This window comes from Bacillus sp. L_1B0_5 (assembly GCF_000836715.1).
GTDB lineage: Bacteria > Bacillota > Bacilli > Bacillales > Bacillaceae_G > Bacillus_A > Bacillus_A thuringiensis_S.
The window spans coordinates 1-53,206 of record NZ_JXIS01000042.1; the positions used below are offsets into that span (position 1 = coordinate 1).

The window sequence follows — 53,206 nt, forward strand, 5'->3', positions numbered from 1 at the left end:
TATTGAACTGTAACAATAAAATTAAAGTTTTCTTCTGGGAAACGTTCAATTTTTATAATTTTTGTATCCGTTAAACTATACTGATGATCTGGTCCAAGCTTCCTTCTGATAACTTGACTTGCATATGGTGCTAATAAAGTATTATAAGAATCATAAAACTCTTGATCATTACTATTAACCGCTTTGATATCTAACGGATTTAAAAATAAAACTACCATTACAATTCCAAAAAACAAACTAATCACTTTACCTTTTAACACATAATCACCCTTATTTAATTTGGATATCCGTTAACCTCCCCAGCATAAGAGATGACTATTCTTCATCCTTATTTAACTTCTTTTATTCAAATAGCGTTTTTGTTTAGTTTCACTCTAAAAGTAAAATTTTCATTTTTTCATTCAACCAAGTTCATAACATATTCTTTTCCTCTGATAAAATAATGATTATGTGTCCCACGCGCATTTTATTTATTGGAAATAATACCTTTCACGTACTTACGTATTAGAAACTTCATTTCTGCTTCTTCCGCAATAGCAGTTTTGTTCACTTTTTTGATACATTTATGAAACATTCACATGTTATCTTCAATATGTTCTATTCTTTTTGAAAAACCATGTGAGAATACCAAAACAAGAAGCCCTAGAGCCCTAACTCTAGGGCTTCTTGTTTTCAAATAAGGATTTTGTATTAAATCTGCACCAATTTTAAGACGCATACATACCATATCTTGTGCACCTTTTTTATATAAATCTTGTTCATTGGGCGCCTTTAAAAGCGCTCTTTTTATTGAAAAACTACACAAAGAGAAAAAACTCATACAATGTAAAATGTACCCTATAGAATAGACTTTTTTCGAGTGTCAATTCTATAGGGTACATTTTATTATTTTCTGTCTTTTTTATTTACCTTAAAGTAATCCATTCATAGCTTGCCCACTCTTTTGGTTTCTTATCGTACTTAATACGACCAGTCGTACAAAATGAAGCAATCATCCATTGTATAAGGTTCATCTTGGCGTATGGGTCAACACACTCCTCAATTTTTTTCAATTGATAACCGGTACTATTTTTCTGCCAAATTGTATATAAACGAAAATGTGTTGTCGTAACAAGTCTAGCTTTTGTTGTAACTTGCCATTTTGCAATTTTCGTTAGATCCTCTTTGACTTTTCTATCATACTCTTGTTTTATGACTTTATAACTCTTATCTTTATTAATTAATCCATTAGAGAATCCAAAAGGCATTTGATGCACCTCATAGACGGTTCCTTCTTCATCCCCTAAAATGTTTGATTCTACTAGAAATATATTCTTTAGTTTTAACTGTTCCGTTAATTCTTTTCCGCTCCAATAAAAAGGTTTTTTCATCTTCTGAAGCAGAACAACCTGTACAATTAATCCGATAAGTAACGGATACGCTAGTATAAAAACCATATTAATGAACATATTTACAATAAGTACCCCTATTAGTGCGAATATCGTGAAATAAATATATGTTTCTCTTTGATGAATGATTCTACTATTCAAGCTAACATACCTCCGTTTTGATAGATAGTGAAAGTAACATACACAATTGCTCCTAATAAAATAGAACAAGCCCCTGGAAAGCTCTGTATCAGCTGTATTTCTTTCTTTGGTAGTTTTGCCCCAAATATAGACGCAGCATGCTCCAATTGGTCTTTAACCGCTCCCACAAACCCTAAAATTTTAATTAATCGATACACACTAGCAATCCAAAAGAATAGTAAATGGAAAGCTGTTAATGTAATGGCGGTAAGCATAGCCGATTCTTCTACTACATTGCTAACATATAAACCTACTACCACAAGCATTTTGGTATCACCAGGTGAAGAAAATTTAAATGTTTCTAGCAATAAACCACACGCTAAGGCCATGACTAGTACAATTGCAATCTCTTTCCCTGTTCTTATTCCGGCAAAATACGTGATTCCTATCCCCAATATTAAGAATAGTAGATGCCACATATTCTTTGTTTTTCTATATTTCAAATCAGTAAATACATTTAGGAACATATAACTTAGTAATAATCCCACAATATACAGACCCATTTTCTTTACTCCCCTCTTAATTTCATAAAAATGCTGTGTAAAAAAGGGAACCACTTTTAGAGTAGCCCCCTCTTTTATTTTTATATTTATTTTTTGTTCCAAGAATCTACATCTGCATTGCTTGATGCTTTTGTGAATCGAGCTAGAATTGTATCATATCCACCTTGAATTGCTTTCCATACGAACGGACCAATTACTAATACGATAATCACTGCTAATGCAATTAACATACCGTTTTCTGATGATAATTGTGAGTCTTCATTTTTTAACCAACTTTTCATTTTTGCTAACATTTCATTTCGTCTCCTTTATATATAGATTTTAAGAATCTAATAAAATTAGAACTTATCTATTTAAATCTTTAATTACTTATTCCAAGAATTTACGTCTGCATTGCTTGATGCTTTTGTGAATCGTGCCAGGATCGTATCATAACCACCTTGGATTGCTTTCCATACAAACGGACCAATTACTAATACGATAATGACCGCCAAGGCAATTAACATACCGTTTTCTGATGATAGTTGCGAATCCTCATTTTTTAACCAACTTTTCATTTTTGCTAACATGATTGAATCTCCCTTATCCATTTATTTGAGCTATACGTAATAAACATCATTCATCTAAATCTTCTATTACTTGTTCCAAGAATTCACATCTGCATTGCTTGATGCTTTTGTGAATCGTGCCAGGATCGTATCATAACCACCTTGGATTGCTTTCCATACAAACGGGCCAATCACTAATACGATGATGACCGCCAAGGCGATTAACATACCATTTTCTGATGATAATTGTGAGTCTTCATTTTTTAACCAATTCTTCATTTTCGTTAACATATATCTTGCTCCTTTACCTATTCCATTTTTGATAATGTCTTTTATAAGCTTGCAAATCCTTGTATTAAAGATTGAATAACAATTACCATTGGATAAATCACAATACATCCAATAACTGCAACGTTAAATTTATTCATTTCCATTGGCTTATTTTGAATGAGACGGTTATAGTTCTCATGTTTTAACTCGCGCATCATTTTAATTTGTGCGTCCATAATGCGAAGACTCTGTACTTTGTCCGTTTTTTGCACTTGTTGCAGTGCAATCGTAAAGGTATTTACTTCTGGACTATTTAAGGCAGCTGCAAAGTTTCGAAATGGTTGATCCGAACCAGCATACATTTCTAATTCCGCTGTAAGTGTAGAGACATACGGACGAAGATGCCTCCCAGCATATATTTGCGCCTTTTTTACTGCTTCTAATGTTGTATGTGTTTTTAACAACTGCAGCATAGGAATTAGATACTCTGGTAATTCGAACTTCCTAGCTTCTATCGCCTGCTTGATTCTTCTCTTTAATAGATAATCAGGATAGAAATAAAGCAGCGGTGAAATTAAAACACCCACTTTAAATAAGTAGTAATCATGGAACACCGTACATATCAAGAAAACAGAGGTGAAAATGATGGGATATGCAACCTTCATTTTTAAATATTCTTCAGGTTTCGTATCCAGGCCAGCTTCTTCTAATTTTTTCTGAATCTGCTCTTTCTTTTCTTCTGTCAGGTACTTATGTGATAACGACTGGAAGGGAGCGATCATCATTTGATTTAAATTCTTCTTTTCAATTCGTTTTGCATTTTCTACATAGTTTGCAAGTAAGCTACCGCTGTCTTTTTTACTTTGTAGAAAGGTAGAGAATACCCAATACATGACAACGAATACCACTACAGCTAAAATCGTAGCCACCTTATTCCCCTCTTTCTGTTGGGTTATAATTTGCAATCTTTTCTACACGGGTTGCTAAGAAAAAGACAATTAACATATTTACCGATAACGCGATTTTCCCCATCATAGAACCTGCTAAAAATCCATATGCTTCTTTTGACATCAACATAATAACAATCGGCATAGCGATGACGATTAAGCAGTTTTGTACAAAAGCACGTTGTGCTTGCGACAAACTAGAACGCAATCTTGCCAGGTATAGTTTTTGTTTTTCAAAATCTTCTGCAATATCTAGTAAGACTTGTACTGAATTTGTTCCACCTTCTCGACTGCACACTTCCAACATTTCATGGAAGAAAACCAATTCTCTAAAGTTAAACGTTCCATTGAATCCTCTAAATGCACGATGCATTGTGGTTCCACCTTCTAATAAAAGAGAAACTTTTTCTATTTCTTCTTGAATGCTTTCATGCATCATTGGTTTCACCTGAACTAACACCCGTTTTGCATTGTTACTAATTTGAAGTGCATTTGCTACAGCTTTCATATAGATAGAAAGACGGTCAATGACAACCAAGTAGTAACGTTTTTTTCTTCGATAAAGAAGAAACCTTGGAACTAAAAATCCAGATAAAACGGTAATCAGTGTAAAAGGATCTCTACCAAAAGAAAAATAGAATACTACTGCAATACTCATCCCAGAAAGAATCGTATATATCCAGTACATACTCTTTGTCAATTTCCATTCGTACTTTTGAGCTTCTTGGATAACGGATTGTGGTAGATACATTCGTATCCCTTTAATATTCCTTAATTCCAAGCGCCTTTCTTCTTTCTCGTTTTCTTGTACAAATTGAGAGAGAGCAGAACCCTTAGATTTTGCAAAAAGTAAAACGAGCAATACTACACTAATAAATATCAAGAATATGCATCCATAGGCTAATAAACTATGCATATTGCACCTCCTGTTTTGAAAGGAACGGTGCATAAAGAACTGGATTTACAGTAGAAGAACGGAATTTCTTCTCCATATCAGCTGATATTCTTCCTGTAATAATATGTTGGCCATGAATTTTCCCTATTCTTTCATTCATTTCATCTTGTTTCTCATATGTTGGCATAAACTGAGACAATGGATTAAACTGTATATCTTCCTGATAATCCAATAGTTCAATCATCTCTGTAATATAACGATTTCCATCATCTTTCTTTTCCAAAAAGACAATTACATCAAATGTCTGTGAAATCAATTCATATAAATACTGGGCATCAATATTCGCACCACTTTGCAGACACATAAGCATTAAACGCCTAACTGCTTCTTTTGCACTTCTTGCATGGACAGAGGTGAAACCAGGATGTCCTGTTTGGAAAAAGTTAATCATTTTTAACGCTTCTTTCCCCCTCGATTCCCCTACAATTAATCGCTTTGGCCCTTGACGTAAAGCATTTGTTAACAATCTATCAAAGTCGATTGCATTTTCTTCTACTTCCGATGCCCTACACTGCATCGGAACAAAATGATGTTCTGGAAAAATGCGATGCAAATATAATTCAGGGTTATCTTCTACTACAAGAGTACGTTCTTTTTTCTTTCCTTTCGGAATGTGAGAAGCAAGATATTTCATAAACTCTGATTTCCCTGTACCTGTGGCTCCAGCAACTAGAATATTCATTTTGGCTTTCACGGCGGCAGCCAAAAAGTCCAACACCTCTTTTGACGCTTGATTGGTAGATAACATACGCTCTTCAGAAGCACGAAGGTGATCCGCATTCTTACGAATCGTTATTGTTGTTCCGAGTCCCCCAAGTTCATCTAAAACAATATTGATACGGATATATGGAAACACGCAGTCCACATACGGCTTTGCTGTATTTAATGACTCTGATGTACTGTTTACCATCTTATAAGCTAGAGCTTTCACTTCTTCTTCCGTCTCAAATCGGTAAGGAAATGTACATTCTCCCTCTCCAATTTTTTCGTAAATGATTTCTTTTGTTCCATTGATATAAATATCCGTTACATCCTTATCTTCTTTTAAAGGTTCTATAATCCCAAACCCCACAATTTCGTCACACACCATATTTAGTAATTGTTCAGAAGGTACTTCTGAAATGACAACCTGATTACTCAATAAAAAGCTTTTAATGATTTGTTCTACAGCTGTTCTCTTCTCTTTATTCATAAAGGATTCGCTTAAGATATCACGATGGTCTTTTACTAAAAATGCACGAATTTCATCTGTTATATCTTTAATTTGTTGAGCTGTAGTTGTTCCTAACTTTCGAACCGATTTAGAACGAATCCTATAACCAAAGTGATATAAATCCACTCGATTTCGCTTTAAGGATACTTGTTTTTCCTGTAAATAGCCCCACATACTACTTGCCACCTTTTTAATTTCGTAAACCAAAGAGACCCTTTTTCATAGAGAAGTGCTGGGATGGAATATCAAGACCAGCTGCTTCCATAATATGATGGACCTTTGCATTAATTTGCGGGGAACCAAATTGCATCCCCCATTCATAACTCGTACGATCTCTGTCATACGGAATTGTCACCTCAATTTTTTGGGAAGAAAGCTTTTCAATATCTTCTACATAGTCCTCGTCTCCCATATTCAAAACATGAATCATACGAGGCAATGTTAGCTTTGCTTCTTCTATTAGTTGTAATTCTCTTTTAATTGCTAACGCACCACGAGGGTTGCCATTTAGCACATGAACAACAAGGTCTGATTGGTATAGGATTGGGTAACTAAGCACCTCGGATAATTCAGTTGGTACCGATAGAATGATGTAGTCATATTCTGTATCTACAAGTGATTCGATAAATGTCGTTACAAACAATTCTTTGTTTTGAATCTCTGGGAATTGAGTTAAGCTATAACCTGATGGAAACACCAGAAAATCCATCTTATCGTGTAATTTTTGCGTCAGCCTTGGATTCACTTTTTTTTCTAATAAATCTTGCTTGGTACAAATATACTGCAAGAGATTGTATTCATTTTCTTTTCTTACAAGCCCTAGCATGTTTTTACTCTCATGGCTAAGACCTGTTCCAACCGCGAAGTTTGGTCTTACTTGGTCCGCTTCTACATAAAGCACCTTTTTCCCTAAATGAGCTAACTCATTTGCCATCGCAATACTTAACGTACTTTTTCCTACGTTTTCGTTTGTCGCATAAAAGGAAACCATTCTTACTTGCCGGTCCATCTTAAAAGCCCCTTCCTTATTTGGATTCGTTCAGATACTGTACAACATATTCTTTTACACTTTTAGATATGGGATTGGTTGAATGCTTCTCTACATAGTCTAAAATATTTTTCTGGTCAGATATTTGCGAGAATCCTTCTGCTGGTTCTAATTCTTTACCTGTTTGTTCTACCTTTTGTCCAACTGCAACAGGAATTACATCTCCAAGTGTTTTCGCACGATTTAGATATTGAAGTTGTTCTGATGAAACAGCCAATGTATATAATCGGGTTACCTTTGGCTTTTGTTTTCCTTCTTGTTCTTCTTTTGATTCTTTCTTTTCTAGTACAAATGCATCTTCTGTATTGCTATCCTTTGCAGCCGTAACACGTACACGTTGGAAAAGACCACCGAATACTACCTTCTCATTGTCCCCGTCCTTCACAATCTGCTTAAAATATAAGTCCACATACGTGTTAGGAATGATACTATTACCTGAACTTGTTTCCAAATCAACGAGTAACGGGAATGCAACTTCTCCATCTTTCAAATTTAAAATTGCAGAGTCAGGTAACTCCTCTTTCTTTACTACTTTATTTTTAAAAAGATAGCTATTTTCGGTGATGGGCTGCCCATCATTTGTCCACTTACCTATAACCTCTTTTTTACTTACACGTAATGCATTTGGAGGAATCCCATCACCAGGTAATGTTCGTTCCACTAGCATGTCTTCTTTAATCTCTGTATGCGCAGGTATATCCTTTGCGGCTACAACAATCTTTGTTGGTTTTACTGCATTTTCGACTGCGAAATGATTGTACCCATAGATACCCGCTACTGTTGCAGCAGCTAAACCTACCGCAGCAATCTGCTTCTTTTGAAACTTAGATGGCTTCAATGTTTGTATTCCTCCTTATGTAGCCTTTAAACGCAAAAAAAGGACACACCTATGGCATAATGCGCCTTAGGTGTGTCCTTTTAGCTAATCTAAAGTCTATATGAAAATGTTGGATTTATTTTCTTTAATATTACAATCTTAATATTATGATATATATAGTTTCGTGTCAATCATTTCTAAAAAATATCTGTTTTTTCTATTTAAAAACACGTAATCATAAATTAAAAAACCTCCAAAAACTCTGTTATAACAAGGTTTACAACCTATTAAGCATACCAAAAACATGTTGTAATTAATCTAACGCAACCGAATATTCCTAGGTGGTCGGTTGCTATTCTTTCTTTTTCATTTTATGGAGAAAAGAGGTGCTCGCATGGAAATACTTTTCACGACAGTTGATGAAAGAGACAAAATTATTATTAAAAGGAAATCAATTTTGTTCCTGTTTCAAAATACTTTGCAGGAGCATAACCTTTCCCATTCCGATCTTGAAATTCGCTTCCAATATATAACGATACAATCATTGCGATAATTCCAATAAAAATTACACATTTCATACGTTGTTTTTTCTTTTTATCCATTCAAACTTCCCCTTTCTACGAAAAAAGGCACATCCCATTAAGGGATGTGCCTTTGGTTTATCCATTCAGCTACTAGTTTAAGAAGGATTATATACTTTTGTTGATTCAACTTATTATACAATACTATTTAACTAATTTCTATTCTTCATATAATACCAGTTTGACAAATCAGTAATAATATGTTCCTTTCCAACCCAGTTCCAACCTGGTGTTTGTACAGGGAATGGAAGATCAGCAAGCACCCTTCTCTTTTTAAAATCATCGTACGAGACACCATTGATTTCTACCTCATTTGTCAAGCACAAGCTCATTTCATTTACACCTGCTAGGTTTGTTTCAACATTAAACGAATATTTTCCATCTTTTGTTTTTAATGGCGCATACCATTTGCGTTGACCATCAATAATTTTTTCTTGCCCATCCCAATATAGAGACTTAGTCGGTCTTTTACTATCGAAGACATGTCCTGTTACTTCAGACAAATACATATTTTTAGGTTGGAATTTTGATGCCAACCCAGTATTAGAAATAGATTCTAAATCTTGTGTTGTTTTTAGTCCTTCATCTGCAAATGGATATTGTGCCGTTGTTTTTGTAAATACACCAGGATAATTGATATTCCAATCATTTTTGTATGTTCCATTTACTTCATACGAAAAACCGTACCCAGAATGTAACTTAGACGGTGCTAAATTATCAATACTTCCACTTAATGTTTCATAGAACATTTCTCCCACTGTGTCCTCTTTTGAAACACGTTCACTTACTGTTTCTACCACACCTTTTACACTCGTTACTCCGCACATCCCTTTTTCATGAGATGGTGCATAGATAGCTGTTTTAATAGGGTTATTTTTGTATGTGGTTTCTTCTATATCTAGACGATCACCAGAAGGGTTAATTTCTGCCTGAATTGTTCCTTTCCCCTTATGTTGCCAGCCAAGGTTCAAGGTTTTCTTTTCTCCCTCTGTTAATCTTACCTTTTGTGATGCCACTTGTTGTCCGTTATGTTTTAACACAACTACTGTTTCAGGATTCGTGTATTTTTCTTCTAATACATCTAACTTTTTAATTTTATTCTTCTCCTTTTCTAGTTTCTTTCTTGCATTATCTAGTCTACTTGCTGCACTATCTAGTTTATTTTCTTCCCAAGAGCAGTCTCTATCGTAATAGTGATGGTTCCCTTCTGCATCTACCTCATGAATTGGATTACGACGGCAATAACTAAGACTAGACTGCGCACTATCTCTATCAGATTCAGAACTATTTACTTCTTGCTGGGACTTATTAATATTGTTATTTACCTTTTCTCTATATTGGTCACGTTCTGGTTTAAAATTATCACGTGATACATCTACTCTTGTTTTGATATTCTTTCCTTCTCTTGCGGTTTCGCCTTCGATTCTGTCACTAGAGAAATCAATTTTATATTTAAAGTCATCTTCATCGCCTAGATCTGGGTTAGGTGTTACTTCAGTACCACAGTTACCATCTATAGTGAAATCAACAGTTTTCTCGTTTGATTCCCTCTGAACAGCATCAAGGACTTTAATTTTCGCAGTATATCGGCCACACATTTGTGGCTGCCAATTTAATTCTTCTGACTTAAATTGCCCTGCATCACCTTCATTTGGTTTTTGATTATCTTTTTGCAGAGTTGAACGCAGGTAATTTTCTTGATGATATACAGTTTCACCATCTTTTATAATATCTAACATCCATTTAACTCGGTTCCTTTCCCCAGCAGCTTTTTGATAAGGGTTTATTGTTGTTCCATTCGGATCTCGATCGTTATATCCTTTATTTTTACTTACATATTCAAAACCGTTAAATGTAAATTTAACAGGTACATCTTTTTCGCTACTAGACGCTTTAACATCTTTTATTTCAGGCTTACTTGTACGTACATACCACAAATTATATTTATTAGCGTTTCCTCCAGATCCAGCATATCCTCCTGATAAATAAGCAATATCACGAATCCAGTAAAAATCGCCATATACCTTACTTCCTTGATACTGCGAAAGTCTATACTTCAGTATTTCTGCTAAAACAAATTCAGGATTCCCCCAATACTTACTAGCTATTACGTCATCATTAATTCTTTGTACTTCAGTTACCATACGATCTCCTGCAGGAACTAAATTGTTTAGGTATCCTTCATTAGCAATACGAACAAAAGGTTCTGAGAGTTCTTCATTCTTTACTTTGTTTTCATTGGAGTTATCCCAACTAAAAGAACCATTATATACAGCTGGATAATGTAAGTCACTTAAATATTGTGATTCCTTTGCGGCATACCCGCTTCCTGGACGATAAAACCTTCCTGGCATTTGCAATTCTTTTGCTTTCATGAATTTTTCTTCATTCCCATCAAAGAAGGGTACATCACTATTCTTTGCATGTGCCAATGTAGGTAATAACAACAATGCAGATGTACAACTAATTAATAATTTACTTTTTAATTTCATATCTTATCCCCCTAGAAAACAAAAAAGGACACACCTGTACCTTTGGTAGGTACGTAAGGTGTGTCCTTCACGTAATTATCGTAAAATTATTCTATTGTTATATTACGCGTATAATGATACCAAATTTCTCTCATAATAACAATTTTATTTCTTTTCCACTTCAACATACATCATATGTTCCGCAGTTGAGTGTGCAATACGGATTTTAAAATTATCTTTCTCAAATACCTTTGTTTTTTGTGTATCTATTGCTTCCTGTAACTCATTATCTAAGTTCAAACCACTTAATAATTTCGTCCACTCTTTAGTTAAAGATACTGTAGCTTTGTTGTTATCTAAAAATATAATTTTATAATTCCCTTCATTATCTGATTGCACAACAAATTGCGCTCCAATAGTACCTGCAGGAAGATACATATTTTTATCGAGTAAAGATACATCGTTACTAATTTCACTATACTTTAAATTTGTACCGAATCTTCCATTAACCTCTTTTATTATTCTTTGTGCTTCATTCGAGACTTGTTGCTTTACAACTGGCATTTTTTCTACGGCTTCAGGGTAATATTCAATATTCTCTGTGACTAGATTAGAATCCATACCTGTAGGCAATTGAACATCAGGTTTCGTTTCAGGTTTTGGATCGGGCTTCACTTCTGGTTTTTCCTCTGGTTTTGTTTCAGGTTTTGGATCGGGCTTCACTTCTGGTTTCTTTACTTTTTCAATTACATTGATAGAGTTATATAAAAATTGACTATACGCTTCACGTGTTACAAACATTTTTGGAGAATACATATTACCTCCTGTACCAATTGTAACTCCATTTTCTTCTAATGCACTAATTGCACCGTAAGACCAAGAATTTTTATCAATATCTGCAAATTTTGTTGTTTTCGTTTCCTTAAATTTAAAAGCATTTGTAAGTACTTGTGCCATTTGTTCACGAGTTAAAATATCATCTGGACCATACTTCCCATCACCAAAGCCATTCACAAGTCCTGCTTTAGCAAGTGCTAAGATTTCTTTTTCAAACAAATGTCCTTTAATATCAATAAAAGGATTTTTGAAGCTAGCATCTGCATCTGCTGGTTTTACGTACATATAAATCATACGAGCAACTTGCCCACGAGTTACATTGTCACCAAAACCAAAGATATTATTTCCGTACCCTTGCACTACTCTACGATTTGTTAAATCATAAATTGCTTTGGTAGACCAGTGATTTGCTGGAACATCATTGAATTTTAATGAGTCTGTGTTATCAGCTTTAGCAGTAAATGCTCCTGCTCCTAGCAATGATGTACCCATAATTGTTAATGCTGTTGCTGTTTTTAAAAATTTGTTAGCCATAGTTTGTTCCTCCAAGTATATTAGTTTTTTCATAGATTCTTTTATTGTACCGAATTTAAACATAAAATCCACATAATTTAACATATAAATTATTTAATTTATGTTTTTTTATAACGAGTGTTTCGTGTGGGGAAAATAACCATAAAGGAATTTATTTGTAAAAAAATTCTATATATTTTATTTATAAATATTTTTTCAGTAAAAAAACTACACTTTTCAGTATAGTTATTTACCTCTTTTTATACATATTGATATTTTTAACGGAAATAGATTTGTCCCATTCCTTCTTTGTTAGCCCATATCGGTGCTTTCATACTATCTATCCCTATCATTTTAAAAATAAAGAAGTGATGTTCAGCTTTTATCTTAAAATTCAATGACTGATTATGATCAACGCGACCTTTTGTATATTCATATTTCCAGCCATCCATATTCTGCTCTTTCATTTTCTTTTCTATATCAGGAATTAGATTTACGTTTTTCCCTTCATACGTGTACTGAAAACCACCTGTTTGTTCTGCTAACTCTACTGTACTAGAAGCAAAATCATGTGCCTTTACTAACTGCATTCCATACAGTACACCTTCTGGGATAAGAGTTATCAATAACAAAGAAAGCGTTAGAAAAAACGCTGTTGTTACTGTATTTTGCATTTCTTACACACCTACTTTTTCTTATTTATTTCACGTTTCCTCCAGTTTTCTTGTTGTCAGAATCTGCTTCATAAATAAATATGTGTTTTGCGTTACTCTTAATGCTGCCTTTCTTTTCATCAAATTGTTTAGTATAACTAGCAGCTTCGGCATCTCCTTCAACGGCAATCATTGCAGGTTGCTCTTGTACGGCATGTGCAGAAAACTCTCGTTTTGATGCAGGATCCTTAAATGTTGCATTTTGTTTATAAGACTTTTCAAATTCTTTCTTTGCAATTTCTGTGTCAATAGCAATTTCTTCTTTTGCTCGCAAAACACCTACTTTTACGGCTTTATCCATTGCTGTACTTCCAGCACGTTCTAATGCAGACTTATTATCTGTGTGTGTTGTATCTCCAATAATCATATCTGTCATTAAGAATAAACAACCAACAAATAATAATAATGAGGCGACACCTATAATAAATTTTTGCATCTTTCTTCACCCCTCCTTAATTTTCAGACTTTCGAAATCGAAATCCGCTTAAAATAGAACTTTTTTTGGGGTTCAACAATTGATTTGGCAGCAATAACTCTGCTATTTCCTTCATTATTCCTTCTAACTCTTTATAATAGTTGCGACTTGATAGTAACGTACTACTATTCAATTGTGACTCGAACACATCTTCTATTTCATATGGTGGTAAAGCAGTTAATACCTTATCTCCAAAGCATTCTTCTACTATTTCATGCTTTAAAAGTACAGGAGAAAACTTGTTCCCAATGATCCTCACTTTCTCTAAACCTAAGTAAGAAACGAGCTTTCTCTCTTTTTGTGTAAGAGGATGCGCTATCTTTAGCAATTGATGCAGATCTGGTTCCGCTACAAAGAATATGTAATCCGCCATTTCACATATCTCATGGTATAAATCTTTATCCCAATCGCTCCCTGCATCAATAATAGATATAGGTGCTTCTTGGTTGGCCAATAAAACCTTAATAAAATGGTCGAAGTCCTGCTCTGTTTCGTTTTTCAGCTCTTGGTCAACTATAGGATTCTTTACAATATAATTTATTCTTCCTTGCTTCCATTTTGGAATTAATAATATATCAGATTCCTTCTGTAGCATCTCTTTATATCGCTGCAACATAAATTCACTACGATAGTTTTCTGGCGCTTCTGTATATCCCTTTAATAACGGATACGTATAACCATCATCATATAAATTCTCTATATAATTCACATCAATCTGTAGTTCATTTAAGTAAGCGGCTAAAAGATGTGAAACAAAAGTGGCACCACTTCTCCTGTTCATGCTGGCCACAACAATTGTTCGTCTTGGAATAGCAATACCAATTTGTTTTTCATATACTGGCTCAAAAGCCAATTTATACTGTTTTTTAATAATTGGCGCTTTTGACGTTTCCTTCTGAATAGACTTACGGTTTTGTTTGTTTTTAAATAGTTTATTGGATTTAGAAGAAGGTTCATTTTTGCCACCTTCCTCTAATTCACTTGATACTTTCTCTTCTTCCTCATCAACAAGAACCTTGGGCACCTTTGTTTGTTGCGGTGCTTGACTTGTTCCTACAATTTCCACTACATTTTTAATATCCGATTCCTGTAGCAGCTGCGGGATGACTTTATTATCAATGTCAATTTTACGAGAGTTAAAAATGTCATAGATACCTAGATAAATCAGTTTCGCTAAAAATTCATCATTATTTTCACGCTCTGTAAATACTACAATGCGAATATCTCGCTGAAAGCGAATGTCTCTTAACTTCTGTAAAATAATTAATTCTCGCTTATCTTCGTGTCCTGCATCAATATTTAATCGTTTGTCATTAATACATAGAATATCAGGTTGCTCCGTATCTAGAATTTCATCTAAATACTTTATGTGCATGACATCACTATCAGCCACTTCAAATCCTGCACCAACAAAATCCTCACGTAAATATGCCGTATACACAGTATCACTAATAGCTAATACAATCTTTTTCATTATGAAAAACTCCTCTTTGATAGAAAATCACTTTAAAGTAATAGCATGTTTTCAAAAGGCACTTTTGTTGCGTTTTGTATTTTTGTTAATAGTTCGGTGAGAAGTGATTCTATTTCAAATCCCTCCAAATTACATGGCATATTATCAATAAGGTTATATTTGACTCTAACCTCTAAACGATCCTCAATTTCTTCTAACGGTACCGCACTAAATAAACTTTGTTCATATATAAATCCATCCCGAAGATTTTTTTGTATTTCTGTCTTGTCTTTGTAAACAATGGTTACTTGTGCTAATTCAATAAAAGGGTTATCTAAAGTTAATTTCGTATTCCAGTTTAGACTCCAGATTTCACAGCGGCCGTCTGCATGCACAACATTAGCAGCTACAGATGGAGTAATTGTAAATAAACGATCTACTGGAACATTTGTAAAAGTAGTTGTTTTTCCTTCTACTACTTTCAGTCCTCTTTCCTCACGTTCATGCTCAAGTGCAATTTCCGCACCAAACAATGCAATTTCACAAAACACTTGCTCCATTATGGGTTTAATGCCTTCATACGTTCGAACAGCAAATACACTAAATTCTTGTGTTTCATCCGTTCGAACTAATTCATAAATGCTAAATTCCGCTGCATTTACAATTGCAAAAGGAATATCTTGTACAAAATTAGGATTTGTAAATAGCGAATCCGGAATCACTGTCTCTGGATGTTTGAAAAACTCTAAACCAAGCTGATATCCTTTTAGAAATGCATTCTTAGCAGCAGCTGGGAATAATGTTTCGAATCTTTTGAGACTGCTTTTAAATTGCTTCTCTTCGACCTCGTTATTAAATTCTCTATCTTGTAAAATGTTTACACGATCAGCAAGCATTAAAAAATAGTAGTTAATAAGAGAATTAATTCTCTCCTCAAAAACTTGATTATCTTTACAATATTTATCAAATCTTCTTTTACTTTCACTAATAATTTCATTCATTCTTTAATACTCTCCTTATCATTTTCTAGTTATTAAATAAAAAAAGACACACCAATGGCAGGTATATGCCCTCGGTGTGTCCGTTTAGCAAGAATTAAATATCTCTCGATTCGTATATTAATTTTAAACAATAAAACTTATGTATAAGATTATCTCTATAATATCTAAATGTCAATACTACTTCGCAACTATTAATTAAACTCACAAAAATAATGCTTCTAATTGATTAACCTTTTTCTTTTTTTGCATATGTCATTTAATCACCTAATTCAGGTAATACTATTAGTATATCTAAGTACAGGGTTTTCATACCAAAATTTCGATTTATATTTACAACTAAATTTCAAAAGTAAAAAACCATTCATTTAATATATTCCATACTTAGAGAACTTTAGATACAAAACAATCTTTATAGTACTCATAGCATAACTAACAGCAAACAACTAAAACATATTAATGTTATGTAAACAGTAAGGTAGTACAAACACGTTCAGTTGATATTAACATATCAACTGACATTGACATGAAATTACATATTGAGAGATGAATATAAGTTAAACTAACCCATCCAGGTCATACCTAAGCCAACTTATTAATTACATATTTCGCAAACAAAGATTATAAAATAACTTTTGAGTTCCTAATTTAATTATTAGACAAAAAAGCATGCAAATGATGAATATACATCCATACCATGTTTTCCTCGTAAGAATTAAAATGACTTTTAGTTTGCGCATACTTAAATTTGAATGATGTACAAAATCATTTCTATTATAGCTAAGTTTCAAAACCATTTCTTCCACTCAAATACTATAAAAAAGAACTCATACTTATAGTATGCCCAACTAAATTAGTCTTATACCTGAACATTACAACTGCTATTTATAACTAAATTTCAAATATACTACACCATTCTTTTTATAAACCTCCTTGGTCAAGAAGGTTTATAAAAAAATCTATCTCCATTTAATTTTCAACACAATTTGAAGTACACAACCCAGACATGTTAATGTCATATAAAGAATTAACTAACACTAATACCTATGATTGAGATTGACATATTAATTGAGATTGATATGAAATGAAACAAAAATGTGTAGATGTTAATTTCATATCAATATTTAAGATGTTATATCACTCTGTTGATACTCAGATATAAATCAACGCAAAACTATTTGGTGGATCTACATTTAAGTTAATGGAATGTAACAACTAGCAAACCAGCGCATGCTATATTTTATTACCAATTACTTTTATTAACTTTTTAAGAGGTTTAAGTCATAAACACCCATTAGAATAACTAGTATCTCTAAGTCTAAATGGTATTTTCTATCTCTGATCAACATGACATTAACAATTAGGATGATCCGTCCTTAGTTTGAATAGATTTTGTTAATGTTATATTAACCTCATAGCGATTTCTTATTTCATGTCAATGTTATCTTTATGGATATTCGAAGTATACTTATCTAATTTGGGTTAACATGTTAATCTCATCATCTTATTTATGATTTTATTAATATATGCAAGCATGTACTAGAGATCGGATATCTACAAAAACACATCATCAGGATTATTCTAAATCAAACTTTAGTATCTTAAAAACTTCCTCAAAATTCTCCATAAAATTCTTCGTTTACGATTCACATTTCATGTTAAAAGGTAATCTTTTTAGATCAACATGTAAACATAGGGTTGATATGTCTATTATAGTTAACAAAACATTAACAATATGTGCTTGTGTGTTGTTAGAAGGTTGTTTTAATGTCGATTTCATGTCAATGTCGCATTTTATATCAATGTTAATTCACGGGCTCAGTTTGTTCTTAAATACTGATAAAGATCGTTTTGTTGATACTGACTACATAAATTTCTATCATGACATGCAATATACAGCTTAAATTGTACATTCTATACTAAATTAATATACATAAGTAGATCCGTAGCAAGTAAATAGGGGGTAGGAACGAACCTCTTTGAAGTATTATGATTGTACTCCTATATCCTTAAATACCGTTTTGTTTATTGAACAATACTAAATCTACATTAATATCATTTACTTTTTACTAGTTTTTATACGTGATAATTACATTTTGGACGTTACTATGTGTATTTTCCGTTATATACCTGGATTATATCCTTATAACTTATTTACAAAATAGCTTTATTTCCTTATCATTAATATTAAGTAGCCTAATTTGTTAATCTCATAGCAACTATCAGTAGTGCTACTAACATAATATATATTCCTATTAACAAAACATTACCACTGATATATTTCAAATTGGTAATAAAGTTACTAATTCAACCGAATTTTATACTAAACGTTAATGTTTTGTTAACAAGTATATGTTTACATGTTAATTTCATATTTCATGTAATTTACTGGTTTGGTAGGGATTTTTACAAATATTATCGAAATACTAGCTAACATGTTAATTTCAGCTCACATGTTAATTATAATTAGTTGTTTATGAGTTGATTTTTGAGGAGGTAGTTACAATGATTGAGCAAAAAAATGAAAAACAAGACCATCAAATTAACGATGATGATATATTAGATGATAATGTTTTCGAAAAAGCATGGCGGATAACAGAATTCTCAAAACTAGTAGGACGTCATCATAATACAGTTTATAATTGGTTCAATATCCTAGAAGAAAAGGGACTTCATGAAACTTTAAGAACTCAAAATACAAATGAAAAACTCTATAATGCTTTAGACCTTGAAATTGCTCTATTTATAAAGCAGAAAAGGGATGAGAAATGGTCTTTAGATGCAATTATTGACCTTTTACCACACCAGTTTGATTTAAGACCAGTGTCACCAGAACATCAAACAAATGAGGTATCCACTGAATTAAACCTTCAAGCTACTGCAGAAATTATTGAAAAAATGGTAACTAAACAGTTAGAAGAAAAAATAAAACATATTGAATCTCATTATGAAGAGAAGGTACAGAGTATATTAAAGCAGTTACCACAACCAGAAGATGTAGAAACGTTAAAATTACGCCAACGCCAAGATAGGCTTGATAATTTTATTATTGAACATAGAGCACGCCAAGAATTAAGAAAACAAGCAGAGAGCTTATGGAATAATAAACCTGAGGAAGAGCGTACTAGAAAAGCAGGCTGGTTTAAAAAAGAGGAAGATTTGAGTAAAAAACAACTCTTCATAGAGCAGTACATACAAGATAATATTATTGAGCATATAAAATCTCTTATGAATTCAGTAGAATAATAAAAAAGTCTGGAACTTAGTCCAGACTTTTTTATTATTTTGTAGTACCAAACATTTTATCTGGATCTAAAAAATCTGCTAGATCTTCATCTTCATTTGCTCCAGCATTATTATTTTCTTCATCACTACCCATATCGATAAAATCTCCAAATGCAAAACCTAAATCCTCATCCTCATCTATACTTTCAATCGTACTAATTTGAGACTTTTTATACTGAATTTGGCTTTGTCTTTCTTTAAACTCATTAAATTCTTCAACTAAACCTTTAGATAATCTCGATGGTAATGCATCAGTTTTATAGAATGTATATACACTTCCTAAGAAATCATTCTTACTCACCAAATATCCATTAAAGACTGTGCCATTTATAGGTAAATTATTTGAAACTTCTACCTTAGCGTCATCCATAAAGGAATCATTAATATTCTTTTGCTCATCTAGGATAGCAAGCATACCAAAATGATGTACTTTTGATGCTTCAACTGAACCATCATCGTTCTTCTTCATCAAATCAATTGGGGGATGGAAAGAGCTTCCTCTTAATGATTCTTGAAACATTTCTATAATTGCATGGCTATTTTCTATTTGATTCATATTACGTGAAACCTTATTAATTACTAAACAGCCCGTTTTCTCAAGTAAAATACGTTTAAAGTCTTGAGAATCCAGTATTACAGATGTACCAGATCCATTAGCAGCGGTATTTAACTCATGAATAATTTCACTAATACGTTGATTTGCATAATCTCGTGAATTAGCGACACCTTTTTTCTCATTTTCATTTAATTCCTTAAATTCATCGTAAAAATGCTGGTTATCAGCAAATACTACAAATGCTACACCTTTTGATTTATCATTTGCTAATTTCCAAATTTCCTGTGAAAATTTATTTACTTGTCGTAATACATCGGGCCCATCCGCTCGGACGGGAAGAGTTACAACAATCCCCATTTTAATAAAGTCTTTGCGCTCAATAGCATTTTCAAAGGCTATTCTTGCAAACTTTGCCTGATTCGCCTTAATTTCAGCCATTGGATATAGCTGCGCAACCTTTTGTAATTCTTGTCTGATTACTGGCTTGTTATGAAAAGCCGAAAATTCTTCAATGGCCTTAATGATTGTAGAAGTTCCAGTTCCTCCACCTAAACCTGCAAAAAATAAAACAAGTTCATCCGTAGGTCTTACACGTTCAGTAATAAATTCTTTTAGCTTTTCTTTTGCTTCCTCATTTGAATCAAGGACTTTTACTGCACGCTCAGGGTTCTTACCTAAACCACCTAATTTCAGTGAAACTTGATTACTTTTTGGTACATTTTTTAATTCAGCTAGATCTCCATCATTACTATTTAGTGCTAAGCAATTATATACTGCTGTGCCATCTGTATGTGTATATTCCGCAAATTTATCTACCATTCTAGTACCAGCTTGACCAAAACCGACCATCGTCATTTTAACTGCCACTTCATTCTTTAAGAAGTTTTTTGCCATTATTTTATCTCTCCTTATTTATCTTTTTTCTTTTCCCTAACTCAATCAGTACTTGTTGCCCTCTATAAGTTGAGATCAAAAATTTATATGGGTGCATGGTTTTTTCATAGATTAAAGACATTGATGATAACGTACTCACACTTATTTCCGCTGAACGTCTAGATATATTTGTACGTTCAACCTCTAATGAATAGGATTTTCCCTTTTTTTTCTTTACTCTCCTATCAATAACTACATTTTCCACTATTTCATTAATAGATATGCCCCTCATGTACTTCGTCTCTTGAAATTGTTTATTTACTATGTTTCCTATGTATAGAAATACACTATAGAGTATCTCATCTTGTTCAAGTATATCAGCAAACATGTTTACTACTTCATCTGCAAACTTGATTGTTTGATATTTTTCACTTAAAACTTCGTTCAAGTTGTCCCCCCCTTAAAACACTGGTTAATTATTCCTAGGAACATAGTACATCATTACACGTCGTATATCAAGTCATTATAAATAAAACTTATATAAAGGTCTTATATATAAGACTTATAAAAATAAAATTGGAATTAATTTATATATTATAAGGGTTTAGATGTACGACGTATATATAATGCGTATACATGTTATATCAATCTTAAATTTCATGTGATTTACATTTCAACAAAGATTATTAAAAAATCCAGATTAAAATTTTAAAAAACTGATTAAAAATCACCTATTTTTTTAACATGAAAATCCAAGAAAAACTTATACACCTTATATATAAGTTTTATATATAAGGTGTATAAGTTAATACTTTTATATCAATATTAAAACGAAAAATTACCTATCAAATTAACAAAAATATTTATATAAGACTCTTATATAAAACTTATATATAAACCGTAATTGTACAGCTTATATAATCCGGCTTTGATTTCTCAATTTTCTAACATCTTATATTAGTCGTGTGTATTTATATTACTAAAGAGATTTCAAAACATTCTTATAGCAATTCACACTAAGGTTTTCTTTATTACCTAGCTGTTTTAACAGGTTTTATCACTTATAAGACCGCTCATTGTTAATGTTATGTTAATGCACTGTTCTTCACTTAGTACTTGTTAGTTCACATTATTATATAAGTTATAAGAAAAATTATCCTCTGTTCCTCATTTGAATTCAATTCCTTGTCAATTTCATTCATTCCTTGAAAGCAAGTAGAAGAGATTGTTAATTTCATATGAACAGCATCAATCCCCTCAATATTCAACATATTAAAAAGAGAATACTAAGATAAATCAAATTTGACATTCTAAAAGTAGTAGGCTAACAACCACATCACTACTATGAAAAAGAAACATTTGTTCAAACTAGATTATTAAAAGTGAGATCTCATCTTATTAACATCAAAGTGATACTTACATTACAATATAAACTTTTGTAATGTAGTAGGAATGATGATAGCGATTATAACCTTACATAAAATTAACAATTGGTTAATTTTATCATTTCAGTTAGGATTACTCCTTCTCAACGAAGCAAAAGGGGAAGTAGTTCAAGTGACTAAAACCTATATGTTAAGTACCTGTAGACATATTTCTAACTTATTTTTGATTTGGTAGAAACAATTAATAATATTTGTCTAAGTGAATTTATGATTCTATACAATAAAAAACAACTAAAAGAAAAAGTTGGAATTTTAAATTGAGTCAATATCAGAATTTGGAAAGAGCGCTTCATCACATATAAAAAGTTGAATTTCGAGTTAAAGATAGAGAAAATTACTCTTTATTATCAATAAGTCTTTTTATAATTCTTGAATAATTTTAATCAATTAAAATGGTATTTTTACTATCTAATAAATGTTAGGACGTCATAACATTATTTTACAAATGGAATTTCATTATAACTATTGTTAGGTGTCTAGTAGTAGCTCGTCCTAACAAAACAAAGGATTTAATAGGGCCTTATAAATCAATAATTTATAAGAGATTTATAAGAGTAGTTATCATCTCAACTTCGATGTACAAAACGAGGTATCTCTAAAGATTAAAATCTCTTATTCATTTTTTCTTATTTTACAACTACCACATCAATGTAATAGTATATGAAAAATAATAAGTATTTAAGTTAAGTTCAATTCAATATAAGAGGTGTATGCATTGTCCGAAAAAGTGTATAAATATAGAAGATCAGGTACCAAAAAACATTTTCACTTAAAAGAAGCTGACATATTTGTCTTTACAGTTTTATATTACAAAAGAGCACTTACAACAAGACAAATCACTCAGTTATATAGTGCATTTGAGGGAAGAGAATGTTCAGAAGCTAGCATATTTACAAAGCTTGACCGTTACTCACAATATGGAGCTATGCTAACTAAAAAAATAGATAAAAAGGCTGACAGTATTACGAAACGTGCTTTATTTTCCTTAAAAGAAAAGACAATTGAATTCTTAATGCAAATAGGAAGAATTTCTAAAAAAAGTTCAAAAAGACGTTACTCAAGAGCAACTTCTTTTCACACAATGTGTTCACGTGAGGTCATGATCCGTACTCTTTTAGCGACTACAAATAAGACACAAACGAATGAAATATTATATAAATTAGATATTCGTTCTTTTTACCAGAAAAAAAATGTGAAAATTGAGGACAACCAATTGGCCTTGATTCCTGATGAACATATTTCATATCAAGATAAAAATATCCATATTGAGATGGATATGTGTAAAGAAACCAATTCTACCTTAGTTGAAAAAGTTGAGAAGTACATAGAATATACAAAAAAAACAAATGAAGATGTAACGGTTGTCTTTGTTATGTACGACAAATCAATGTTCCTTGCAGAAAATGCAGAACCGCCATACGTACGTATGAAAAATCTATTATTTTCTATGCGGAAGTATCATGAACTATTAATGAATATACCAAATCTAAATGTACACATTTGCTCATTGAAAGATGCTGGAGATGTTATTTCAGATATCATTCTAGGAACAGATGATAATCAAAACTTGGAACAAGATGTTCTTTTTCCTTTATCCCAACGTACAGTAGGAGATGTCAATTGGCGTTACACATTTGTCGAAAAAATTCAAACGTTTAAAGAATCAATAGATGGTGGCCTTCGACGAACATACAGGAGAGATAAAGATTCTATTCAAGATTTCTTTTTTATTTTTGGAAATGAAAATGATTACCGAATGATTGCAAGATTAGATGATGTCGTGTTTTCAAGAAGGGATGGAGATGAAGGCGTTCCACTTGTAGTTATCTATCCTAAACGTGAAAATCCTAGGGATATTCTACTGATGGATACTTACGATAATGTACTACTTCTATCCATTCAAAATACAAATATAGCAACCGATGAACAGATCATGGTACATACTGCAAATAACGTTAATCCGAAAAGACGTAAATTTGTAGAATTATATTAATCGTTTATTTTTTATATACTTTTATATAATTTTATTGATTTTTATTATTTAAGATGATAGAATAACGTTTGAACTAAACACTCAAAACTACAATCAAATCAGAACATATGAAATTAAGGCAAGCGACACACGCTGTTTTTACAGTGGGTGTCGCTTGCCTTTTTTTGTATGGAGAAAGGTGGAAGTGGAAAATGACAATGAACTTACAATTTGCAACAACTACTGGGGGAGTACTCTCAGCAAGAGAAGCATTTAAAACTCCAGAACTAGTCCTTAAACATATTACAGAAGGGGGAGCTAAATTTTGCGTTTCCCTACAAGATATCAAAATCCCAGGAAAGCCTAATTATTATTGGTACGATGTAATAATTGAAACTGCAACGAATAACAAACTAGAGATAAATATTGCAGTACTTTCTCAAGAAGAATATAACCAATTGTGTGAAGGAGATAGTATTGACTTATATTTAAAACAAACTGAAGATGCAGCGAAGTTCTTTCTAAAAAAATCAAAGGAACAATACAAACCAGAACTTCATAATCGTTTTACATTACACCATAAAGCTCAACTATGTCTTTAAAAAGTAGGTGAACCTTTATGGAGACATCTAAGCAAAGATTACCATTATACACTACAATCACCTTAATTAGCGGATTTATCCTTTCATTTGGATTTGGTGTAGCAAACTACATACAGTTACTCTACTATGCATTTGAACCACCGTCTTATCCTATAGAAATTACATATGTACCACTATTTTTAATGTTTTTCTCTTTGCTACTAGGAGAATTTAGTTTTAGGTTCTACAGCCGTATCCCAGCTTTACAATTTCAAAATGGCAAGTTATTAATTTTAATTGCTTCTCATATTGCAGTAGATATTCAGTTTTTATGGTTTGCAACTGCTCCTATCCATGCGAAAGTTATTCCTTATCTTATGAATAAAGCAAAACATGTTAATTTTGGTGAATATCAAGCAATAGGGGATGTATTAACAGGAAATTTCCATACACTCACCATGATATTTGTATTCTTACCGACCGTATTTATGATTTTGTTTACTCTTTGGTATAGTGGCCATATTATCCGTTACAGAGAAGAAATCTTAAAGTGGGTACAAAAATACGAATATAAAAATCATAAGTTGCAAAAGTGGTTTAATAGCCAAGAGGAACAAATATATCCTGATGTTGAGATAGGTCCTCATATTAAGCACAAAGAAATGATTCGAATCAAGGGGAAAGATAGAACCCTAAATGGAATTATTATTGGTCCTATTGGTTCTGGTAAGACATCTAGTTTAATTATTCCAATGATTAATCAAGATTTACACTGGATGGTACGTTTTATAAATAAGTTTGAAAATACGTATAAAAAGAATAATTACGATACAGAAGAAGTAAAAGGAACATTTTTAAATGGGATAACTGTTATTGAACCGAGTAATGATTTATGTCAAAAGGTATTTAAGTTAGTACAAGCACACAAGATTCCTGAAAGTTCGATTTATTATATTGATCCCACAAACCCTGATACCAAAAACATTAATATTTTACGTGGACCAGTTGATAAAGTAGCCGAGGTTTTTGCAATGGTTATCCAGGGTTTGTCGGAATCTAATAATGCATTCTTTGAACAAGCACAACGGAACCACCTTAAGCAACATATTTATTTATTAAAACTACATAACCCACAAAAAGATGTGACCTTTGATGACTTAATAGATATGTACGACGATGTAGAACGTGTACACCGTATGCACAAACTATTAAAAGTACAGGTAGAAAAATTATATGATTTTGTTCAAAGTGGTGTTGCTTCACGTGACCAAAAAAACGAATATAAGATTATAAAAGGTATCGATGAATGGTTCGATAATACCATTCGTGAAAAAACGGGTTTCCAAGGGGAACCGGCCATTTATAAATCAGGAAAATATCGTGGAAAACCAATGCATTATGACCGGGAAGAAGAATATGTAAAAGGTTTGCGTAACATCTTAAAAGATTTAGCCTCAAATGTTTTAATACGACGTGTTTTATTTGGAAAATCAGATTTTGATTTTGATGTTCACCTAGAGCAAGGTGGTATTTTACTAGTAAATACAGCCAAAGGAGAACTTGCAGATCTTTCTAATGTACTAGGAAAATTCGTATTACTAAGTATGCAAAATGCTGTATTCCGAAGAGAACCAAATATTTCACCATACCATCATATTATTGTGGATGAATTCCCTGATTATGTTGTGCGCCCGTTCAAAGAGTTCCCTGCACAATCTCGTAAATATAAAGTCATTCTGACAATTGCAAGTCAAACACTATCTCAATTAGCTTTGGATTTCACAGAGCAGTATATGTTTACTTTACTAGGTTCGTTCCGTAACAAGATGATATTTGGTGATGTAACACCTTATGATGCGAAAATTTTCTCTGACATGTTTGGTGAAACAGAGGAATTTAAAGAATCTGAATCTGAACAAGGGATTTCTCCTATGCAAGAGAATCCCGTTAGTCGCTTAGGTTCGACATATCAAAAATTAAAAGAAGTCGTTATGTCACCAGGAGATATCATGGCACAAGGTGCCTTCATTTGTGCTGCGCGTATTGTACAAGACAATCATGTACAACCTGTACAACAAATTACTAGTAACTTTGTACCCAAAGAGGAATTTGCTCAAGCAATCATTCAAGTAGAGATTAAGTCTGGACAATATTGGGAAAACGAACGTCTTCGACTCATTGAAGAATCTATCACAAAATCAAATCCTATGAAACATGTAGATGCAAATAATATAAAACAGATAGAATCATTTCCACCTAGGCATGGTGATAAAATAGGACAAAATAATTCCATAGAAACAAACAATAAGAACCAACATATTGTAGAGTTGGAGAATTATAAAGAACACAAGTCCGAATATGAAACAAACACCGTAGAAAATGTAACTTTTTCTGATTATTCTACGGCTGTCAGTCAACAGGTACATGTTATTGAAGAAACTGAAAATAAGTTGTATGAAGAAATTAAGGCATTTGTGATCGAATCACAACAAATCTCACCATCTCTTTTGCAAAGAAAATTCAGAATCAGCCATATAAAGGCTGTACAATTTATTGAGAAGTTAGAACACAATCAGGTTGTGAGCACTTACACTGGGAATGGCCCTCGTAAAGTTTTAATTTCAAACAATAATAGTACGTCGATATTATCAAAGGATTCTCAAATCAATACTACTCCTTCATCTAATACAGATTTAGATAATACGACTTCACGAGAAAATAGCATTCCAAACGAAGAAACAGAAGCACAGCAAGAGGAAACAGGCTTCTTTAAAGACATCCTATATGATGATGTAGTGGCCTTTGTTAAGGAATCAGGGAATGCTTCTATACATGCACTACAGAACGCATTTAAAATCGATTATACACGTGCTTCAAGATTACAAGATGCCTTACAACGGAATGGCGAGCTGCCGGGTATAACAAAGGAGACACATATGGAAATTGTAAGTCCTAAAAAAAATATGGAGCTAGCAGAACGGAAGAAAGAGGTATCTAATACTATGTTGGAACCAAAAAGGGATATAGATTACCCAATTCATTTAGGATTTCCTGTTGAGACTGATCCATTGCAAAAAAAGCTTCTAACAGAGGGACTTATAACTACAGTATTAGAGGAAGCAAAAACAGATATGAAAACTAATTTGAAACCAGCTACAAAAACAGTTAATCCCACTAAAGAAAATAAACTTGATGAAGAGGTTGCAAAAGTTTACGAATCTATTAGCATTACTGTTCATCAAAACTTAGAAAAGAATTTGGTAGAGAACACTAGAAATAATGAAGAGCAGCATGAAGATAAACATATGAACTATAAAGAACGCCAAAAAGGCTTAAAGGCCAAACAAAAGAATACGTATAACAATACGAATTCACTACTTAATAAAAACCAGCAACAAAAGAAAAATACATCTAATGTAATGAGTAAGGAATTAGATGATTTTTTTGATTAATACCTATAGAAACCTAAAATAACTTTTTATTCAAGATTATATTTTTAGGGAAAAGCTAGCTTAAATTAGGAGGAAAGGTTAGATATAGTATTTTAACTTTTCCCTTTTCAAAAAATAATACTTGCACACATTACATAAAAACGTTATATTTTAATTAATAATTATACAAATAAAAAATGACTTACGTGAAGGACACACCTTACGTACCATTCCAACGGTACAGGTGTGTCCTTTTTTACGTTCTAGGAGGAAAATATAATGGTTGAAGATAAAGTAAATACTCATATTACAAAAGAACTAGGGATGGCATTTGAACCGGATAGCACGCTAGAGGAAATCTTTATAGAATCAACTTTCAATCAATTTGAAAGAATACGTGAACATGAATTAGAAGAATTAGCTCGTATGAAACGTGAACGTACTGTAGGGAAAGGCTTAATTACCGTAGTATCTGAAAAATTATTCCCAACTAAAAACGGGACATCTGAGCGAATACAAGTGCTCACAATGCAAATTGGTACTCATACGACAGCATATTGTCCAATTACAGAGGCAGGTATAACTATTCCTAAAAATCCTCAATGGCTGATAGGTAGAACAAAACCTGTTATTATTGAGCATTTCCAAAAAACTGAGGAAGGGAACTTTGCTGTTGTATCTATCACTGCAGGAGAACTTGCACTGCAAAGAAAATTATATGAAGAAATAGTAGAGCAAGAGGGGAATAAAGTATACACAGGAACAGTTTCTGGACATATTCCATCTGCACAAACTATTCTGGTTGAAGTTCATGGTGTAACAGTAGGAGTAAGATACTCGCAATGGTCTCATTCATTCGTCCGCTCGACGGATATTATTATTGGTGATGTTGTAGAGCTTATCATTGATAAAGTAGTGGAAAAGAATGGGCGATATGAGTTTAGAGGAAATAAAAAGAAACTAGAAACAGATCCAATGGAAAAACTATTAGAATTAAACAAACGACGTGACCGATTTGTAGGTAAAATTGTAGGGATAGATGCTATTGCTGGAATTTTCGTAGAGGTTGCACCAGGTATTCAGTTTAAAGGACTAAAAGGTCGTAATCTGGCAAATCCAACCATGGATGACGCAATAAACCAAACAATTGTTACATGTGAGCTGCTTAATATTGATGCTAAAAATAGAAGAGGAACAGTACGTATCCTAAATTATCCGCAAGGCCAAAGTAAAAAATCTAATTCGTCAATTTACCAATTTTAATGGATGATTATGCATACAATAGAGAAACAAATGTCTACTTATATCCCTTCTATTCCTCATTTATCAAGTGAGGATGCACAAGGACTTCAAATATATCGAATACATGATTTGGATAAAACCTATGTATTCCACTCTTATGACGAATTAGTTAAGTTTAAGCAACTTTTAACAGAGGAACAATATGCTATACTCAATTTTATTGGTGTTCATACATCCGTTCGGTTTAATCATTTATTATATCTATTTAAGAATAAATTTTCGCGGAAGAAAATTAATAATGCACTTCAAGGATTACTTTACTATCAATTTATCGAAAAATGGCAAGTAGAAATTTTTGATATGGAAATCTTTGAAGAAACATATACCTTATCCAACAATGGATTTAAACTACTAAAATACTGGCAAGGAAATATGTTCTTCTTTGCCCCAGAGCGTCTTGACAATCATGGTAAATATATTCACCTGCGTTATTGGCATGATATAGACCTACTTTGCCATTTACGCTATGCTCCTTCATTTCTAGGGCATATTATGCATCCATCTATTAGTAAAGGGGTTTTTACCCCTTCTTTAAGTTTTATAGTAAATGGAGGAAAAGAACGTAAATTTAATTTTGTTGTATACTCCACCTTATTATCTGATCAAAAAGATCGATTAAAACGAATAATTGCTAGATGGAAGACTTTTGTAGAGTCAGGAAAAGATGTTATTATGCAGGACTTAGGGAATAACCCTACAATCTTAGTTATTTATGTTTCTACTAAAAAACAAGCAAAGCAAATTAATAATGAACTATTACTTGATTTAATTCCTGGTAAAGTATTGTTATGCATAGGGGAATCTTTACATTTTCAAGGATTACAACACGCTTTTTATCAACCCCTTGCAGAAGGGGAGATCAAACAATTAGATACAAAGCTATTTATAGAAAACTAAGCCACCATACAAGCTTTCGCTTTAAAGGTGGCTTGTTTATTTTATAATTAGCTTGGAGGATTCAAAAAAACTTAACAAAATTAATAATCCTATATCTACCTCTATACAAAGCACGGATTTTGCGAAATAATATTCTTTGACACCTGTTAATAAAATAACATTATATACAAATATAGTTATTTCATTGGAGGAATATAAAAGAAAGGAGTACTATATTGCTACGTATACAAAGAGGGTACATGTACGATCCTGATGATAATGAGGTAATAGTAAATGAAATTTTCTATGATGGTACATCAGAAAAAAAGTTAGGCAGTAAAATGGGTGTATTTGATGCAGTTAAAGTACCTGTTGCTATTTTTCAAAAGGTCCAGGAAAACGAAAGTATGACCTATATGGAAAGTGTTGAAGTAGAAGAAAAAAATATTAAGGAAATACTTTGTTATTTAGTTCAAAATCAAAAGCCAGAAAAGCTATATTTTGAAATACAGTACATGAAGTAACTCCAGGGACTGAATATAAGAGGGGATTTATAGCAGGGGATTCAGTGGCATTATTATACAATACATGTGGGATCTGCATATAAACTTCCTTCTTATCCCTGTTCTATTGAAAACAATTGAATATAATATAAAAATGGTTTAATATAAATCTATATTTATTGTTTAATTGATTCCGTCTATTCCCACACCCTATGTGTTGTGGTTGAGTTTTAGAAACAAGTTGTATTCTTGTTTCAATTATGAAAGGGCTTCTTTGAGCCGATTAGTGTATATATAGCTTATTTTGCTATGCACATTTTAATCGACTTGAAGAAGTCCTTTTTGTGTTGTCTTCGAGTTAGGAATCACTTATACATAAACCTTCAGGACTAAAAGTATGCTAAATGAGAAAACACATATTTTGTGCTTTTTGTTTAATTTAGAGGAGAGATTATATGAATTTTTACAGAGTATAGCATAAAAAAATATGGATTAAACGCACATATTTCGTGCCTTTTATTTAAAAAAGAGGATATTTATGATGAAATATGAACATGCAATTACTTTAGATAAGTCAACATTATCAATAGGGGAAATGATTTAAAACTTTCAAAAGAAAAAAATTAATTACCACGTTAAAAGTTATGAACTTACTATCTTTGAACTACTCACCACTTAACGTCCTAACGGACTATTTGAAGTGGGAGATTCCTGCGAACACCGATGCATCCACGAGTTATCTTAGCAGGCTCTACCCGCAGTCCCTACGGTGAGAACATAAGTATCTTGTACGCTGACCCACCACACTACCTACTTTAGCTTGGTTTTCGCAATTTTGAGAAGCGTGGGGCGATAGAACGTTGAAGATTTTACGGTTGCAACGTTTTTCTGCAACCAACCTCATATCTTCAGTTTTCGAAGAGCAATCTGTACAAGTAAATGATAGCAAATATGTTGGCTTATGCCAACCGACATTCATCTCCCACCTAAAATTGATGTTTCACACCTTCACATTTTTGAGGAAGGAGTCTTCTGTCGGAAAACGATAAAATCAAACCTTTATCGCTCCTTTATACTGTTGGAAATTCCAACAGTTTACGATGAAGTAAGATAATAAGTATTAATTCATAATGGCATTCGAAAGAGAAGAATAAGGGAATTTAAATATGTAAAGTACTTGTTGCAATGCTAAAAGCACAAGAAATTAGAATATGAAACTTGAGAGGAGTTATATAATATGATTACAGTTAATCGAGGATACATATATGATCCAGATGATAATGAAGTCTTAATTACCGAAATTTATTATGAAGCTGCTACAGATACTAAACTAGGAAGTAAAATGAATAACTTATCTTACTCAGACATTCCTAATGAGATTAAAGAAAAAATAGAAGCAACTGCTTCATTATCCTATGTGGAAAGCATTGAGATGTCTCAGCCATTAGCTGTCGTATATCAAAATGAAATTAACATGTATGGAAAACCAGAAAAATTATACTTTGAGTATACAAACATTTAAAAAGAAAAAAGACATTGAACAGTTTGTTTCAATGTCTTTTTTCTTTTTAAACTATAGAGGAACAAATGTTTAAGGTTTTGTTTGGCATTCTATAGTATTTTAGGTGTGTTATACTTATATTTATAAATTATAATATTTCGTATAATTCTAGGTTTGTTTGCTACTATTCGATATATATAACTGGAGGAAGAATTATGGTTTTTTTTTAAAAGATAGTATGTGGTGTTTGTGATAAAAAGGTTGGTTTAAATCGTTATAAAATACTAAAATCTGATGCATGGCTATGCCCAGATTGCTTTCATAAAGCAGGTGGCTTGGGTGTTGTAAGTGTAAGTACGGACACTATCGAAGAATTGAAAGCTACAATCGATGCAAAGATAGCAAAACTTGCTGAGGATCCATTGTCATGCGCTGAAGGAATGTATCAATTCTGTATAGATAATAAATTCGGTTCTGGCTTTAATGAAAAGTGGGGTGTAAAACACTTCAAGGACTAGAAGATAACTTGATGAATGGCGAAAAAATTCATATGACTTATATCGGAATGCATGATTATCAATCTACAACAAAGCATGATGGTAATTATGCCTACGCCATAACTAATAAACGCATTATGTTCGGACAAAAAACAATGGCTGGTGAAAAATTCAAAGCAGTAGATCATGAAAAGATAAATGATATATCTTTTGAAACAGGGATGTTGTTCGGCTTTCTAACAATTGATACTCCGCAAGAAAAGATCAAAGTTGCGTTAGATAAAGATTCAGCAAAATCCATTAATAATCATATTCATCAAGTTCTAGATACTTTAAAAAATAAACCTAATGAAACTCAACCACAAGCAGTATCTGCTCCAATATCAACAGCAGACGAATTAAAGAAATTCAAAGAGCTGTGCGATATGGGTGTTATTACAGAAGATGAGTTTAACGCCAAAAAGAAGCAGTTGCTTGGTATATAAATACAAGATAAACAAGACAAGTATATAAGAGAGAAAAAGACATTGGACGTATTTGTCCAATGTCTTTTTTATTACACTGCAGAGGAGCATGTATAATGAATATTGTAAATGAAATAGAAATTGTACCCTATACAAATTATTGGCTAACCTATAGTTTCTTTTTAGGTGACAGTTTATTAAATTATTAGCGATAAAGGCCAATGATTTAAAATCGAGACATACTTTTTCTTATAATCTGACTAATAATTTTTGTTACCTAGGGCAAGGATATCAAGGTGTTGAGGAGGTACTAAGAAATGTACGAATTTGCCCAAAGTCATCATAAATATTGCGTGGAATAGGCCACATGTGCGTGACAGGATAGTTCTTTGAGCTACAATCAGGTGATACAATATCCCGCCATTTAGTAAGGAACTCCTCCATCTTTAGTTAAATAAAGAATCAAAAAACCAGATTCCACACTGCGTCCCCTAAGACGGTCCTGTTGTTATTTAGGATGTATGAAAAACTAACTTGATTACTCTTATCAGAATTGAGCATAACTGTACACGTAACGTTAGATATAGACATACAAACATCACTTTTATCTCCAGTATTACTGTTGAATACAATCCAACCTGGGTCAAAGTATGTTTTAGTTAAGCGTTTATTATCCGCCTCAGCAACTTTTAAGGCTGTTTCTTTTGGTTCGAATCCCATAAAATATCCCCTCTTACTCAATTATATATTCATTGTACGAATGTATTTTTGTCCTAGTAAATTGGATTTAACTATTTTTAAATATTAGGCAGTATTACTACTTTACTTAAATCTAAAATACATACATTGTCATGAACGAATTATTATTTTGAAGGAGATGAGATATTAATGCATATAGTTCCATGTTGTCATCTACAGCTATATACATCATTTACACCAAATCCTATGCAGTATATTCCATATGGGTCATGGGATACTTTTGTACAGCTCAACCCACAACCACTACCTCCTAGTACCTTTGTAGAACTCAATCCACAGCCACTACCTCCAAGGTATTATTATTAAAAATAAAAGCTTTCTAAAAAACTTAAATTACAGAGTACATCTAAAGACCACTGGAAAGGTGGTCTTTAGATGTATTTACAAGCAGAACATTGCTTCATATACAACTACAGAGGAACAAACCACTCTATTACACGTAACCCGACATTTAACTTTCACTTACCTTTGCACCATTACCTCAATTTCATTTTTTGTCCCTGGTTTTCTTTTTCTTGCTAAGGGGTATTTTTTAAACTTTTCAAATTGTAAGAGTGAATAAATGTAAGAGATGCTCTTAATTATAAAAAAATATTTTAATTGTTTCCCGTTAATTATCTAAAAATGTCGAAAATTTTATTTTGATTTACATATATAAAATAGCGATAATAATTAAGTATTCCCAAAAACAATAAAACACTTTATAAGGATAATCTATATGTTCCTACTTTTAGGGAACTAGATTAGCAATCACGCAGCATATAATACTATACGCTATGTGATTTGATGTGAGATGAATTTTTTAGTAGCCGTCTAGTAATCTTATATAAGTTATGTTTTGTTTTTAAATTACAAATACAAGGGGAGAAAAGTCAGAATGCAAAAGAAAGTCGCATTAACATTAGCATTAGCAAGTTGCATTTCTTTAGGACAAGCTATACCAACTTCAAAAGTTTTCGCTGAAGAAAATCAATCTGTAATTCAAAATGACAAAGAAGTTCAAAAAGAATTACAAAAGAGTTGGGACGGTAATACAACGAATCCAGATAAAGAAAAAGAAATTAAATTACAACCTGGAGAAACTGCTCCAATTCCACATTGGGTAAAAGAAGTAGAAAAACAAGATAAATCATTTAAAAAATTTGGCTTAGCTGCAACAGCAACTGAGACATCTTTTGTAAATCAACTTGCTTATATGTCTAAAAGAGCATATGATACGCCTTCAAAAGATAGTTTTATCGAAGGTGGATGGCAAGTATATGACACTTATTCAGCATCCAATTCATTAGACGTAGTTGTATATAGAAAAAAATATATTGAAGACTATGATAGAGGATTTTATGGGTATACCTTTGCATTCAGAGGCTCTCAAGAAACGTTGGACTTTGTAATTGATGTTGCACAAGTAGCTGGGAATGTTGGAGGATTACAAGCTCAATCAGCTGTAGATTATGTAAAAAAGATAATTGATAAAGATCGGTCAAAAATGCATCATGTTTATTTTACAGGACATTCACTAGGTGGATATTTAGCACAATGGGTACAAAGTGAAATGATTGACGGAACGATAATTAGTGGTCCATCTTATACTATGACATTCAATGCTCCGGGTATTTCTACAGGTATCAATTTCCTTGATCCGTCCTATACAGCCAAAGCTTATAAAAAAATTGCTAAAGATAAAGTAAGCGCATATGATGGTTTTATCGATAATTATCGTATTGAAAATGATAAAGTCAGTCTTTGGGGAGATACTTTAGGAAAACTTTATACTTATTCTGCTAAAGGTTCTGGCAATCCATTATACTATCATGGTATAAACCGTTTTCTAGAACTTGGTTTGTAATAATAATTGAAGAAAGGCACTCGTGAGAGGGCTTTTTCTTTATATTTAAACTATATATTTTCAAATAACTATAAATAAAAAAATTCAAGTATAATCATAAATTCTATACTCTAAGGTGATACAGAATTTCATGCAAACTAAGAGGACAATTTAAAATGCCAAAAGCTTTAATCTAATTTAGACAGGAGTAATATTATGGAAATGATTAGATTCTATGGGTTCTTACTTCTTATAATAGCTATTACAATATTCCTATTCAAAATGGCGACATCACCGAAGATTAAAAGTAAGAATCTGTCATTTATTATGATTAGTTTGGGATTAAATGTGTTTATAAGTCCATTATCTCTTTTTATAGGTTTAATGGCGACAGATTCTCCAACGAACGATATATTTGATTTCTGGAAAGGATTTTGGCTTATCCAGATAATCCCGTTCCTGATGTTACTTGCAGGAATTATTAAGTGGATTATCTACAAAAGAACAAAATGAATAGATAGAGTGCTAGGAGCATCTCTGTTTTCAAATAAATTAAAGGTTACTCTTCAATTTATTACGCTAAACAATTATATTTTAACCCCGTCCTAAATTTAGAACGGGGTTATGCTTGTTTTAGCTTTTAAAATTTCCGTAGTCTTTTTACAGTTGGATAGATTAAAACACCTTTGGTTATATTGTTTTAAACGTGCTGCAAATATCGGAAATATATTTTTAGGGATATCTTGGTTTTGAACCCCATTCTACTTACCAATTCATCTTCATTTAATTCTTGCTTAATAACACTGTGAATAAATCTGTACCTCATTTGCTGTGCAGAAACACGTCTATTGAACTCTGCCCGTTTCACCTCAAGCCGTATCATCTTTTGTATAACAACCTCAGACAAAGCCTTAGGCGCATCATTTTCGTAAACCCATCGATAAGTACCTCCATTAAAATCAAATGCCACAAATAGGGGATTATTTGTGTGTTGTCGAGGTCTTACGGGTTCAGGCCTAGTCGAATAATATTTGTAAAACTGCTGTGTATCTTCAGCTGTTAAGAAGACAGATCTAATAGCTCCATTTTCACCTGGAACAATTACAGTGTTCCTAGCAAGCTGTATATGGCTCATATTAGGCGATACAAGCTCTTGTAAGGACAACCTATAGTTTACTACTAAATCTATTATAAAAGCGTTTCTATCCATAATAAGAGGGCGATATTTAACTTGTCTTTCTGTTAATCCTTTTGTTGAAAGTATAGTTTGTTTTAATAGTTTTTTTCTGCTTCGATCATAAAATCCTTATCACTTAGTGATTGATCAGGAATTAAGGAGAGGTGAAAATCATATACTGAAGTATAGACATGTTCAATTTATTTAAGAACTGCCATATTCTGTGCCTTGTTTTCTAGCTCATAGAAATACTCCTAATAATTTTCTTTAGGTAGTTCACTTTATGATTTGATATGTAGGAGATTCTCATTTGCTCTTAGTCACTTATAAAAACCTGTAATATCGTAATTATAACGTTCAATCATAGATTGTTTACCTCCATTTTCTGCTAAATAAGCAGAAAATGCTTCTAATGCTATTTCTAAACTAATACCCTTGTTCATTATAATCATCTAAATTCTTATCATATATTATAACAAAAAATAAGTGAAAGACCTGCTACCGCCCTTTGCTACGCTCGGTTGCTGGCATATCAAAAAGGAAAACGGACAAACAACCCTTTTCCTTTTTGATATGTTGTTTTTTATTTTCAATGACAAAAAGACAAATCTCGTCCTAATAAGGATTCGTAGATTTGTCCTTTTACATGGGAGTAATGATATGTTTAATTACCATTATTATAACGGGTTTTACAAATATTTTCAATTAGGTCTGACATCTTATTAACAATCATATTAGTAATAATAAAATCTATTATAAATATATATCTTATATATTAAAAAGAAATAAAGATAAAACTTTTATAGGCTATCAAAAATGAGGGAAAGACTTACTCTCACAAGGGGAAATTGGATATTAGAACGTAAAAAATCATAAATAGTAGAAAATGTATCCCTAGATTTAATAATTATTAGACTTTCAATTCTACAAAAAAGCAGAAAGAAAATTATATGTTTCTACATGAAATCGGAAAAAAATTGATACAAATCATATTATATTTATTCAACCTTTAAAATAGAGCATGTTTTCTTTATTTTGGTAAATAGAGCAGTATCTAGGTTCAGATTATCCACATTTTGTTCAGAGAATGTAGCTATTTCCTAACATTACTCAGTATTTACACATAACTCACATTATTATTGATGATTTTTATTAGATGAATTCAATAACACTAGTACTCCCAACAATATTAGTAAAATAGTATTCACATTTGATCATATTTGTCCTCATATCCACTATTTTTATTAATATCCTTCTGATTTTTTATAGATATAAAATTGGATATTTTACTACACGTAAAGAATACTTAATGTGTAGTGTGGAGATTCTACTATAGGTAGAATAGGATTTATATAGAAATGCATAAAAAAAGACTCCATTTTACATGAAGTCCTTCTAGTTTTGTATTTATAAATAGATTAGTAAAAAAAGGGCGGAATAAACCAAAAACGAATAGCCCTCCACTTTCGATTTTTTCAAAAATAGAGAGCTTGTTGCTATTATTTTATTTCCATTGCGGTTAGCACCTGATCTGGAGCTGTTATTGTTACACCGGCACGTACTAAACATTCGAAGGTACGCATAAATTCTAGTAAATTAAACTGCTTTGGTAGCTCAATCACACGAAGTTTTTCTTGTGGCAGCTTATCAATTGCCTCGATAAACCATTCACGTACATCACTTGGAATCGTGCGTTCTTTATGGCCACGAACTTTTAGTTTTTCACGCATTTCAATTTCTAAAGCGATATATGCATGAAGATTAACGCCCTGATCATATGCATATTTTCTAAATAATGTTTCTTCCTGGTACTTTAAATAATTAAGGTGATAAGATTCTTCCGTCACTGGTACCGCAAACTTCTGCTTCAGTAGTGCATGTACATTTCTAAACATCTTCTTAATGTTATGAAGAGAGTACATAGAATAATGTAGACCAAAATTAAAGACAGCTTGCTCACGGTCACTATTTCTCTCTTTTGGTATGTGCTGCGCAATAAGAGGGTAGATACCTTCTTTCGCAGCTGTATCGAGAATTTGATATTGAGATGTTTGATGCAATAGTTTCTTCAATGTATATACAATTTTCGTTGGATATCCTTCTTTTCGATCAACCATGTCACGTAGTCCGCGAATTACACTGCGAATTTGACGATGACAAGTATGCTTTAAGACCTGAATGAACTTATTCATGTCTGCAGACAGTTCACCGATATTCATTTCTTGTAGAAGTGATTCAATGAATTTCGCTTTACGAGCATAGGTAGCTCTTGGTGTAAACGGATCCCTGTGTTGTTCTTCTCCAGATTCTTTCGTACATAAGAAGTCTGAATGGATAGATAGATATAGTGTTGTATATCGCTTGGTATGCTTTACACCTTTTTGCATTTTGCAAATTTTGAATAGGGGACTACCCGTACATGGTAATGTAATTGTTAATTCATCGATAACCGCACGAATTTGATGCGGATATTTTTTATGTAAGAAACGATACATCCCGCCGAAGTGGGTTTTATTGCCTCTTTCGTCATGCTTATCTAATGAACGCTTTAACGTTGTTTCTGTATGTTGTTGCATTGCGATATCTAAGAATAGCTTCTTAGCCGCTACAGATAGCTTAAAGAAAGCCTTTGTAAATACAACAGGACTAATATATACGTATGGATTTGCTTTTTCTGTTTCCTCATTCAGAAAATGAGTGAGTTTAATTGTGTTACGACCATCAATTCCATTTTCAATGGAGATAATGTTATGTAAGCTTAACTTTTTCAAAGCAATATAGAATTGAGAGTGTTGGATATAAGCAAATTCTTCTTTATATAGCTTGTAATCTTCCCACATCATATGTATGGTTACATTTGGAATGACACCATTAGTAAAGCATTTCTTATGTAGATATAAAAATACTTCGAGATCAGCATTCGTAATGCCGTATAATTTGTGCTTTCTTCCAGTTTTTTCTGCAAGTGCAGACATTGCGCGACGTGAAAAAGATGGTTTGGCTTTTTCGACAAATCCGTCAACATCAGCAATGCGATCTTCATATGTCATGTGCTGCAGAATATCTTCTAAATAAGTATCTTTATAACTGTAGTACTTCTCTTCAAATGCTTCCACAAGCTTTTGCCAAGATTTGATTGTTACTAAAACTGCGTTTGTTGTTTTCCCATTTAAGCTACGTTGATTACGTATCACAAATGATTTCCCCATCTTTTTCACCTCCGTTCTACAAATTCAGAAATATATGCCAAAATACTATAAAATATACCAATTATGATTATAGCAAATCGAAAAAAGTAAAAATGCCCCCTTTAAGAAGAAATATGAAAAGATGAAAGGTGCCTTGAAGCTTAGAGCCCCAAGGCATTCCATAAATATGCTAAAAAAATAAAGGACATGATATCGCTGTGAATTTTCATCTTTCTAGAAAGTGAAGAAACAGGAATGAAAACCTTTGTTATACTTGATTTAATAATGATTATAATAAATTTATATTATAGAAAAAGGGACATGATACCGCTGTGAATTTTCATCTTTTTATGTATAGTGAATTTATAGAAATAACTTTGAAATGTTGATTTAATAGGGATTATATTAAAAATAGAGTTTTTAAAAGGGACACAATGCAGCTGTTTTGCATTTCATGTTTTTTTAAAAAAAGGACATGATATCGCTATAAGTTTTCATGTAGGGGAATAGAACTATTAGAATGAAAAAAGTAATAAAAACATTGATATATATGTGTTTGTAAGCATTTCAAGATAAATCTGAAAGGGACATGATATCGCTATAAGTTTTCATGTTTAATATTAAAAGGATAGAGAAAATCCTTTTATATCAAGGATGAAGAGTTTTATGAAATAATTTTTTTCATTTATTATTTTCAATAAAAATATGGATACATTTTTCATCTTTATGTCGAAAGGGACATGATACCGCTATAGATTTTCATATTGATATAAACATAACCGTATTTAACAGGGCTAATGTTATTAAAAAATAGACTTGACATGAGTAATGTTTTACAAATTGTTGTTGTTTTATATAATAAATAAAAGAAGAAACTTCAATACTACGTGATGAAAAGTCATGAATAGTGAAAATATAAGAGGGAAAATTCCGATATTTTATCATGTTTTTATATAAGGGAATACATATAGCTATATTATTTCAACTTGAAATACAAAGAGTTTAAAATTTAATGAAGAAGGAGGGGAACATATGGATAATGTTCTACAATTGTTTCGTGATGCATTATTAATATCGGAACCACTTTATAAAGATGATGAAGCATTATGGGATAAATGGAATGCTTATTATAAGGATGTGAAAGAAGATAACAGCAAGATAGTGACTTCTTCATATCTTTCTCCTTCCTTTTCAATGCTAGTACAATGGCTTGAAAAGCAGCAAAAAAGAGGAATTTCTTCATTACAAATATTCACAGAAATAGATCAATATAAAGAGGAAATACAAGAAGCAATAGATTTATTTATTCATCAGGAATTTTTAAAACCTATAAAGAGTACTAATGAAATGGAATCTATTCTGTTAGAAAATGATAATCAGGTAAAAACAAATGATTATTATGAGGTTAATAACTCTGCTGTTTATTATAAATTAAGAGATGGAATTGCGAAAAATCAATTTGATGAGGATGAAGAAACGAAAATAAAGTCATACCCAATTGAAACAAAGGATAGTAATGGGCTAGCTCAACTTTCTTCACATAAAGATGAGGATTTAAGGTTAACAAACATAGAGGAAGCAGCTCGGTGGAATACACTTGTGGATGGTGTTATGAGTAATATGGATGACTTAACAGCAGATTGTCTTGATTCTATCACTATTCAATGGTTGAATGAAGCCAAATCACCAGATGAGTTCATAGATTTTTCATATGAACAAGTTTTAGAAATGTGTAGTATTCCTAAGGCAAAAGCTAATGGTGTTGAATATTATCGAGCTGAAGATAAGATTAAAGTTGCTAAAAGAATTGCTGCTTTAGCAAGTATTTTTATATACCTTAATGATGAAAATGAGGTTGTAGTCTTAAATGATCGCGCAGAGCCCGGTAAACATTACGAAGTCAAGCGTGAGATCATAAAGAGACTATTTGTACTAGATTCAGTAGTTCTTTGGAGAGATAAAAATACAAATGAATACATGGGAATAGAGTCATGCCGAATTAAACCAGGTAGTTTCTTGTCAAGCTACTTATACGGTTCAAGTAGTACAACTTCATTACTTTCCAAAAAGGCACTCGAATACAATAGTTATCGACATAAATACCATAAAAGATTAATTCGATATTTGACATGGCAGTGGAGAATTCGACAAATGTTTTCTAGTTTAAGCAGGCCTTATTCTATAGGTGGGGATAAAGGTCTATTAGCAGTAATGGATATTAAACAGAATCAAAAACCTAATAGAATTAGAGACCAATTAGAGAATGTCTTAATGGATCTAGAACGTGAAAAGGTTATTTCTCATTGGGAGTATGAAAATGGCTTAGATGAAGAGCAATTAACAAAGAAGAATTGGTTTAAAAATTATTACTCGCAGTTAGGTATTAGGATAGTACCACCTAAAGAGCTAATGAATTCAATGGAGAGTTTGGCCAAAAAGAAAAATACTAATGTAATACAAGCGGAAACAACTGTCGCCAAGAAAGAAAGTAAGCCTATAAGTGTAGATGAAAGTGAATATTTGATCCGTGAAAAGATTGTATTTTTGCATACGAAGAAGAGTATTACAATGAGAGAGCTTTCAGAAGAGATAGGCATATCCCAACCTACTCTTTCAAGATTCTACAACCAAAAGACTAAGCGTCTTTCAGGTGTTGCTAAGGAGAAGCTGAATCGGTGGTATAAAAGACAGGTTATTATTGATAAGATGTAATAAATAGGCTGTATAAAAGTAAGTATACCTTCACTTTTATACAGCCTATTTAATTTTTCATTTCTAGTTAAATTTTAAAAATAACAACCTTTTTAAAACTGGGAGAGTAAAAACTCTTAAGTTGATAGGAATGTATGGCGACTGCCTTGTCTGTTATTCAAGAATAGTACTTAATATGAGTATGCAATTGTACATATTCATATTAAGTACATAATACATAAAATCCCATAAAATTATAGTAAAAACATTTCTTTATATGATATTTATTAAGATTCAATGATTCCAACAAATTTTATGTTTAATTATAGTAGTAAAATCATTTCACTTCATGAAGTGATAATAGTATGAAAACTTTTTAAATATAATTAGAAAAAAACAAAAGATTTAATATCAGAAAAATCAAATATTAGAAATGCAATTTTCTAGTTTACTTATAAAAAACATAGTGATTAAAATGGGGGGGAAGTAAGGACCTTATATTCTATCAAAAATAAATAAAAAACGTGATGCAATTACTCTTTCGGAAAAATTCTATCCTCAAGTGTGTATGAAGAAATTCTAACGTTAGATTTTACAGCATATACGATTAAAATCGTAAAAAATAATAGTAAAGAGGTGTACGGAATGAAGAGCAAAATTATGGCAGGATTTTTAATAACATCAATTGTTACCGGGGCGACTATTCCTATCAATACTCTCGCAACGCCAATCGTTCAAGCAGAAACAAAACAAGATACTATAGATATTTCCTCAGCATTACGAAAAATAGGTGCACACTCCAAATTAACACAAACCTTTATCGATGGAGCCTTAGCAAGTCCGAATGTACAACTTGAAGAAGTTCCATCTTTAAATACAACTCAATTTCTAATTAAACAAGATATGAAAGAGTGGTCATCCGAACTTTATCCTAAATTAATTCTATTAAATTCAAAAAGTAAAGGATTTGTAACTAAATTTAATAGTTATTATCCAACATTAAAAGGATTTGTAGATAATAAGGAAGATAAAGAAGGGTTTACAGATAGACTGGAAGTCCTTCAAGACATGACCATAACAAACCAAGAAAGTGTGCAACGTCAAATTAATGAGTTAACAGATCTAAAACTACAGGTAGATAAGAAGTTGAAAAATCTTGATACTGATGTGGCAAAAGCACAGAGTGTCCTTAATTCAGAGGGAACAGGAAAAATAGATAAGTTAAAAAATGAAATGCTAGATACAAAAAAATCTATTCAAAATAATTTACAGCAAATAGCATTATTACCAGGAGCTTTAAATGAACAAGGGCTAAAGGTATTCCAAGAAATTTATAGTCTATCGAAAGATATCATTGAACCGGCTGCTCAAACAGCAGTAGTAGCGTATAACAAAGGAAAAGAAATAAACAATGCTATTGTAGACGCAGAGAAGAAAGCAGAGCAAGAAGCAAAAGAAAAGGGAAAATCAGCTATAGAGATTGAGGCTGCCAAAAAAGAAGCACGTGAAGCGATAGAGAAAAGTAAAAAAGGTGAAATCGCTGCAGCTGCAGTTACAAAAACGAAAGAGTATGATCTTATGAAAGTGATTGATCCTGAAAAAATTAAAAAAACATATAATACTTTTGCTGAAATTAATAAACTAACAGCAGAGCAACGTGCATATTTAAATGATTTAGAAAAACAAAATCAGAAATTATATGACTTAACAACTAAATTAACAGTAGCAGATTTACAAAAATCAATGATTCTTTTCATGCAAAATGATTTGCATACATTTGCTAACCAAGTAGATGGAGAAATTGAGCTAATGAAACGTTACAAAGAGGATTTGGATCTAATAAATAATAGTATTACAAAATTATCGACTGAAGTTGATACCAATAACACTCAGTATCAAAAAGATACATTAAGACGATTAAAAAGTGTAACAACTCAACTCGAAGAACAAGTTTATAAATTTTAATATTAAGAACATAGGTTTATCGAAAAGATTATAATGCAACTGAAAATAAGGAGGAGAATCATATGATGAAATTTCCATTTAAGGTCATAACTTTAGCCACTTTAGCAACGGTTATAACTGCAACGAATGGTAGTACTATTCATGCACTTGCACAAGAACAGACAGCTCAAGAACAGAAAATAGAAAATTATGCGTTAGGACCTGAAGGATTAAAGAAAGCGTTGGCTGCAACAGGCTCTCATATTCTTGTAATGGATTTGTACGCAAAAACTATGATTAAGCAACCAAATGTAAATTTATCCAACATTGATTTAGGTTCAGGAGGAGGAGAATTAATCAAAAATATCCACCTGAATCAGGAACTGTCACGAATCAATGCAAATTACTGGTTAGATACAGCGAAGCCAAACATTCAAAAAACAGCTCGTAATATTGTAAATTATGATGAGCAATTTCAAAATTATTACGACACATTAGTAGATACTGTAAAAAAGAAAGATAAGATGAGCCTTAAAGAAGGAATAGGGGATTTAATCGATACAATTCATACAAATTCAAATGAAGTTACTGACGTCATTAAGATGTTAGAGGCTTTCAAAACAAAGTTGTATACAAATACTGTAGATTTTAAAAATAATGTTGGTGGTCCAGATGGACAGGGAGGATTGACGGCTATATTAGCGGGAAAACAAGCACTAGTCCCACAACTTCAGGCCGAAATTGAGAATTTACGTTCTACACAGAAATCACATTTTGATAATGTATTAGCCTGGTCAATTGGCGGTGGACTAGGAGCAGCTATTTTAGTTATTGGAACGATTGCAGGAGCGGTAGTAATTGTTGTGACTGGTGGCACAGCTACACCAGCTGTTGTTGGCGGTCTTACAGCTCTAGGAGCAGCTGGTATCGGTTTAGGAACAGCAGCTGGTGTCGAGGCATCTAATCATATGAATTCTTATAATGAAATTTCGAATAAAATCGGAGAATTAAGTATGAAAGCTGATCTGGCTAATCAAGCGGTTATTTCACTTACTAATACGAAAGACACGCTAACATATTTGTATCAGACAGTGGATCAAGCAATAATGTCTCTAACAAGTATTCAGCAACAATGGAATAAAATGGGGGCTAATTATAAAGATTTATATGATAATATCGATCAAATGCAAGAACATAAACTTTCGTTAATACCTGACGATTTAAAAGCTGCTAAACAAAGTTGGAATGATATTCATAAGGACGCAGAATTCATTTCAAAAGACATTGCTTTTAAACAAGAAAAAACAAACTAAAAATTAATATATATTCATAGGAGGAATTAAAGTGAATAATAATTTTCCTTATAAACTACTTGCTGTATCGACGTTTTTAACCCTGACAACAACTACTGTAGTTTCTCCAGTAGCTGCTTTTGCAAGTGAAAGTAAAATAGAACAAACGAATACTGAAGATATATCTCTTTCTGTAAACAGCGAAAAGATGAAAAAAGCTTTGCAAGATGCTGGGGTATTTGCAAAATCCATGAATGATTACTCTTATTTGTTAATTAATAATCCAGATGTTAACTTTGAAGGAATTGATATTAAAGGATATACAAATCTACCTAGTCAAATTGTACAAGATCAAAAGAATGCAAGAGAGCATGCTACAAAATGGGATGCGCACATAAAAAAACAACTTTTAGATACCCTGACAGGAATTGTAGAGTATGATACCACATTTGACAATTATTACGATACATTAGTAGAAGCGATTAATGAAGGAGATGCAGATACATTAAAAGAGGGCATTACAGATTTACAAGGTGAGATTAAACAAAACCAAGCATATACACAGAATTTAATACAAGAACTAGCTAAGTTAAGAGATAGTATTGGAGAAGATGTCCGAGCATTTGGAGGTCATAAAGATATCTTGCAATCGATTTTAAAAAATCAAGCATCTGGAATAGATGAAGATGAAAAACGCCTAAATGATGTTTTAGAGCAAATAAGACATTTTAAACAAGTAGAATCGGATGGAATAATAACTGTATCATATCCCTCAATCCCTACATGGATTGCTGGAGGTGTAATGATAGGGGTAGCAAGAAATAATTTAGGTACGTTAGAGCCGTTATTAGCGCAATTACGCCAAACCGTAGACTATAAAATAACATTAAATCGTGTAGTTGGAGTTGCGTATAATAATATTACTGAAATGCAAAATGCAATTGGATCAGCTATTAATGCTCTTACCTATATGTCAGCACAATGGCATGATTTAGATTCTCAATATTCAGGAGTGCTTAATCATATTGATAAAGCATCCCAAAAAGCAGATCAAAATAAATTTAAATTCTTAAAACCTAACCTGAATGCAGCGAAAGACAGCTGGAAAACATTAAGAGCAGATGCGTTTACATTGAAAGAAGGAATAAAAACATTAAAAATGGATCCTGTTTCTTCAAAAAAATAGGGAAGTACTGTTTTATTGTAAAGTTTTCTAAAATATAGAGACTTTAAAAACATACTGTTAAATTATTAAATGATTCGTTATATACAAAAAAGGTGGGGTTGTATCAAGAGCTTCACCTTTTTTGTGTTGTGGTTGAGTTGTAGAAGCAAGTTGCGTCTTATTTCAATTATGAAAGGGCTTCTTTGAGCCGATTAGTGTATATATAGCTTATTTTGTTATGCACATTTTTAATCGACTTGAAGAAGCCCTTTTTGTGTTGTCTTCAAGTTAGAAGTTATTGTATAGCCAGCACTTTAGGCGATTATTTTATTACCAAGGGGGAAACATCATGGAAAAATCACAAGGAAATTTACAAAATAATGTTCATTTACATGACATTGTTGAGGAAATTAAAGAACTAGCTAATCCTTTATGGATCAGTTCTGTATCACTGCTACAGGCGCACAATCAAAACGAAGGCTACGACATTTATGAATATTACTATTTCTGATTTAAGAGATTTAAAAGTAAGCTTAAGTCTCATTTATGCAGCAAGGAAACGAATGAACAGGATATGAGGTCTGTTCTTTTTTTATTACTTTTTGGAGGGGTTATTATGCAATTTACTATTAACCGTACATTATTTATCGAAAAATTAGAGGAAGCTAGTGTTACTGTAGACGTTAAAAACCCAATGCCCGCATTACAAGGTGTTTTATTAGATTGTAATTCAAAGGGAATGATTCTAATGGATTCAGACGGTACAGAAACAGTAACATTAGTAACTCGCTTTAATGTAAACAGTGGGGATTGTACTGAACCGGGGAAGATGCTTTTTGCAGCTGCTCCGGTACTTAAAACGATTAAGAAATTCAAAAGTGAATTCATCGGTCTTGAACATAAAAACAATGAGCTAAAAATCTTAGAAAGTAAGAAGAAACAGCTCCAAGTCAATTAAGTTGTTCCGAATTAGCTGCTTCAGAACCACATCGCGTTATTACAAACAAATTCGCTGCATTGTCTGTTTCATAGTTTGTTAATGAACTTTTTGATGAGGAGACCGTATCAAATCACCATATCATTTTCCAAGCTCAAAAAGATTTTATGAAAGCAGCGCCAATTGGAGAGTAATGATATAGGAGGGGACAAAATGCGAGTGTATCAATTAGATTCCACTCAATTACAATGTACATTAACACCAACAAACATGTGTGATGTTGTTCTACAATACTACCAATATAAACAGTATACTGTTGTATCTGTACTGGATTTATCCAAGCATGATTCTGAAATGATACCATTACTTCTGGCTTGTTTAGCAGAGGCTTTGATTCATTCTAATCCGGATTCTTTTTTAGCTAAGGATGATTCTGATCTCTTATATTGGTGTAGAAAGAACTTCAAAGGATTTCATAGTATTTCTGATGGTAGATTCTTGCGAGACTTCAAGCAGGTATACGAATGTTATCAAGCATTGCAAAACGTTGGAAAACAAGAAAACAATAAAAAAAAATATATATAATAGAAGGGAGAAGAGAAACGCATGTATAATATACTTAAACGTCAATTTAATTACATTATCCGAGGGGTGATTCGGATTAACGAAGAGGTAAAAAGGGAATTGGACCTATTGGTGCAAAAGATTCGTGAAACTGTGTCTTCTGTCCAAAAAATCATCCTTTTTGGCTCTCATGCATATGGCACACCAAATGAAGACAGTGATTTTGATCTCTGTATTGTTGTGGAAGGTGTAGGAGAAAGAAAAAGGGAAGTCATTAATCGTATCAATTGGGGGATTTACGATGTAATGGAAACACCAGTTGATATTTTAGTGTATGGACCAGAAGAGTTTCAAGAACGTGCTAATCGCAATGTAACCATGGAGCATAAAATTGCGCTAGAGGGGAAGGTTCTATATGAGAAATACTAAGGATCTAAAAGAGTGGCTATCCATAGCAAAATCTGATTTAGATTCTTCTAGTTACTTAACTCACATGAAACCTTTCCCTACTGCAATTATTTGTTATCATAGTCAACAATGTGTGGAGAAACTCCTAAAAGGATTTCTTGCACTAAACGGTAGACCAGTCCCTAAAACTCATAACCTTTTAATGCTGCACAAATCTTGTTGTAGATTAGATGAGGAGTTCTCATTGATTTTAGAACAGTGCGTGCAGCTGAATGGTTATGCTACTGACATTCGTTATCCGTATTTTGAAGCACTTACTGTCCAAGATGGATTAATGGCTATACAACATGCTCAAAAGGTAATGGGTTTCTATAACGAAAAATTAAACAAGCTAAATATACATGAAATCGTAATTGTATACATAAGGGAGAGTTCCTATAGCAAGGGACTCTCTTTTTCTATCTAAAAAACGAGGAGAAATGCTCCATAATAGTATAAAATGATACTTTTCTATGGGATGCGATTGCTGTAGATTTAAAATAAAGATTGATAAAAGAACCTGTGTTGATATGATCTTAGGGTCATCCAAATTGCGTGACCTCATTGATAAAAATAAATGGGTTAATCATTAGACACTTTTATTGAAAGGAGAAAGAATTATGTTTTTTATAGCATATTTACCTATTTTTCTGTACTTATTATTAGAATTTTATAGAAGTTCACCTGTTAAAGAAGAAAAACAAAATAGTGGTTCTAGTTTTTTTATCGGAGCAGTTTTAGCCTTGATGATAATCATTCCAGAAATTATGTATTTCTTTACAATAAATAAGGTTAATTCATTTCTGTTTTTTGGTGTTATTGTTGGGCTAATTGGTGTATGGATTAGATTTTCTTCAATGAAAACATTAGGGCGATTTTATAGTAGGAACGTCGGAATGCAGGGGGAACATAAGTTAATTCAAAGTGGTCTGTATAACTATATTCGCCATCCTGGTTATTTAGGTTCTTTTCTGACCTGTTTAGGGGTTGCTATATCTTCATCTTCGTTCATTGCCATTATCATAAATATCTTTTTATTTTTCCTTGCGTATTCGTATCGTATAAAAGTTGAAGAGAGAACTCTTGTTACACTATTTGGTGAACAATATAAACAATATCAGTCCAAGACTTGGCGAATTATTCCATTTCTATACTAGAAATTATAGGAGAAAGTTCAAAATAAGTTACTAAAGTCATTTTTCCTTATTCAGCTAACGGGTGCGTTAGTTCCAAAAAAATAAGCTGATTCATATCTGTTGTTCTAATTTTTGTTATTCCATAAATAGAATACGTCTTCTTATTTTAGTATGGTTAATATAGGTCACTGTAAATATTGATAATATCTTTTTAAAGATATTTTAGTTTTGAACCCCATCCTACTTACCAACTCATCTTCAGTTTATCCTTGCTTAATAAGACGGAGAATAAAAGTGTTTCTCATCTGCTGTGCAGAGATAGAGATACGTCTATTTAACTCCGCACGTTTCACTTCAAGTCGTACCATCTTTTGTATAGCAACTTCAGAAAAAGCCTTTGGTGCATCCTTTTCGTACATCCAACGATAAGTGCCTCGATTAAAATCAAATGCCGCAAATAGGGGATTATCTGTGTATTGTCGAGGTCTTACGGGTTCCGGAATAGTCGTATAATATTTGTAGAGCTGCTGTGTATCTTCCGTAGTTAACGAAACAGACCTAGTTGATCCATTTTTCCCAGGTACCATTAAGATATTTCTAGCAAACTGTATATAGCTCATATTAAGCGATACAAGCTCTTGTAAGTTTACTACTAAATTAAGCATACAAACGTTTCTATCCATAATAAGAGGACGATATTTAGCTTGTCTTTCTGTTACCCTTTTGTTGATAGAACAGTTTGTTTTAAAAGCTTTTCTTCTACTTCAGTAATAAAATCATTGTTATGTAGTGATTGATCCGGAATTAAAGAGAGATTAATAGTATCCAATGGACTAAGTATACCTAAAAACATGTGCAACTTCTTTAAAATCACCCATATTCTGTGTCTTGTTTTCTGGGAATATTTACGCTCGTCTTCTAACTCAGAGAAATATGTCTGATAGTCCGTTTCAGAAAGTTCACTCCATGATTTAATATGTAGGAGTTTCTTACTTGTCCTTTGCCACTTATAAAAATCTTTAATGCTGTAAGCATAACGTTCAATCTTGGATTGTTTCCGTCCTTTTTCTGTTAAATAAGCAGAAAAGGCTGCTAATGTTTCTTCTAAATTAATGTTTTCGCTCATTATAATCACCTAATTTCTTAGGATATATTATAACAGAAAATAAGTGAAAGACCTGCTACCGCCCTTTGCTACGCACGGTTGCTGGCATCTCCAAAACGCAAACGGACAAACAACCCTTTGCGTTTTGGAGATGTTAATTATTATCTATAAAGTAAAATAAATAGGGTTATCATAATACTCCAAAAAGGAATTACAAAAACTAATCCCCAAAATATCCCTTTGAAAAATCTAATCTCGTTATAGATATCCATATCTAAGTAAGTCGTATCTTTAAGTACAGTCACGTTTAATCCTCCCAATATAAATTTTTTACTAAAATGAAAAAAGGACAAACCTCGCCCTGGTAGGGATACGTAGGTTTGTCCTTTAGTATGTGGGTAATGATATGTTTATTTACCATTATTATAACGTAATTTACAAATATTTTCAATTAGGTCTGACATCTTATTAACAATCAGACTAGCTGTATTAAAAATCTATTATAAATATATATCTTATATATTAAAAAGAAATAAAGATAAAACTATTATAGGTTATCAAAAATAGGGGAAAGATCTACTCCCACAAGGGAAAATTTGATGTTAGAACGTAAAAAATCATAAATAGTAGAAAATGTATACGGAAATTCAATGATTATTAGACTATCAATTCTACAAAAAAGCATAAAGGGAATCACATGTTTCTACATGAAATCGGAAAGAAATTGATACAAATCACTTTATATTTATCCAACTATGGAAATAGGCTTTATTTTCTTTATTTTGTTAAATACAGTAGTATCCAGCGTTCAATTATCCACATTTTATCCAGATTAGGCTGCTATTAGTTAACATTACTCAGTATTTACACATAACTCACATTATTATTGATGATTTTTATTAGATAAATACAACAACATTAGTAATTACAATGTTTTTAGAAAGATTATATTCACATTGAACCATATTTGTCCGCATATCCACTATTTTTATAATTTTCCTTTTGATTTTTTGTAGGTATTATAAGATAGGTTTTAATACATTAGAAGAATACTCCCTAGTATTATGTGGAGAGTTATATATTGCTAGAATCGAATTTGTATAGAATTGCATAAAAAAAGACTCCATTTTTTATGAAGTCCTTTTGATTTGGTATTTATAAGTAGAGTAGCAGAAATGGATTACTAATCATACAAACACGAATAGCCCTCTACTTTCGATTTTTTCAAAAATAGAGAGCTCATTACTATTATTTTATTTCCAATGCGGTTAGCACCTGATCTGGAGCTGTTATTGTTACTCCAGCACGTACTAAATGTTCGAAGGTACGCATAAACTCTAGTAAATTAAACTGCTTTGGTAGTTCAATCACACGAAGTTTTTCTTGTGGCAGCTTATCAATTGCTTCGATAAACCATTCACGCACATCACTTGGAATCGTGCGTTCTTTATGACCACGAACTTTTAGTTTTTCACGCATTTCAATTTCTAAAGCGATATATGCATGGAGATTAACACCCTGATCATATGCATATTTTCTAAATAACGTTTCTTCCTGGTATTTTAGATAATTACGGTGATAAGATTCTTCCGTCACTGGTACCGCAAACTTCTGCTTCAGTAGTGCATGCACATTCTTAAACATCTTCTTAATGTTGTGAAGAGAGTACATAGAATAATGTAAACCGAAATTAAAGACAGCTTGCTCACGGTCACTATTTCTCTCTTTTGGTATATGCTGCGCAATAAGAGGGTAGATACCTTCTTTTGCTGCTGTATCG

41 protein-coding genes and 7 pseudogenes are annotated in these 53,206 nt (G+C 32.3%); 22 read left to right on the top strand and 26 right to left on the bottom strand.

The genetic code is table 11. The features are described from left to right. The 19 genes from RT27_RS14075 to RT27_RS14165 form a co-directional block, all read right to left on the bottom strand. Window positions 1–260: hypothetical protein (locus RT27_RS14075; protein WP_043936461.1), on the bottom strand; the 260-nt coding region annotated here is incomplete at its 3' end. 314 nt (window positions 261–574) lie between these two features. Then, a complete protein-coding gene (locus RT27_RS35235; RefSeq protein WP_231583605.1) occupies window positions 575–820 on the bottom strand; it encodes a hypothetical protein in 246 nt (81 codons plus the stop codon). Window positions 821–905: 85 nt separating this feature from the next. Then, window positions 906–1,529, bottom strand: a complete 624-nt coding sequence (locus tag RT27_RS14085) for a hypothetical protein (RefSeq protein WP_043936463.1) — start codon at window positions 1,527–1,529, stop codon at window positions 906–908. Continuing rightward, window positions 1,526–2,071, bottom strand: a complete 546-nt coding sequence (locus tag RT27_RS14090) for a hypothetical protein (RefSeq protein WP_043936488.1) — start codon at window positions 2,069–2,071, stop codon at window positions 1,526–1,528. The genes RT27_RS14085 and RT27_RS14090 overlap by 4 nt, the downstream gene beginning before the upstream one ends. 86 nt (window positions 2,072–2,157) lie before the next feature. After that, the gene (locus RT27_RS14095) at window positions 2,158–2,364 is read right to left on the bottom strand and encodes a hypothetical protein (protein ID WP_000879960.1); all 207 of its coding nucleotides are present in this window, start codon (window positions 2,362–2,364) and stop codon (window positions 2,158–2,160) included. A 72-nt stretch (window positions 2,365–2,436) separates the two neighbouring features. Further along, the gene (locus RT27_RS14100) at window positions 2,437–2,640 is read right to left on the bottom strand and encodes a hypothetical protein (RefSeq protein WP_000879962.1); all 204 of its coding nucleotides are present in this window, start codon (window positions 2,638–2,640) and stop codon (window positions 2,437–2,439) included. A 66-nt stretch (window positions 2,641–2,706) separates the two neighbouring features. Continuing rightward, window positions 2,707–2,910, bottom strand: coding sequence for a hypothetical protein (locus tag RT27_RS14105; RefSeq protein ID WP_000956353.1), 204 nt, complete (start codon window positions 2,908–2,910; stop codon window positions 2,707–2,709). Between the two features lie 41 nt (window positions 2,911–2,951). Further along, window positions 2,952–3,818 carry a hypothetical protein gene (locus RT27_RS14110; RefSeq protein ID WP_043936464.1) on the bottom strand — a complete coding sequence of 289 codons (867 nt, stop codon included), beginning with the start codon at window positions 3,816–3,818 and terminating at the stop codon, window positions 2,952–2,954. Between the two features lies 1 nt (window position 3,819). After that, window positions 3,820–4,752, bottom strand: a complete 933-nt coding sequence (locus tag RT27_RS14115) for a hypothetical protein (RefSeq protein WP_016083177.1) — start codon at window positions 4,750–4,752, stop codon at window positions 3,820–3,822. Beyond that, a complete protein-coding gene (locus RT27_RS14120) occupies window positions 4,745–6,178 on the bottom strand; it encodes a CpaF/VirB11 family protein (protein ID WP_043936465.1) in 1,434 nt (477 codons plus the stop codon). The genes RT27_RS14115 and RT27_RS14120 overlap by 8 nt, the downstream gene beginning before the upstream one ends. 16 nt (window positions 6,179–6,194) lie before the next feature. Beyond that, the gene (locus RT27_RS14125; protein ID WP_000375880.1) at window positions 6,195–7,013 is read right to left on the bottom strand and encodes an AAA family ATPase; all 819 of its coding nucleotides are present in this window, start codon (window positions 7,011–7,013) and stop codon (window positions 6,195–6,197) included. A gap of 16 nt (window positions 7,014–7,029) precedes the next feature. Continuing rightward, a complete protein-coding gene (gene cpaB, locus RT27_RS14130; RefSeq protein WP_043936466.1) occupies window positions 7,030–7,890 on the bottom strand; it encodes a Flp pilus assembly protein CpaB in 861 nt (286 codons plus the stop codon). A 419-nt stretch (window positions 7,891–8,309) separates the two neighbouring features. After that, window positions 8,310–8,471: a hypothetical protein gene (locus RT27_RS35240; protein WP_000358414.1), complete on the bottom strand. Its 162-nt coding sequence runs from the start codon at window positions 8,469–8,471 to the stop codon at window positions 8,310–8,312. Window positions 8,472–8,602: 131 nt separating this feature from the next. Then, entirely contained in the window at window positions 8,603–10,942 is a 2,340-nt protein-coding gene (locus RT27_RS14140) for a hypothetical protein (protein ID WP_043936467.1), read from the bottom strand. Window positions 10,943–11,086: 144 nt separating this feature from the next. Continuing rightward, on the bottom strand, window positions 11,087–12,325 hold the full coding sequence (locus RT27_RS14145) for an S-layer homology domain-containing protein (protein ID WP_043936489.1): 1,239 nt from the start codon (window positions 12,323–12,325) through the stop codon (window positions 11,087–11,089). 224 nt (window positions 12,326–12,549) lie between these two features. Next, a complete protein-coding gene (locus tag RT27_RS14150) occupies window positions 12,550–12,945 on the bottom strand; it encodes a DUF4320 family protein (RefSeq protein WP_016083169.1) in 396 nt (131 codons plus the stop codon). A 25-nt stretch (window positions 12,946–12,970) separates the two neighbouring features. Continuing rightward, entirely contained in the window at window positions 12,971–13,420 is a 450-nt protein-coding gene (locus RT27_RS14155) for a hypothetical protein (protein WP_043936468.1), read from the bottom strand. Between the two features lie 16 nt (window positions 13,421–13,436). Beyond that, complete coding sequence (locus RT27_RS14160) at window positions 13,437–14,933, bottom strand: hypothetical protein (protein WP_043936469.1); 1,497 nt, start codon at window positions 14,931–14,933, stop codon at window positions 13,437–13,439. 32 nt (window positions 14,934–14,965) lie between these two features. After that, complete coding sequence (locus RT27_RS14165) at window positions 14,966–15,913, bottom strand: hypothetical protein (RefSeq protein WP_043936470.1); 948 nt, start codon at window positions 15,911–15,913, stop codon at window positions 14,966–14,968. Between the two features lie 2,502 nt (window positions 15,914–18,415). Here RT27_RS14165 and RT27_RS14170 point away from each other — a divergent pair. Next, window positions 18,416–19,156 carry a hypothetical protein gene (locus tag RT27_RS14170; RefSeq protein WP_000572537.1) on the top strand — a complete coding sequence of 247 codons (741 nt, stop codon included), beginning with the start codon at window positions 18,416–18,418 and terminating at the stop codon, window positions 19,154–19,156. 34 nt (window positions 19,157–19,190) lie between these two features. Here the strand turns inward: RT27_RS14170 and RT27_RS14175 are convergent, their stop codons facing one another. Next, on the bottom strand, window positions 19,191–20,645 hold the full coding sequence (locus tag RT27_RS14175; RefSeq protein WP_001097036.1) for a cell division protein FtsZ: 1,455 nt from the start codon (window positions 20,643–20,645) through the stop codon (window positions 19,191–19,193). 4 nt (window positions 20,646–20,649) lie between these two features. Then, window positions 20,650–21,072 (bottom strand): hypothetical protein, encoded by a 423-nt coding sequence (locus RT27_RS14180; protein ID WP_001006726.1) that lies wholly within the window; start codon window positions 21,070–21,072, stop codon window positions 20,650–20,652. A gap of 1,712 nt (window positions 21,073–22,784) precedes the next feature. Between RT27_RS14180 and RT27_RS14185 the strand changes: the two genes are divergently transcribed. The 8 genes and pseudogenes from RT27_RS14185 to RT27_RS36225 all read left to right on the top strand — a co-directional run bounded on the left by RT27_RS14185 (window position 22,785) and on the right by RT27_RS36225 (window position 33,217). Continuing rightward, window positions 22,785–24,062 carry a replication-relaxation family protein gene (locus tag RT27_RS14185; protein ID WP_043936471.1) on the top strand — a complete coding sequence of 426 codons (1,278 nt, stop codon included), beginning with the start codon at window positions 22,785–22,787 and terminating at the stop codon, window positions 24,060–24,062. Window positions 24,063–24,169: 107 nt separating this feature from the next. Next, window positions 24,170–24,643: a hypothetical protein gene (locus RT27_RS14190; RefSeq protein ID WP_082044813.1), complete on the top strand. Its 474-nt coding sequence runs from the start codon at window positions 24,170–24,172 to the stop codon at window positions 24,641–24,643. 17 nt (window positions 24,644–24,660) lie between these two features. Then, the gene (locus RT27_RS14195; protein WP_043936472.1) at window positions 24,661–28,074 is read left to right on the top strand and encodes a DNA translocase FtsK; all 3,414 of its coding nucleotides are present in this window, start codon (window positions 24,661–24,663) and stop codon (window positions 28,072–28,074) included. A 258-nt stretch (window positions 28,075–28,332) separates the two neighbouring features. Further along, complete coding sequence (locus tag RT27_RS14200) at window positions 28,333–29,316, top strand: S1 RNA-binding domain protein (RefSeq protein WP_043936473.1); 984 nt, start codon at window positions 28,333–28,335, stop codon at window positions 29,314–29,316. 9 nt (window positions 29,317–29,325) lie between these two features. Next, the gene (locus tag RT27_RS14205; protein ID WP_173927875.1) at window positions 29,326–30,252 is read left to right on the top strand and encodes a hypothetical protein; all 927 of its coding nucleotides are present in this window, start codon (window positions 29,326–29,328) and stop codon (window positions 30,250–30,252) included. Window positions 30,253–30,467: 215 nt separating this feature from the next. Then, on the top strand, window positions 30,468–30,755 hold the full coding sequence (locus RT27_RS14210; RefSeq protein ID WP_002083359.1) for a hypothetical protein: 288 nt from the start codon (window positions 30,468–30,470) through the stop codon (window positions 30,753–30,755). Between the two features lie 1,216 nt (window positions 30,756–31,971). Further along, a complete protein-coding gene (locus tag RT27_RS14215; RefSeq protein WP_043936475.1) occupies window positions 31,972–32,256 on the top strand; it encodes a hypothetical protein in 285 nt (94 codons plus the stop codon). Window positions 32,257–32,468: 212 nt separating this feature from the next. After that, a pseudogene (locus RT27_RS36225) lies at window positions 32,469–33,217 on the top strand (PH domain-containing protein). A gap of 441 nt (window positions 33,218–33,658) precedes the next feature. Here the strand turns inward: RT27_RS36225 and RT27_RS35760 are convergent. Next, entirely contained in the window at window positions 33,659–33,916 is a 258-nt protein-coding gene (locus RT27_RS35760; RefSeq protein WP_000505331.1) for a hypothetical protein, read from the bottom strand. A gap of 916 nt (window positions 33,917–34,832) precedes the next feature. Between RT27_RS35760 and RT27_RS14230 the strand changes: the two genes are divergently transcribed. Together RT27_RS14230 and RT27_RS14235 are read left to right on the top strand one after the other, a co-directional pair. Then, complete coding sequence (locus tag RT27_RS14230; protein WP_043936476.1) at window positions 34,833–35,801, top strand: DUF2974 domain-containing protein; 969 nt, start codon at window positions 34,833–34,835, stop codon at window positions 35,799–35,801. Between the two features lie 195 nt (window positions 35,802–35,996). After that, the gene (locus RT27_RS14235) at window positions 35,997–36,293 is read left to right on the top strand and encodes a hypothetical protein (RefSeq protein WP_043936477.1); all 297 of its coding nucleotides are present in this window, start codon (window positions 35,997–35,999) and stop codon (window positions 36,291–36,293) included. A 187-nt stretch (window positions 36,294–36,480) separates the two neighbouring features. On the opposite strand, the pseudogene RT27_RS35765 reads toward RT27_RS14235, so the two are convergent. Next, window positions 36,481–37,400, bottom strand: a pseudogene (locus RT27_RS35765) (integrase). A 1,056-nt stretch (window positions 37,401–38,456) separates the two neighbouring features. Then, window positions 38,457–40,166 carry a hypothetical protein gene (locus RT27_RS14250; protein ID WP_043936479.1) on the bottom strand — a complete coding sequence of 570 codons (1,710 nt, stop codon included), beginning with the start codon at window positions 40,164–40,166 and terminating at the stop codon, window positions 38,457–38,459. A 1,011-nt stretch (window positions 40,167–41,177) separates the two neighbouring features. On the opposite strand from RT27_RS14250, the gene RT27_RS14255 reads away from it, so the two are divergent. From RT27_RS14255 to RT27_RS14300, 11 genes and pseudogenes are all read left to right on the top strand, one after another. Then, the gene (locus tag RT27_RS14255; RefSeq protein WP_043936480.1) at window positions 41,178–42,857 is read left to right on the top strand and encodes a helix-turn-helix transcriptional regulator; all 1,680 of its coding nucleotides are present in this window, start codon (window positions 41,178–41,180) and stop codon (window positions 42,855–42,857) included. Between the two features lie 624 nt (window positions 42,858–43,481). Further along, complete coding sequence (locus RT27_RS14260; protein ID WP_043936481.1) at window positions 43,482–44,801, top strand: HBL/NHE enterotoxin family protein; 1,320 nt, start codon at window positions 43,482–43,484, stop codon at window positions 44,799–44,801. A gap of 62 nt (window positions 44,802–44,863) precedes the next feature. Beyond that, window positions 44,864–46,093, top strand: coding sequence for an HBL/NHE enterotoxin family protein (locus tag RT27_RS14265; protein WP_000975324.1), 1,230 nt, complete (start codon window positions 44,864–44,866; stop codon window positions 46,091–46,093). 31 nt (window positions 46,094–46,124) lie between these two features. Then, window positions 46,125–47,258: an HBL/NHE enterotoxin family protein gene (locus RT27_RS14270; RefSeq protein ID WP_043936482.1), complete on the top strand. Its 1,134-nt coding sequence runs from the start codon at window positions 46,125–46,127 to the stop codon at window positions 47,256–47,258. Between the two features lie 328 nt (window positions 47,259–47,586). After that, window positions 47,587–47,794, top strand: a pseudogene (locus RT27_RS14275) (hypothetical protein); the annotation flags it as partial. A gap of 59 nt (window positions 47,795–47,853) precedes the next feature. Continuing rightward, window positions 47,854–48,180: pseudogene (locus tag RT27_RS14280) on the top strand (DNA polymerase III subunit beta); the annotation flags it as partial. After that, window positions 48,171–48,368: pseudogene (locus RT27_RS35770) on the top strand (thiamine biosynthesis protein ThiF); the annotation flags it as partial. The pseudogenes RT27_RS14280 and RT27_RS35770, both read left to right, overlap by 10 nt. Before the next feature lie 19 nt (window positions 48,369–48,387). Further along, window positions 48,388–48,759 carry a hypothetical protein gene (locus RT27_RS14285; RefSeq protein ID WP_043936483.1) on the top strand — a complete coding sequence of 124 codons (372 nt, stop codon included), beginning with the start codon at window positions 48,388–48,390 and terminating at the stop codon, window positions 48,757–48,759. Window positions 48,760–48,780: 21 nt separating this feature from the next. Beyond that, window positions 48,781–49,167: a nucleotidyltransferase domain-containing protein gene (locus RT27_RS14290; protein WP_043936484.1), complete on the top strand. Its 387-nt coding sequence runs from the start codon at window positions 48,781–48,783 to the stop codon at window positions 49,165–49,167. Then, window positions 49,154–49,612 carry a HEPN domain-containing protein gene (locus tag RT27_RS14295; protein WP_043936485.1) on the top strand — a complete coding sequence of 153 codons (459 nt, stop codon included), beginning with the start codon at window positions 49,154–49,156 and terminating at the stop codon, window positions 49,610–49,612. Before RT27_RS14290 ends, RT27_RS14295 begins: the two co-directional genes overlap by 14 nt. Before the next feature lie 193 nt (window positions 49,613–49,805). Next, on the top strand, window positions 49,806–50,342 hold the full coding sequence (locus RT27_RS14300) for an isoprenylcysteine carboxylmethyltransferase family protein (RefSeq protein WP_043936486.1): 537 nt from the start codon (window positions 49,806–49,808) through the stop codon (window positions 50,340–50,342). Between the two features lie 164 nt (window positions 50,343–50,506). Here the strand turns inward: RT27_RS14300 and RT27_RS14305 are convergent. Both RT27_RS14305 and RT27_RS14310 read right to left on the bottom strand, forming a co-directional pair. Next, window positions 50,507–51,447, bottom strand: a pseudogene (locus RT27_RS14305) (integrase). Window positions 51,448–52,674: 1,227 nt separating this feature from the next. Then, window positions 52,675–53,206: pseudogene (locus RT27_RS14310) on the bottom strand (hypothetical protein); the annotation flags it as partial.

What these genes read in the sequence shown, in the direction of transcription:
- RT27_RS14250 (WP_043936479.1), bottom strand. Translation starts at nt 40,166, where the DNA reads ATGGGGAAATCATTTGTGATACGTAATCAACGTAGCTTAAATGGGAAA.
- RT27_RS14125 (WP_000375880.1), bottom strand. Translation starts at nt 7,013, where the DNA reads ATGGACCGGCAAGTAAGAATGGTTTCCTTTTATGCGACAAACGAAAAC.
- RT27_RS14265 (WP_000975324.1), top strand. Translation starts at nt 44,864, where the DNA reads ATGATGAAATTTCCATTTAAGGTCATAACTTTAGCCACTTTAGCAACG.
- RT27_RS14285 (WP_043936483.1), top strand. Translation starts at nt 48,388, where the DNA reads ATGCGAGTGTATCAATTAGATTCCACTCAATTACAATGTACATTAACA.
- RT27_RS14255 (WP_043936480.1), top strand. Translation starts at nt 41,178, where the DNA reads ATGGATAATGTTCTACAATTGTTTCGTGATGCATTATTAATATCGGAA.
- RT27_RS14150 (WP_016083169.1), bottom strand. Translation starts at nt 12,945, where the DNA reads ATGCAAAATACAGTAACAACAGCGTTTTTTCTAACGCTTTCTTTGTTA.
- RT27_RS14105 (WP_000956353.1), bottom strand. Translation starts at nt 2,910, where the DNA reads ATGTTAACGAAAATGAAGAATTGGTTAAAAAATGAAGACTCACAATTA.
- RT27_RS14200 (WP_043936473.1), top strand. Translation starts at nt 28,333, where the DNA reads ATGGTTGAAGATAAAGTAAATACTCATATTACAAAAGAACTAGGGATG.
- RT27_RS14100 (WP_000879962.1), bottom strand. Translation starts at nt 2,640, where the DNA reads ATGTTAGCAAAAATGAAAAGTTGGTTAAAAAATGAGGATTCGCAACTA.
- RT27_RS35760 (WP_000505331.1), bottom strand. Translation starts at nt 33,916, where the DNA reads ATGGGATTCGAACCAAAAGAAACAGCCTTAAAAGTTGCTGAGGCGGAT.
- RT27_RS35235 (WP_231583605.1), bottom strand. Translation starts at nt 820, where the DNA reads ATGAGTTTTTTCTCTTTGTGTAGTTTTTCAATAAAAAGAGCGCTTTTA.
- RT27_RS14215 (WP_043936475.1), top strand. Translation starts at nt 31,972, where the DNA reads ATGATTACAGTTAATCGAGGATACATATATGATCCAGATGATAATGAA.
- RT27_RS14090 (WP_043936488.1), bottom strand. Translation starts at nt 2,071, where the DNA reads ATGGGTCTGTATATTGTGGGATTATTACTAAGTTATATGTTCCTAAAT.
- RT27_RS14170 (WP_000572537.1), top strand. Translation starts at nt 18,416, where the DNA reads ATGATTGAGCAAAAAAATGAAAAACAAGACCATCAAATTAACGATGAT.
- RT27_RS14205 (WP_173927875.1), top strand. Translation starts at nt 29,326, where the DNA reads ATGCATACAATAGAGAAACAAATGTCTACTTATATCCCTTCTATTCCT.
- RT27_RS14300 (WP_043936486.1), top strand. Translation starts at nt 49,806, where the DNA reads ATGTTTTTTATAGCATATTTACCTATTTTTCTGTACTTATTATTAGAA.
- RT27_RS14195 (WP_043936472.1), top strand. Translation starts at nt 24,661, where the DNA reads ATGGAGACATCTAAGCAAAGATTACCATTATACACTACAATCACCTTA.
- RT27_RS14160 (WP_043936469.1), bottom strand. Translation starts at nt 14,933, where the DNA reads ATGAAAAAGATTGTATTAGCTATTAGTGATACTGTGTATACGGCATAT.
- RT27_RS14235 (WP_043936477.1), top strand. Translation starts at nt 35,997, where the DNA reads ATGGAAATGATTAGATTCTATGGGTTCTTACTTCTTATAATAGCTATT.
- RT27_RS14155 (WP_043936468.1), bottom strand. Translation starts at nt 13,420, where the DNA reads ATGCAAAAATTTATTATAGGTGTCGCCTCATTATTATTATTTGTTGGT.
- RT27_RS14140 (WP_043936467.1), bottom strand. Translation starts at nt 10,942, where the DNA reads ATGAAATTAAAAAGTAAATTATTAATTAGTTGTACATCTGCATTGTTG.
- RT27_RS35240 (WP_000358414.1), bottom strand. Translation starts at nt 8,471, where the DNA reads ATGGATAAAAAGAAAAAACAACGTATGAAATGTGTAATTTTTATTGGA.
- RT27_RS14230 (WP_043936476.1), top strand. Translation starts at nt 34,833, where the DNA reads ATGCAAAAGAAAGTCGCATTAACATTAGCATTAGCAAGTTGCATTTCT.
- RT27_RS14145 (WP_043936489.1), bottom strand. Translation starts at nt 12,325, where the DNA reads ATGAAAAAACTAATATACTTGGAGGAACAAACTATGGCTAACAAATTT.
- RT27_RS14290 (WP_043936484.1), top strand. Translation starts at nt 48,781, where the DNA reads ATGTATAATATACTTAAACGTCAATTTAATTACATTATCCGAGGGGTG.
- RT27_RS14120 (WP_043936465.1), bottom strand. Translation starts at nt 6,178, where the DNA reads ATGTGGGGCTATTTACAGGAAAAACAAGTATCCTTAAAGCGAAATCGA.
- RT27_RS14165 (WP_043936470.1), bottom strand. Translation starts at nt 15,913, where the DNA reads ATGAATGAAATTATTAGTGAAAGTAAAAGAAGATTTGATAAATATTGT.
- RT27_RS14190 (WP_082044813.1), top strand. Translation starts at nt 24,170, where the DNA reads ATGAAATTAAGGCAAGCGACACACGCTGTTTTTACAGTGGGTGTCGCT.
- RT27_RS14095 (WP_000879960.1), bottom strand. Translation starts at nt 2,364, where the DNA reads ATGTTAGCAAAAATGAAAAGTTGGTTAAAAAATGAAGACTCACAATTA.
- RT27_RS14175 (WP_001097036.1), bottom strand. Translation starts at nt 20,645, where the DNA reads ATGGCAAAAAACTTCTTAAAGAATGAAGTGGCAGTTAAAATGACGATG.
- RT27_RS14115 (WP_016083177.1), bottom strand. Translation starts at nt 4,752, where the DNA reads ATGCATAGTTTATTAGCCTATGGATGCATATTCTTGATATTTATTAGT.
- RT27_RS14295 (WP_043936485.1), top strand. Translation starts at nt 49,154, where the DNA reads ATGAGAAATACTAAGGATCTAAAAGAGTGGCTATCCATAGCAAAATCT.
- RT27_RS14260 (WP_043936481.1), top strand. Translation starts at nt 43,482, where the DNA reads ATGAAGAGCAAAATTATGGCAGGATTTTTAATAACATCAATTGTTACC.